Annotated in this window: 58 protein-coding genes and 2 pseudogenes; 39 read left to right on the top strand and 21 right to left on the bottom strand. The window is 39.5% G+C overall.

The genetic code is table 11. The annotated features are described in order from the left end of the window. Positions 1-25 precede the first annotated feature (25 nt). The 8 genes from L659_RS0117760 (at position 26) to L659_RS0117725 (ending at position 6,493) form a co-directional block, all read left to right on the top strand. Entirely contained in the window at positions 26-1,840 is a 1,815-nt protein-coding gene (locus L659_RS0117760; protein WP_024589686.1) for a copper resistance system multicopper oxidase, read from the top strand. Next, the gene (locus tag L659_RS0117755) at positions 1,837-2,700 is read left to right on the top strand and encodes a copper resistance protein B (RefSeq protein ID WP_024589685.1); all 864 of its coding nucleotides are present in this window, start codon (positions 1,837-1,839) and stop codon (positions 2,698-2,700) included. Before L659_RS0117760 ends, L659_RS0117755 begins: the two co-directional genes overlap by 4 nt. Positions 2,701-2,722: 22 nt before the next feature. Then, positions 2,723-3,130 carry a copper resistance CopC family protein gene (locus tag L659_RS0117750; RefSeq protein ID WP_024591415.1) on the top strand — a complete coding sequence of 136 codons (408 nt, stop codon included), beginning with the start codon at positions 2,723-2,725 and terminating at the stop codon, positions 3,128-3,130. A gap of 11 nt (positions 3,131-3,141) precedes the next feature. Further along, on the top strand, positions 3,142-4,050 hold the full coding sequence (locus L659_RS0117745; protein ID WP_024591414.1) for a copper resistance D family protein: 909 nt from the start codon (positions 3,142-3,144) through the stop codon (positions 4,048-4,050). A gap of 23 nt (positions 4,051-4,073) precedes the next feature. Continuing rightward, on the top strand, positions 4,074-4,562 hold the full coding sequence (locus L659_RS0117740) for a YybH family protein (protein ID WP_024591413.1): 489 nt from the start codon (positions 4,074-4,076) through the stop codon (positions 4,560-4,562). A gap of 10 nt (positions 4,563-4,572) precedes the next feature. Then, entirely contained in the window at positions 4,573-5,091 is a 519-nt protein-coding gene (locus L659_RS0117735) for a DUF411 domain-containing protein (RefSeq protein ID WP_024591412.1), read from the top strand. 133 nt (positions 5,092-5,224) lie between these two features. Continuing rightward, on the top strand, positions 5,225-5,737 hold the full coding sequence (locus tag L659_RS0117730; RefSeq protein WP_010388415.1) for a DUF305 domain-containing protein: 513 nt from the start codon (positions 5,225-5,227) through the stop codon (positions 5,735-5,737). A 24-nt stretch (positions 5,738-5,761) separates the two neighbouring features. Next, entirely contained in the window at positions 5,762-6,493 is a 732-nt protein-coding gene (locus L659_RS0117725) for a MauE/DoxX family redox-associated membrane protein (RefSeq protein WP_024591411.1), read from the top strand. Positions 6,494-7,017: 524 nt separating this feature from the next. On the opposite strand, the gene L659_RS0117720 is transcribed toward L659_RS0117725, so the two are convergent. Together L659_RS0117720 and L659_RS0117715 are read right to left on the bottom strand one after the other, a co-directional pair. Beyond that, positions 7,018-7,986: a hypothetical protein gene (locus tag L659_RS0117720; protein ID WP_155945828.1), complete on the bottom strand. Its 969-nt coding sequence runs from the start codon at positions 7,984-7,986 to the stop codon at positions 7,018-7,020. Positions 7,987-8,091: 105 nt separating this feature from the next. Continuing rightward, complete coding sequence (locus L659_RS0117715; RefSeq protein ID WP_196812475.1) at positions 8,092-8,913, bottom strand: DUF5677 domain-containing protein; 822 nt, start codon at positions 8,911-8,913, stop codon at positions 8,092-8,094. Positions 8,914-9,128: 215 nt separating this feature from the next. Between L659_RS0117715 and L659_RS0117710 the strand changes: the two genes are divergently transcribed. The 3 genes from L659_RS0117710 (at position 9,129) to tnpC (ending at position 11,379) form a co-directional block, all read left to right on the top strand. Next, a complete protein-coding gene (locus L659_RS0117710) occupies positions 9,129-9,470 on the top strand; it encodes a hypothetical protein (RefSeq protein WP_024591408.1) in 342 nt (113 codons plus the stop codon). Then, entirely contained in the window at positions 9,467-9,817 is a 351-nt protein-coding gene (gene tnpB, locus L659_RS0117705; RefSeq protein WP_024591407.1) for an IS66 family insertion sequence element accessory protein TnpB, read from the top strand. The genes L659_RS0117710 and tnpB overlap by 4 nt, the downstream gene beginning before the upstream one ends. Positions 9,818-9,897: 80 nt before the next feature. Then, positions 9,898-11,379: an IS66 family transposase gene (gene tnpC, locus L659_RS0117700; protein ID WP_002963282.1), complete on the top strand. Its 1,482-nt coding sequence runs from the start codon at positions 9,898-9,900 to the stop codon at positions 11,377-11,379. 466 nt (positions 11,380-11,845) lie between these two features. On the opposite strand, the gene L659_RS0117695 is transcribed toward tnpC, so the two are convergent. Beyond that, the gene (locus L659_RS0117695; RefSeq protein ID WP_024591406.1) at positions 11,846-12,670 is read right to left on the bottom strand and encodes a helix-turn-helix domain-containing protein; all 825 of its coding nucleotides are present in this window, start codon (positions 12,668-12,670) and stop codon (positions 11,846-11,848) included. A gap of 180 nt (positions 12,671-12,850) precedes the next feature. Here L659_RS0117695 and L659_RS0117690 point away from each other — a divergent pair, with 180 nt between their 5' ends. Both L659_RS0117690 and L659_RS0117685 read left to right on the top strand, forming a co-directional pair. Then, entirely contained in the window at positions 12,851-13,468 is a 618-nt protein-coding gene (locus tag L659_RS0117690) for a hypothetical protein (protein ID WP_024591405.1), read from the top strand. Between the two features lie 26 nt (positions 13,469-13,494). After that, a complete protein-coding gene (locus L659_RS0117685) occupies positions 13,495-14,115 on the top strand; it encodes a class I SAM-dependent methyltransferase (protein ID WP_024591404.1) in 621 nt (206 codons plus the stop codon). A 293-nt stretch (positions 14,116-14,408) separates the two neighbouring features. Here the strand turns inward: L659_RS0117685 and L659_RS0117680 are convergent. From L659_RS0117680 to L659_RS0117645, 7 genes and pseudogenes are all read right to left on the bottom strand, one after another. Continuing rightward, a pseudogene (locus tag L659_RS0117680) lies at positions 14,409-14,669 on the bottom strand (DEAD/DEAH box helicase family protein); the annotation flags it as partial. A gap of 160 nt (positions 14,670-14,829) precedes the next feature. Continuing rightward, the gene (locus tag L659_RS0117675; protein WP_024591402.1) at positions 14,830-15,354 is read right to left on the bottom strand and encodes a YqhA family protein; all 525 of its coding nucleotides are present in this window, start codon (positions 15,352-15,354) and stop codon (positions 14,830-14,832) included. Between the two features lie 41 nt (positions 15,355-15,395). Beyond that, the gene (locus L659_RS0117670; RefSeq protein ID WP_024591401.1) at positions 15,396-16,322 is read right to left on the bottom strand and encodes a bestrophin family protein; all 927 of its coding nucleotides are present in this window, start codon (positions 16,320-16,322) and stop codon (positions 15,396-15,398) included. Between the two features lie 140 nt (positions 16,323-16,462). Continuing rightward, positions 16,463-18,058 (bottom strand): glutamate--cysteine ligase, encoded by a 1,596-nt coding sequence (gene gshA, locus L659_RS0117660; protein WP_024591400.1) that lies wholly within the window; start codon positions 18,056-18,058, stop codon positions 16,463-16,465. A gap of 77 nt (positions 18,059-18,135) precedes the next feature. Further along, entirely contained in the window at positions 18,136-18,975 is an 840-nt protein-coding gene (gene fghA, locus L659_RS0117655; RefSeq protein ID WP_024591399.1) for an S-formylglutathione hydrolase, read from the bottom strand. Positions 18,976-19,061: 86 nt separating this feature from the next. Then, positions 19,062-20,192, bottom strand: a complete 1,131-nt coding sequence (locus L659_RS0117650; protein WP_024591398.1) for an S-(hydroxymethyl)glutathione dehydrogenase/class III alcohol dehydrogenase — start codon at positions 20,190-20,192, stop codon at positions 19,062-19,064. 209 nt (positions 20,193-20,401) lie between these two features. Further along, positions 20,402-20,728 carry a DMT family transporter gene (locus tag L659_RS0117645; RefSeq protein WP_024591397.1) on the bottom strand — a complete coding sequence of 109 codons (327 nt, stop codon included), beginning with the start codon at positions 20,726-20,728 and terminating at the stop codon, positions 20,402-20,404. Positions 20,729-20,915: 187 nt separating this feature from the next. Here L659_RS0117645 and L659_RS0117640 point away from each other — a divergent pair, with 187 nt between their 5' ends. From L659_RS0117640 to L659_RS0117620, 5 genes are all read left to right on the top strand, one after another. After that, positions 20,916-21,782, top strand: coding sequence for a LysR family transcriptional regulator (locus L659_RS0117640; protein WP_024591396.1), 867 nt, complete (start codon positions 20,916-20,918; stop codon positions 21,780-21,782). A 520-nt stretch (positions 21,783-22,302) separates the two neighbouring features. Continuing rightward, positions 22,303-22,686 (top strand): VOC family protein, encoded by a 384-nt coding sequence (locus L659_RS0117635; RefSeq protein WP_024591395.1) that lies wholly within the window; start codon positions 22,303-22,305, stop codon positions 22,684-22,686. Positions 22,687-22,815: 129 nt separating this feature from the next. Beyond that, positions 22,816-24,120 (top strand): NAD(P)/FAD-dependent oxidoreductase, encoded by a 1,305-nt coding sequence (locus L659_RS0117630; RefSeq protein ID WP_024591394.1) that lies wholly within the window; start codon positions 22,816-22,818, stop codon positions 24,118-24,120. Positions 24,121-24,514: 394 nt separating this feature from the next. After that, entirely contained in the window at positions 24,515-24,931 is a 417-nt protein-coding gene (locus L659_RS0117625; protein WP_024591393.1) for a hypothetical protein, read from the top strand. Positions 24,932-24,960: 29 nt separating this feature from the next. After that, positions 24,961-25,344, top strand: coding sequence for a VOC family protein (locus tag L659_RS0117620; protein WP_024591392.1), 384 nt, complete (start codon positions 24,961-24,963; stop codon positions 25,342-25,344). Positions 25,345-25,890: 546 nt separating this feature from the next. Here the strand turns inward: L659_RS0117620 and L659_RS0117615 are convergent. Further along, positions 25,891-26,112 (bottom strand): helix-turn-helix domain-containing protein, encoded by a 222-nt coding sequence (locus L659_RS0117615; protein ID WP_024591391.1) that lies wholly within the window; start codon positions 26,110-26,112, stop codon positions 25,891-25,893. 30 nt (positions 26,113-26,142) lie between these two features. Between L659_RS0117615 and L659_RS1000000123950 the strand changes: the two genes are divergently transcribed. Further along, on the top strand, positions 26,143-26,490 hold the full coding sequence (locus tag L659_RS1000000123950; RefSeq protein ID WP_024591390.1) for a hypothetical protein: 348 nt from the start codon (positions 26,143-26,145) through the stop codon (positions 26,488-26,490). A 495-nt stretch (positions 26,491-26,985) separates the two neighbouring features. On the opposite strand, the gene L659_RS0117605 is transcribed toward L659_RS1000000123950, so the two are convergent. From L659_RS0117605 to L659_RS0117595, 3 genes are all read right to left on the bottom strand, one after another. Beyond that, positions 26,986-27,435 carry an antitoxin Xre/MbcA/ParS toxin-binding domain-containing protein gene (locus tag L659_RS0117605; RefSeq protein ID WP_024591389.1) on the bottom strand — a complete coding sequence of 150 codons (450 nt, stop codon included), beginning with the start codon at positions 27,433-27,435 and terminating at the stop codon, positions 26,986-26,988. 88 nt (positions 27,436-27,523) lie between these two features. Further along, positions 27,524-28,957 carry a DEAD/DEAH box helicase gene (locus L659_RS0117600; RefSeq protein WP_024591388.1) on the bottom strand — a complete coding sequence of 478 codons (1,434 nt, stop codon included), beginning with the start codon at positions 28,955-28,957 and terminating at the stop codon, positions 27,524-27,526. Continuing rightward, positions 28,954-29,478: a hypothetical protein gene (locus tag L659_RS0117595; RefSeq protein WP_024591387.1), complete on the bottom strand. Its 525-nt coding sequence runs from the start codon at positions 29,476-29,478 to the stop codon at positions 28,954-28,956. The genes L659_RS0117600 and L659_RS0117595 overlap by 4 nt, the downstream gene beginning before the upstream one ends. 100 nt (positions 29,479-29,578) lie before the next feature. Here L659_RS0117595 and L659_RS0117590 point away from each other — a divergent pair, with 100 nt between their 5' ends. The 3 genes from L659_RS0117590 to L659_RS0117580 all read left to right on the top strand — a co-directional run bounded on the left by L659_RS0117590 (position 29,579) and on the right by L659_RS0117580 (position 33,516). Then, a complete protein-coding gene (locus L659_RS0117590) occupies positions 29,579-29,815 on the top strand; it encodes a helix-turn-helix domain-containing protein (RefSeq protein WP_024591386.1) in 237 nt (78 codons plus the stop codon). Between the two features lie 170 nt (positions 29,816-29,985). Beyond that, positions 29,986-30,966, top strand: a complete 981-nt coding sequence (locus L659_RS0117585) for an AAA family ATPase (RefSeq protein WP_024591385.1) — start codon at positions 29,986-29,988, stop codon at positions 30,964-30,966. 12 nt (positions 30,967-30,978) lie between these two features. Continuing rightward, complete coding sequence (locus L659_RS0117580) at positions 30,979-33,516, top strand: S8 family peptidase (RefSeq protein ID WP_024591384.1); 2,538 nt, start codon at positions 30,979-30,981, stop codon at positions 33,514-33,516. Between the two features lie 170 nt (positions 33,517-33,686). On the opposite strand, the pseudogene L659_RS0117575 reads toward L659_RS0117580, so the two are convergent. Further along, positions 33,687-33,833: pseudogene (locus L659_RS0117575) on the bottom strand (transcription elongation factor GreB); the annotation flags it as partial. A gap of 195 nt (positions 33,834-34,028) precedes the next feature. Between L659_RS0117575 and ompR the strand changes: the two are divergent. Both ompR and envZ read left to right on the top strand, forming a co-directional pair. Further along, a complete protein-coding gene (gene ompR / locus L659_RS0117570) occupies positions 34,029-34,748 on the top strand; it encodes an osmolarity response regulator transcription factor OmpR (protein WP_002959552.1) in 720 nt (239 codons plus the stop codon). Positions 34,749-34,753: 5 nt separating this feature from the next. Further along, on the top strand, positions 34,754-36,067 hold the full coding sequence (gene envZ, locus L659_RS0117565) for a two-component system sensor histidine kinase EnvZ (RefSeq protein ID WP_007584979.1): 1,314 nt from the start codon (positions 34,754-34,756) through the stop codon (positions 36,065-36,067). 22 nt (positions 36,068-36,089) lie between these two features. Here envZ and L659_RS0117560 read toward each other — a convergent pair whose 3' ends face one another. Continuing rightward, entirely contained in the window at positions 36,090-38,132 is a 2,043-nt protein-coding gene (locus tag L659_RS0117560; protein ID WP_024591382.1) for a glycoside hydrolase family 97 protein, read from the bottom strand. Positions 38,133-38,290: 158 nt separating this feature from the next. On the opposite strand from L659_RS0117560, the gene L659_RS0117555 reads away from it, so the two are divergent. Both L659_RS0117555 and L659_RS0117550 read left to right on the top strand, forming a co-directional pair. Further along, positions 38,291-38,914, top strand: a complete 624-nt coding sequence (locus tag L659_RS0117555) for a plastocyanin (protein WP_024591381.1) — start codon at positions 38,291-38,293, stop codon at positions 38,912-38,914. Next, positions 38,904-40,136, top strand: a complete 1,233-nt coding sequence (locus L659_RS0117550) for a hypothetical protein (RefSeq protein ID WP_024591380.1) — start codon at positions 38,904-38,906, stop codon at positions 40,134-40,136. The genes L659_RS0117555 and L659_RS0117550 overlap by 11 nt, the downstream gene beginning before the upstream one ends. A 221-nt stretch (positions 40,137-40,357) precedes the next feature. Here the strand turns inward: L659_RS0117550 and speE are convergent, their stop codons facing one another. Next, positions 40,358-41,221, bottom strand: a complete 864-nt coding sequence (gene speE, locus L659_RS0117545) for a polyamine aminopropyltransferase (protein ID WP_007584590.1) — start codon at positions 41,219-41,221, stop codon at positions 40,358-40,360. Between the two features lie 198 nt (positions 41,222-41,419). Between speE and speA the strand changes: the two genes are divergently transcribed. From speA to L659_RS0117525, 4 genes are read left to right on the top strand one after another with little or no spacing between them, the layout of a single operon-like run. Further along, a complete protein-coding gene (speA, locus tag L659_RS0117540; RefSeq protein ID WP_024591379.1) occupies positions 41,420-43,300 on the top strand; it encodes a biosynthetic arginine decarboxylase in 1,881 nt (626 codons plus the stop codon). A 60-nt stretch (positions 43,301-43,360) separates the two neighbouring features. Next, positions 43,361-44,239, top strand: a complete 879-nt coding sequence (locus L659_RS0117535; RefSeq protein WP_024591378.1) for an acyltransferase — start codon at positions 43,361-43,363, stop codon at positions 44,237-44,239. 25 nt (positions 44,240-44,264) lie between these two features. After that, on the top strand, positions 44,265-45,185 hold the full coding sequence (locus tag L659_RS0117530) for an acetyltransferase (protein ID WP_024591377.1): 921 nt from the start codon (positions 44,265-44,267) through the stop codon (positions 45,183-45,185). Further along, entirely contained in the window at positions 45,182-46,441 is a 1,260-nt protein-coding gene (locus L659_RS0117525; protein WP_007584595.1) for a mechanosensitive ion channel family protein, read from the top strand. The genes L659_RS0117530 and L659_RS0117525 overlap by 4 nt, the downstream gene beginning before the upstream one ends. On the opposite strand, the gene chrA is transcribed toward L659_RS0117525, so the two are convergent. Further along, positions 46,398-47,552 carry a chromate efflux transporter gene (gene chrA, locus L659_RS0117520; RefSeq protein ID WP_024591376.1) on the bottom strand — a complete coding sequence of 385 codons (1,155 nt, stop codon included), beginning with the start codon at positions 47,550-47,552 and terminating at the stop codon, positions 46,398-46,400. The two genes, L659_RS0117525 and chrA, sit on opposite strands and share 44 nt — an antisense overlap. A gap of 190 nt (positions 47,553-47,742) precedes the next feature. Here chrA and L659_RS0117515 point away from each other — a divergent pair, with 190 nt between their 5' ends. Beyond that, entirely contained in the window at positions 47,743-48,375 is a 633-nt protein-coding gene (locus tag L659_RS0117515; protein ID WP_007584604.1) for an OmpA family protein, read from the top strand. Here L659_RS0117515 and L659_RS0117510 read toward each other — a convergent pair. Next, positions 48,372-50,150: an ABC transporter transmembrane domain-containing protein gene (locus L659_RS0117510; RefSeq protein WP_024591375.1), complete on the bottom strand. Its 1,779-nt coding sequence runs from the start codon at positions 50,148-50,150 to the stop codon at positions 48,372-48,374. The genes L659_RS0117515 and L659_RS0117510 overlap by 4 nt on opposite strands. 88 nt (positions 50,151-50,238) lie before the next feature. Between L659_RS0117510 and L659_RS0117505 the strand changes: the two genes are divergently transcribed. The 5 genes from L659_RS0117505 to L659_RS0117485 all read left to right on the top strand — a co-directional run bounded on the left by L659_RS0117505 (position 50,239) and on the right by L659_RS0117485 (position 52,509). Then, a complete protein-coding gene (locus L659_RS0117505; RefSeq protein WP_024591374.1) occupies positions 50,239-50,637 on the top strand; it encodes a DUF3224 domain-containing protein in 399 nt (132 codons plus the stop codon). 15 nt (positions 50,638-50,652) lie between these two features. Beyond that, positions 50,653-50,838 carry a hypothetical protein gene (locus tag L659_RS0117500; protein WP_024591373.1) on the top strand — a complete coding sequence of 62 codons (186 nt, stop codon included), beginning with the start codon at positions 50,653-50,655 and terminating at the stop codon, positions 50,836-50,838. An 8-nt stretch (positions 50,839-50,846) separates the two neighbouring features. Continuing rightward, complete coding sequence (locus L659_RS0117495) at positions 50,847-51,464, top strand: LysE family translocator (protein WP_024591372.1); 618 nt, start codon at positions 50,847-50,849, stop codon at positions 51,462-51,464. A 66-nt stretch (positions 51,465-51,530) separates the two neighbouring features. Beyond that, positions 51,531-52,076, top strand: coding sequence for a PH domain-containing protein (locus L659_RS0117490; RefSeq protein WP_007584611.1), 546 nt, complete (start codon positions 51,531-51,533; stop codon positions 52,074-52,076). 37 nt (positions 52,077-52,113) lie between these two features. Then, the gene (locus tag L659_RS0117485; protein ID WP_024591371.1) at positions 52,114-52,509 is read left to right on the top strand and encodes a DUF1801 domain-containing protein; all 396 of its coding nucleotides are present in this window, start codon (positions 52,114-52,116) and stop codon (positions 52,507-52,509) included. Between the two features lie 21 nt (positions 52,510-52,530). Here the strand turns inward: L659_RS0117485 and L659_RS0117480 are convergent, their stop codons facing one another. Then, positions 52,531-52,875 carry a rhodanese-like domain-containing protein gene (locus tag L659_RS0117480; RefSeq protein WP_024591370.1) on the bottom strand — a complete coding sequence of 115 codons (345 nt, stop codon included), beginning with the start codon at positions 52,873-52,875 and terminating at the stop codon, positions 52,531-52,533. Between the two features lie 285 nt (positions 52,876-53,160). On the opposite strand from L659_RS0117480, the gene L659_RS0117475 reads away from it, so the two are divergent. Then, positions 53,161-53,469: an ArsR/SmtB family transcription factor gene (locus tag L659_RS0117475; RefSeq protein ID WP_010554926.1), complete on the top strand. Its 309-nt coding sequence runs from the start codon at positions 53,161-53,163 to the stop codon at positions 53,467-53,469. Here the strand turns inward: L659_RS0117475 and L659_RS0117470 are convergent. Beyond that, positions 53,462-54,139, bottom strand: a complete 678-nt coding sequence (locus tag L659_RS0117470) for a nitroreductase family protein (RefSeq protein WP_024591369.1) — start codon at positions 54,137-54,139, stop codon at positions 53,462-53,464. The two genes, L659_RS0117475 and L659_RS0117470, sit on opposite strands and share 8 nt — an antisense overlap. Positions 54,140-54,326: 187 nt before the next feature. Here L659_RS0117470 and L659_RS0117465 point away from each other — a divergent pair, with 187 nt between their 5' ends. Together L659_RS0117465 and L659_RS0117460 are read left to right on the top strand one after the other, a co-directional pair. Further along, positions 54,327-55,208, top strand: a complete 882-nt coding sequence (locus L659_RS0117465; protein WP_024591368.1) for an ABC transporter ATP-binding protein — start codon at positions 54,327-54,329, stop codon at positions 55,206-55,208. 9 nt (positions 55,209-55,217) lie between these two features. After that, on the top strand, positions 55,218-57,175 hold a 1,958-nt coding region (locus L659_RS0117460; protein ID WP_024591367.1), incomplete at its 3' end, for an ABC transporter permease.

Here is a 57,175-nt window from a genome sequence, read left to right as displayed (position 1 = left end):
TATTCTGCTATGAAGGAGTAAGGAAATGGGGTTTAAAAAGTCATCACAACAGGTTAGCACACCACGAAGACGATTTGTTCAAGGCATAATTGCAGGTGGTGTACTTGCTGCTTTTCCGAGCGTGTTACATGCTGCATCATCTTTAGTAGCAGGAACACTAACAGGCACTGTGCCCGAATTAAGCGGCGAAGTCATAGATCTGGTCATAGATGAATCGCCGGTTAACTTTACCGGCGTAGTACGTATGGCGACAACAATTAATGGTTCTATACCCGCTCCAACCTTGCGCTTAAAAGAAGGTGATGATGTTACTATAAGAGTAACAAATAACTTATCAGTACCGAGCTCTATCCATTGGCATGGCATCATTCTACCTTATCAGATGGATGGCGTGCCAGGTATCAGTTTTAAAGGCATTATGCCGGGCGAAACCTTTATTTATAAATTTAAGCTACAGCAAAGCGGTACATATTGGTATCACTCCCACAGTGGTTTTCAAGAAATGACAGGCATGTACGGTGCATTAATTATTGAACCGCGAGAAAACGATATTATTAGTGCAGATAACGAACATGTTATTCAATTATCTGATTGGACTGATGATGACCCTATGGCGCTGTTCCGTAAATTAAAAGTACAGAGTGATGTATTTAACTTCAATCAACCTACTGTTCCAGAGTTTTTCGATGACGTTTCAAGCAGCAGTATTTCAAATGCTCTACAGCGCCGAAAAATGTGGAATCAGATGCGAATGAACCCTACAGACTTAGCTGATTTATCTGCATCAGCAATGACTTTTTTAATGAACGGTAGTACTCCAATGGCAAACTGGCGTGGATTATTTAAAGTCGGTGAAAAGCTTAGGTTAAGGTTTATTAATGGCTCTAGTAATAGCTTTTTTGACGTGCGTATCCCCGAGCTAAAACTGACGGTTGTACAAGCAGATGGGCAAAACGTTGAACCAGTGACAGTTGATGAATTTAGATTCGGCCCTGGTGAAACCTATGACGTGATTGTTGAGCCAAAAAATGATGCGTATACGATTTTTGCTCAAAGCATGGACCGCTCAGGTTACGCAAAAGGAACTTTATCAACGGCACCTAATATTGATGCGCCAATACCTGCTCTGGATCCTGTTGAGTGGTTAACGATGACCGATATGATGGGCAATATGACCCACGGCGGTGAGCATTCTGCAATGGCTGGTATGTCAGGCATGAACTCTAAAAAAATGGATCATAGCGCAATGGGCCACGGTGCAATGGCGATGGATCATAGCAAACATGGTATGTCTGAAAACCCATTGGCGGTTGCCAGCTCTAAAGTGCGTCATGCAAAAACGGAGTATGGAGCTTCAGTTGATATGCGCGTTGATATGCCTAGAACAAATCTTGATGATCCTGGTATTGGTTTACGTAAAAATGGTCGCCGTGTTTTAACACTTGCAGATTTACACTCACTTGAAGGGATCACTAACCAGCAAGAGCCAGAAGCTGAAATTGAGCTGCATTTAACCGGCAACATGGAGCGTTATAGCTGGTCATTTGATGGCTTAGAATTTGGTAAAAGCACGCCAGTGCATATGAAGCATAATCAACGTTTAAGAGTTATTTTACAAAACGATACCATGATGACACACCCTATGCATTTGCATGGTATGTGGAGTGATTTAGAAAACGAGCAAGGTGATGTGCAAGTGCGACGTCATACGATTCCTGTTCAACCCGCACAAAGAATCAGCTTTTTAACCACCCCTCACGATGTAGGTCGCTGGGCTTGGCATTGCCATTTATTATTCCATATGGATGCCGGTATGTTTAGAGAGGTAGTCGTATCATGAAACAATTAAAACTATCTAAATCATTCGGTTTATTAATGTTAACTGGGGCTTCATTAATTAGTTTCCCTTTATTAGCGCAAAGTGAAATGGCACAAATGAATAGCGCTAAGATGCAACCACAAGGAGGAAGTGCACCTAAAGATGCAAGAGACCCTCATGCTTACTCTGCGGGAACAACTTTAACAGAAGGCCCATATGCGCTTGAGGGCAATGAGCGATTAACACTCGCTGATGAGCATCCATTTTACGCATTACTAGGCGATCGTCTTGAATATAACGAGCAAGCAAATGCAGGTGTATTTGACTTACAAGCATGGTACGGCACTACCTTTGATCGATTGGTAGTTAAAACTGAGGGGGATTTCAGCGAAGGAAGCCTTGAGGAAAACCAAACCGATATTTTATGGGGTCACGCCGTATCAGCATATTGGGATACTCAAGCAGGTGTTCGTCTTGATTACAATAAAGAAGGTGAAAATCGGCAATGGTTGGCTTTTGGCTTACAAGGTTTAGCCCCTTATTGGTTTGAACTTGATATGACAGCGTACGTAGGTGAGCGAGGCAATACCGCATTTACGTTAGAGGCAGAGTACGAACTACTACTCACGCAAAAGCTAATTATACAACCGCGAGCCGAAATTACACTTTATGGCAAAAACGATAAACAAAACGAACTTGGAAGTGGCCTATCAAGCAGCGCGATTGGCTTTAGGGTTCGTTATGAGTTTACACGCCAGTTTGCGCCCTATATTGGCGTTGAATGGAGCAATAAATTTGGCAGTACCGCCGACTATGCCACATCAAGTGGACAAAGTAGCAATAACACCGCATTTGTTGCGGGTATTAAATTTTGGTTTTAATCATTTTAAATAAGAGGTAATTATGAAGTTATTTAATTCTGCAGTAGTTATTTTAGGTTTAGTGCTTACATTTTCCGCATCAGCGCATATATCACTCAAGCAATCAACACCTACGCAAGAAGCCATGTTAATGCAAAGCCCAGAGCAACTTTCGTTAACTTTTGGTGGTGAAGTAAGGCTAGCAAAAGTCATCATCAAAGATGAAAAAAATAAATCAATAAACTTTGATTTCAAACCCAGCTCCACCCCAAGCACAGACTTTAGTTGGTCATTACCGAGCCTAGCCCAAGGCACTTACACGGTTAAATGGACAGCACTCGGTGGTGATGGACATAAAATGACCGACACGTTTAGATTTATGGTACACAAAAGTGAATCGCATAAGATGATGCAAGAACAATCTAATACCCACAGCAAACATAATCATTAAGTAGCAACATAATGCAATTAAGTGAATGGTCAGTACTCTTACTATTATTAAAACTAGCAAGCTATATCGCAATTGCAGGGCTTGCGGGCACTTTATTAATGCGCTTTATGTGTGGCAACAGTAATGTTGCAGGGCATCACTTAATTAGCTTTTATCAGTTCTTAAAACGTTGGCAAATTACGTGTGTAGTTACAGGTAGTATTGCTGCACTTTTACAAGTACCAATAGAAGCTGGAGCAATGGCTGAATCAGGCTTTATGGGAATGTTTGACCCCTTTATGCTTGAAATTGTTTGGCAATCAGTCATAGGTGACCAAGCAACGTTTAGAATACCAGCGCTTATTATTGCTCTAATTAGCGCATGTATGTGGAATGTGGAATCAGATGATAACGTAGCAGGTTATAAAAACGGTGCCGTTATACTAATCATGCTTGGGTTTATCGCTTATAGCTTCACTTTTACTGGGCACAGTGCAAATGAAAATGGGTTAGTGAAAAGTATTTTAACCTTTCACCTTATTGCCATTGCGAGCTGGTTAGGGTCATTGTGGCCGCTTTACAAAAGCTGCACTTTACTACCTACCAGTGAAGTAAAGCGGTTAATGCATTACTTTGGTCAACTCGCTATCGTTATCATATTTGTACTACTTATTTCGGGCTTAACTTTGCTCCTGCAGTACTTAGAGTCATTTTATGCATTGTTTACATCAAATTATGGGCAACTAATTTTATTAAAGCTGTTACTCGTCAGCGCGATGCTGTTACTAGGTGCATGGCATAAGCTTTTTTTAGTCCCGCAAATCACTCAACAACACCATATAAGTATATTAAAACGCTCGATTACTGTTGAAATAGTAATTGCCCTGTTTGTGCTTATTACAACAAGTGTATTTACCACACTTGTTGGTCCGCCTGTTTAACGATTAATAAAAAAGGAAAACGTATGTTAATTAAATCCTCTGACTTAAAAATTTTATTGCTACTAATTTTTAGCGCTGTTAGTTCTTTTGCTGTTAGTGCACATAGCGATGAAGAACATTCAAAAAAAGGCTGGGCTTTTGTCAATGTTGATAGCGAAGCTGCAAAGGCAGTTAGCTTATTTCATGCATCCCTAAAACAAGGCGATGCCAAAGGTGCCCGTAAATTACTGGCCGACGATGTCGTCATTTTTGAAGGCGGAATTGTTGAGCGTTCTGCAGATGAATACGCGAACCATCATATGATAGCGGATATGAAATTCTTAAGTGCAGTTGATAGTGAACTGCTAGAGCATCAAGTTCACACAAATGGAGACATAGCTTACTCAATTTCAAGAAGTAAAACTCAAGGAAAGTATAAAGGGAAAGATATTAAGTCTACGGGAATGGAATCAATCACATTAAAAAACACCGATAAAGGTTGGAAAATCACTCATATTCACTGGTCTAATTAAGGAGTTAACAATGCGAGTAATCTACATTACCTCAGCGTTTTTTTTATCATTAACTATGTCATTTTCGGCAATGAGTATCGAAAAACAGCATAAAACATCAATAATCTATGAAAATTCAGAAAAACCTGAAATTGAGCTTACCGTTTATAAAAGTAAAAATTGTGGATGTTGTAATAAGTGGATTGCTCATTTGAGTGAAAACAATATTCAAACAAAAGCAATTAACGTTAATGACATGGGGTCGATTAAATCTCAGTATCAAATAAAACCTAATATGCGCTCATGCCATACAGCCGTGTCAGCCGATGGATTTGTATTTGAAGGTCATGTTCCCGCTAAACATATAAAACAGTTTTTATCTGGGCAACACGCTCCGCACATTACAGGCTTAAGTGTACCAGCCATGCCTATTGGCACTCCCGGAATGGAAATGGAGGGTATATTTCACAAATATAATATTGAACTACTCACTGACAACTCAAATGAAGAAACCTACAGATACATAAGTAAATCCAGCGAGCAATTTTAGCCTAACGGCATATTTTTTGATTTAATTGTTAAATACCCATTTTACACAACAGGAAACACTGATTTGTGAGCTTGATAGTGTAAAAATTACTCACATGTAAAAACAAAATACAAAACTTTTAAGGAGCAATACAATGTCACACTATTCAAAATTTTTTTTAATGATAGCAACATCCACAATAACCATGTTTGTATTGATGTATTTGAACACCTACCAACTTAGTCATGTTTATTTTAGTGAAACTCGTACTTATATGGCGCTTTATATGGGAGCCACGATGGCAGTGATAATGCTACTTTTCATGCTCAATATGTATAAAGATAAAAAGAAAAATATAACAGTACTCATTGCTAGTGTTGCCGTATTTGCAGGAAGTTTATTTTTAGTTCGCTCACAAGTGACTGTTGATGATAGCTCATGGATGTCGGCGATGATCCCACATCATTCAATTGCCATACTCACCAGTGACAGGGCAAAAATCAAAGATAAACGCGTTCAAAAGCTAGCTACAAATATAATTGAAGCCCAAGAGCGAGAAATAAAAGAAATGCAATGGCTCCTAAAAGATATAGAGCAAAACGGCATTGCACAAACCAATGCTCAAGCACAATTAAGAGCTGTTCCAGATTTCAATTCAAATAAATAAACCGCATAACATAAGGAGTAAAGCATGAGTAAATCAGCCCAACTTTTTAGAATGGCAACAGATGAGCATATTTGTCCGTTTGGTTTAAAATCAAAAGACCTACTAGAGCGAGAGGGATATACAGTTGATGATCAGCTTTTAACTTCTCGAGAGCAAACAGATGAATTTAAAAAACAACACAGTGTAGAAACTACACCTCAAACATTTATTGATAATAAACGTATAGGTGGCTACGACGATTTACGTAATTACTTTAATAAGCCACAAGCAGCCCAAGAAGGTACAACTTACACGCCCGTGATTGCGATTTTTTCGGTTAGTTTTTTGCTTAGTGTGGCATTTAGTTTTGCATCGGCTAATAGCTTATTATCAATGCAAACCGCTGAACTGTTTGTAGCCCTAACAATGGCAGTGTTAGCAATACAAAAGCTTCAAGATTTATTTAGCTTTACTAATTCATTTATAACCTATGACTTAGTCGCTATGAAAGTAGTCAGGTACGCTTATGTTTACCCATTTTTAGAAGCATTTGTTGGCATTGGAATGATAGCCGGATTACCAGCCTATATTATTGCCCCTATTTCATTATTCATAGGTGGGGTTGGTGCTGTTTCAGTGATAAAAGCAGTCTATATAGATAAACGAGAGTTAAAATGTGCGTGTGTAGGCGGTGACAGTAACGTACCACTAGGGTTTATCTCCCTAACAGAAAACTTATTTATGATAGCTGCCGGTATTTGGATGTTTGTTAGGTAAATAACAGCTTTAATTTAAAAATATGATGACGAGCTTATTTATAGCACGAACCAGACTCAGTATTTGAGTCTGGTTCTGCCTGAACTTAAAACTCCATCAATTTGCTCTGGCTTCTCTAAGGTATCTTGAAGTTACAACGAGACTAAAGTTTTTTATTAATTGCATGATTTAAAAAAGCACTAGCCCTCTAACTTTATTAAATAGATCTAATCTAAATTTGATTCCAGGATTCTTTTGGCAATAAATTTTTAATCATCCTAGTGTTTAAGAATTTATAAATTTAATTAATAAATTTAATTAATAAATTTAATTAATAAATTTTGTGAAATTTTTTCTAGTCCGCTTAGAGCGAGAAGCAGACGGTCAGATAAACTCGTTTTTGGACAGAAACGCGTTTGAGATGCAGAAAAGCTGAGTGCAAAGCGGGCGTCATAACCCCAAGTGAAGGTTTCAAACACCAGACAATGGCACTCAACACCTAAAAAATACAAACCGTGAGTCACTCTTAAATTGTTTATTAAGCATTATTTTGAGAAGCCATAGTTGAATTGTTGATGGATCTTTGACAGATCAACCTCTTCTAGAGGCACATCTGCGCCGGGCATTACATTACCCTTATAATTTATATTTCCATACGGAAAAACATATGGATATTCTTCGGTAATTTCAGAAAGATTGATGTCAATTAACAGCTTTGATTTTGGACATCTCGTACTTCGGAAACCATTGCCATTTACATAAGGCATCTTTTTGATTGCTCGAGCCATTATATTGTTAGAACAACGTAAAAACTCACTATTAACAAATATGTATGACTGATTTTCTAAAGTTTCTCTGCCAACAAAAGCTATAAAACAGATGTTTTTGTACAGTTCATTGAACTCAAAGACAACAGGACGATTAAGCCCAAGTTGCTCAATATCATTAAACTGACATTTTCCACTGGATAATAAATCCAGCAACTCTAGTGTAGTTATCGATAACTGAAAAGCTCCAAGATTATGCTTTGTATTCTTGTGATGTTCAGGCACACGTTCCTCTTCCATACAGTAAACGATCCCATTGTTTGGTGAGATAGAACCTTTATAGTCCCTATTACAACCATACTTCTTGTTGATTTTTATTAATTTGCTTTTGACACCCTGAATCAACGGCTTCACTTGCTTAGTTAACTCTACAGAGCGAGTTTGCCCGAATGACATTTTAGACTCTATGCGAGCTATTTCTTTATCGAGTTCAATTTCTGTCTTAGTTAACAAACCACCTTTCGGACCACTAACGTCGACAAACAATATGTCTTCAAGAAGTACATTTACATCGTCTGAGATTACATAATCAGGTGTGTGATAGCTCTCAAGTTGTGACATTTCTCGAAGAGAAAGGTAACGGCTGCTTCTTCTACTTTTTACTTCCTCCTCATAACGTTCTATGTCTGAGCCTTTTAATCTAAATTTCTTGAGTAAGTATTCACCTGCAAACTCTTCACTATTCATTGAGACCTCGTTATTAGCAAACGCCATAATGCTTAACAACGCCAGTATTTGCGGTTGGTTTGGAGTGCAACGGAAAACCAATCCGATAACATGCGCTTGTTAAATTTATACTCTAGTTTTACGCGCCTCATGTGCAAGTCCAGACTGCTCTGCTGCATCTTTGAAGAGGGAGTCGGCTTTAGAGTAAGCTTCTGATAATTCTACTCTATTCTCTTTAAGACAAAACAGCAGAACACTGATGGCCGCACTACCCATAAAATACAAAAATGACAAAGTGTTGTTTCTATGTTGGTTAAGTGATTCTTGATCTTTTGGTATACTTCCTGGGCTAAAAGTCCCAAGGTGGAAGAGCGCCCCATAAAGTGTCCCATGCAATGCTTCTGACGCATCACCGTATATCATCAAAACATGTAGTAATAAATTCTTGCCAGATTTCTCATCCAAAAAAACAGCTCTTTTTTCAATTTTCAATTTCGTCCATCTTGGGATTTCTCGCCCATTTTCACTAGTAAATTTTTCTACAGCGTCCCTATAATCTTGCGGAAGCTCATATTCCCCGCCGGAAAATTCAATACTTACTTTTTTCTGTCCCCCTATTTCTATTTTCCTAGAAAGACCGCGAGCAGCCTTGTTTTTGGTGTTAGCAACGAATGACTCGTACTCGTCTTCAGGAGAATAAAGGAGGTAGCAAAAATTAATTACTCTTTCTAGTAGAGCTCTTGAAATTATATAGCATTGATTTAGTCTAGAATTTTTTGCCAAAATATCTAGAGATATAGAATCTTCAATTATTGATGCAAAAATAGGATAGAGTTTGATCGCTCTTTCATTCTGGCACTCTCTTACTGATATTTCGTATGTAGTAAGTAGTTCAATATGCTTATGAAAGCACTCCTTCCATAAAAGCATGCCTTCTTCTGTTTCCATATCTTTATACCTTGGCAATGTACGACTCCCTTAGAATTTAACAATCTCAATCAACGAGCGGTTTGGTCGTTTTTCTACCATAAATCGGCTCGTTTTCATACATAGTATACTTTTACCATTTCTCCTAACTAATGTAAGCGTCTAGCGAACCACACCTAGCATCGATGTTCTGATTATCTAAAAATACCTGCTCAATGATAAATTCGGAGCAGGTGATGAAAACTTACAGAACAAGCGCACAGTGGCAGCAGCTTTTGCTGCAACGCAGTACGTTTAGTGGTACTAATATTGAATTCTGCCAACACCATAATGTCGCTATTACGACTTATTATAAACAACGTGCTTTACTGGCAAAAGACCAGCCTAATTCCACCTTGCCAGTGCACACGCAGTGCCTTACATCATCACGTTTTGTCCAGGTAAAACAAACTACTGAAGTCTGCGCGCAAACTCGTCAAAATACGCTGCAGTTTGATACGCTAACCGGCCAACTCACGTTTCCTATCGATTTAGCGACGGCCGATATCGTTGCCATTATTAAAGGGCTAACGGTATGAGGATGTTCGTTGATGTACCCACCGTCTATTTATGTGCCGATGCCGTTGATTTTCGAAAATCAATTAATGGTCTGGCGGCGTTGGTGGAAGCAGAGTTTGAACTACCCGTGCTCAGTGGTGCGCTATTTGTGTTTTGTAATAAAGGCCGTGACAAACTCAAACTGCTTTACTGGGATAACACCGGTTTTGCACTGTGGTATAAGCGATTAGATAAGCATAAGTTCAAATGGCCCAAACTCATGTCACCCACCATGACCTTAAGCGAGCAGCAATTACACTGGTTATTATCGGGTTATGATGTGATTGGACACAGTAAAATTGATGTCGCAGGTAAGCAAATGCTTTAATATTTGCGATCGATTGATGATCATCAAAGTGAGTTCAGTTAGCACTGCAAAGCCTTTGATGATGCCTTAAAATAGGCGTCATGAAAAATGAACTTGCCCTTAAACAGCGCATTGCTGAACTTGAAAAACTGTTAGCGCAGAAGGATGCCCAGATTGCGGCATTGGAAGAGCGCTGGAGCTTGGCCCAACAAAAACAATTCGGCAAAAGTGCTGAAGGCTTTGCCGGGCAAGGCGAGTTATTCAATGAAGTGGAAGAAATTGTTGAGGAAGTTGAGGCAGAGCAACAATCCATTAGCTATACCCGTAAAAAGCCGGTGCGTAAGCCACTGCCAAAAGACTTACCTCGTGAGCAGGTTATTCACGACATCATCGACAAAACCTGTGATTGCTGTGGCGGTGAGCTACATAAAATGGGTGAAGATAAGTCAGAAAAGCTTGAGTTCATACCCGCTAAAATCAAAGTGATTGAGCATATTAGGCCTAAATACGCCTGCCGTCACTGTGATAAATCCTCAACTCAGACACAGATTAAACAAGCCTCAATGCCTGCCATGCCCATCAACAAAGGCATTGCAACCAGCAGTTTGCTCAGTCAGCTTATCACCAGTAAATACCAATACGGGTTACCGCTGTATCGCCAGGAAGCGATGTTTAAGCAATACGGTATTGAACTCAGTCGACAGACCATGAGCAGCTGGATAGACAAATCAGCCACACTCTTCGCGCCATTAGTTGAACGGCTTAAAGCCGAGCTGTTAAGGCAACCCACGCTATTTGCCGATGAAACGCCATTAAAGGTGGTGAAATCGGACAAAGTAAACAGTTACATGTGGGTGTATTGCTCGGGTCGAGATTCACCAGACCCGAATAATCCTATCCCTAATATCGTACTTTACGACTTCCACAATAGTCGCGCGGCCGCCTGCGTGGTCAATTATCTTGATGGATATCAAGGGTACTTGCACGTGGATGGCTATCAAGCCTATGCCAGAACAGAGGCAACCTTAATCGGCTGCTGGGCGCATGCTCGTCGTAAATTTATCGACGCGAAAAAGCTACAAGGTAAAAACAAAACCGGCAAAGCGGATGTGGTGTTGAGCCTTATCCAAAAACTGTACGGCGTTGAGTCACGCATCAAAGATAAAAGTGTGGATGACAAATATACGGCAAGACAAGAGGTTAGCCTGCCTATTCTTAGCAAGCTAAAAATATGGCTTGAGCAGGATCAGCCAAATTTAGTGGGGAACAGCAAACTGATAGAGGCAGCTAATTACCTGGCAAATCAATGGCACAAGCTCATACGCTATGTTGATGATGGCCGACTTAGCATCGATAATAATAGAGCAGAACGCGCGGTAAAACCGTTTGTGATAGGCCGAAAGAATTGGTTATTTAGCCAAACGGCTAACGGTGCCCATGCTAGTGCTACCCTTTACAGCATTGTGGAAACCGCCAAGATAAATGGTCTAATCCCATTTAATTACATCTGTGCTTGCCTTGATGAACTGTGCCAGCCTGAGCCCGATATCGACAGCTTGTTACCCTGGAATTTTAAAACATAGGTGTAGTTCGCTAGACGCTCACTAACTAATTGCTATGACTGTGCTTTACAATCAAATGGTGATTTTATCTTGGGACAAATACGACCCAATCGCTCGCTTTTCTGATTTTAAGAGAAACTTGTAACTGAGAAACCGATAAGGGTAGAAATCGAGAGTCTGCAATTCGCTCAAGTAAGACCCTGAAAAGTAGCTCATATAGCTATCTAGGCTAACACCGCGATCAAAAACAGAAGTATATTTCCGATAACTACCTTTGAAGCCCTGGAAACGGAAGTTTACTTCCGATATATGGCAATACAGGCTTAAAATCGGAAGCCTACTTCCGTTTTGTACTTTAAGATTATAAGCCGGTGTCTAGTGAAAGCTTGGAAATCCAAACTCGTTTCTGCCCCGACACAAGTTACGAAGAATCAAGGTCATTGAAGGCGAACCACCTTGTTATTTAAATGAAGTATACAACTCATGTTCAATGCTCACTTTTGCTTCTTAGCTTATTACGCCATTTTGAAGGTGTTGTGCCATAGAATGTTTTGAACTGCCTGATGAAATGAGTTGTGTCTTGCCACCCAATTTTCGTAGTAATCTGTTCAACCGACATATTTGAGTACTGTAGAAGCTGCGCTGCTTTGGCTAGACGCGCTGAAGTGATCCACATACCAACCGTAAAACCTGTTTCTGACTTTACAACTGATGCGACATGGGGAGATGTGCGACCCACAGCAGACGCAACGTCACTTAAGGATATAGGAGTAAGGCTATATTTTTGAATATAGTGTAATGCCTTTCCGACTAATGGCGACTTTGTGATCTTATTGTCTATTACAGTCGTCGCACGAACGACTTCTGTTAATATCAATACAATCAGGCTCCGTTGAACATCATTACTTATCGTTGTTTCAAAATTGGTTTCTTGTTTTAAGGCTTCAAACCAAGAAGTTATACGTTGTTGAGCTGGAACATTTAAATTAGCCACAGGAGCACCTCCTGAACGAACCTCTGCGAAGGGGCGCATTATCTCTTGCGTTTCGTTCAAACCATAGCTTTCAGCAGAGAAACCAAGTAGCCAATAGTCTAAATTACAACCCGCGACAGAACGATATGGCACTCCGTAAGGGACAATCGTAATGCTGCCAGTAACAGATTGAGTAGTGTAGCTTTGCTCCATTTTAAATGAGCCTTTTGTAGTAAAGAGCAAGCCATAGTCTGGATTTACTGACACGGTTGAGATTTCACTGTTTACGCCTTGCTCGTGGATTACATAGCAGGGTGGCAATGGTGTTTTTGGAAGCATGGATAACAACCTACAGTTCTTTTACAAAATCTTAATATCAGCCGATAATATCTCAATCTGTGCACTCAAACAACGCAGCGTCTTTGTATATATTAACCACACACAATCCAAGTAGCGCAAACAATAAAAAGAGAGTCAGGTCATAATATTTTTGGCTTGCACAACTAGAGGAAAGAAATAATGACTAAGACTTTAGCTTTGTGGGAGAAGCAAGATAAACACAAAGGTGATCGCTGGGAGCTGTTTAAGGCGATCGGTGCTTATATGACTCCTCGAAAAGTACTCTATCCTGGTAGTTATGTGGACATTTCACCATCATTCGTTTTTAACGAAGTCACATATGTGGATCTTGATAAACGTGCTTCAAATTTTTTTGCTGATGAATGCACTGTTAAACAGATAGTTTTTGAGCACAATGGGAACTCAGACCCAAATATACAGTTTATTCATAGTGATTATCGCTCACTGGAGTTAAACGAAGTTGAATTCGATTTACTAATATCTCTTTATGCAGGCTTTATTTCAGAACCGTGCGGAGAGCTTTTAAGAATAGGTGGAATCTTACTTGTTAACGCTAGCCACGGAGATGCAGCTTTAGCGGCTTTAGACCCAAGATTTAAGTTGATTGCTGTCGTTCTAAGAGACAATGGAAAGTATGAGGTCAACGACGAAAATCTTAAGGACTATATGAAGCCCAAGAGGCCTGAAATCATGACACGAGAAAATATATTAGCATCTGGTCGTGCGATCCCATACACAAAATCACCATTTGCATATTTGTTTAAAAGAGTAAGTTAGTAATACAGGCAATTTCAGGAAATCACATGAGTTACAACGAATTAAACAACGAATTAAACAACGGGGTCTACATGAATTATTATCACGAGGTTAACAATGCGAAGGCATATACTGAAATGTGTGACGGATTTAATGCTGCTGAGCAATTGCATATGCTCTCAAAAGTCCTTTCTCCTGAGGATTCTGTTTTAGAGTTAGGCTCGGGGCCTGGTAATGATCTTGAAATTCTCGCTCAGAAATTTCGAGTTACAGGCTCTGATTATTCACCAGCTTTCGTGAATACGCTCAATAAACGGCTACCCGATGTACTTAGCTTAATACTTGACGCTGTAAAAATTGAAACAGAAGCTAGGTATAATGCAGTATATTCCAATAAAGTAATGCATCATTTAAGTGATACTGAATTGCGCCAATCTTTCCGCCGTCAAGCTGAGCTGCTTTTACCTGGAGGTTTCGTTTTCCATCTAGTCTGGCAAAAAATTCAAGCACCTGAGACAACTCATGGTCTATTGTTTCATCCGAGAAGTTTAGCCAAGATGAAAGAAGCAATGGGGCAGGAGTTTAACGTTGTTGAATCAAAGGTTTTTAGCGAGTTCGAAGATGGAGATTCTCTTGCTATTCTCGCACGCAAAGTATTTCAGTCATAGTAGTGATTGTTCTGTAGTGGGTTAATGAGATTTGTCAGCTATTTGTAGGCGACTCGCGTGATTTGGAATAGAAAAAGTTATCTGAAATAGAAGGCTTTCTATCACGTCGTAACACGGAATTGTCCAAAAACGAGTTTATCTGACCGTCGGCTTCTGGCACTTTCAAGCTATTCGATAACATAAAATGCTGATAATAATAATTGGCAAGGTATTTTACTGTGCCGGATGGCGCTTCGCTTATCCGACCTACACGCTGGGCCAGAAATATTGATAAGTATGGAGCTAATGGCATTAATTGAACTACTTGGATCTTCTACATTCATCTCACTGTATAACTGAGCTGCCAAGGTTTTATTGTGTGCCAAGATTAAGGTTGGGCGTTTTAAGCGATGAATTACATTTGCCATAGTAAACGTTTTACCAGAGCCAGTAACACCTTTTAAGGTCTGGTGGGTCACACCGTTATTTATACCCGCAATAAGTTTTGCTATGGCTTCTGGTTGGTCACCAGAAGGTGCATAGTTTGAATGTAAAATAAATGTGTTTTTTGTCATGTGCTAGCCCTTATTATTAAGATAAAACTGAATTTTTTATAGTTAAATCTACCAACAAATCCTATTTCCTATAATCCTAACACTATAATTTTATGACAATTTCACCCTGAATTTTTTCATCTAATCACTAATTGGTTAAGAAACACCCATGTGTATATGTTTAATCACTATCAATTTCATCTTTTTTTTCTTCACGCCCTAAACTTAGAAGCTTTAAACTTAGAGCAAGCAAAAGAATAGAGATGGGGAGTATTAGTATTTCCCACTTAAGGTTATTTAAGTTAACCAAAATAATTTCAAGAAACTTCACAAACAAGATAATAACAATGACTTCACCCAATATACTCTTTAGACGACCAATGTTTGGTGTGCTTATCCATTTGAGAACAGAGCTTTTCTTTGCAAGTTTCTTATCACAAATAAATAAAGTGAATACGCCATGAGCGAAAATAAACAATACAAGCGCAATAAGAAAAGTATCTAATGCTTTAATCAAATAAGTCGTTGCGACCTCTGAAGTGTCAAGGTGAGATAAACTCTCACTGGCTATTTCACTAAACAATACAGTAGTATAGGCTGAATAAGTCTTCATAGCCCCAACGATAAATAATAAAACTGACCCTAATAGCGAACAGATAATGGCTATCCAGCTAATAAATCGAAATATATTAAATGTTTCTTTCATTTTAAATTCCTTAAATAGTTATTTATCAGTTAAACAATCAGTTAAATAAGTCGGTGCTTTATAGGTTGAATAGGTGCTGGTAACTCTGTTACACCTAAAATCTCTAACAAATTAATTTCAATACCTCGGGATATCGAACTTAACGGTAAGTCGTTAGCGGAAAGACCAAAGGGTTCTTCTAACTCTTCGCTTAACGCATCTAAACCAAAAAATGTATAGGTGATTATGGCGCAAAACAACGGGGTGATCAGCCCTATTGAGCCAACAATACCAAACGGCAATATTAAACAATAGAGGTAGGCGGTACGTTGCACCAGTAGCATATAAGCAAACGGTAGCGGCGTACTTTGAATGCGCTCACAGCCCGCTTGCACGGTAGCCATTGAAGTAATATTATCGTCGATAGTTTGGATTAAAAAGTCAGATAATAGGTTTTTATGACGACAAGTACCGAGTTTTTTTCCCATTAAGCGCAGCAGTGCGTCAGGTAAATTCTGTGATTTACGCAGCGCGGCTATATCCTCAGGATTAAGATATTTTTCAATATCACTCCACGGATCTGATTGTCGTAAGTGATGTCTTAAGGCATGGCTAAACGCGATCGTCAGATAAATCATCCGTTGCTGTAATTCAGCACCACCTTTGGCACTTTCATCTACATATGACGTCACCTGGCGGGATAAGCTGCGCGCGTCGATAACCAATTGGCCCCATTGCTTGCGTGCTTCCCACCAACGCTCATAGCTAGCATTGTTTCTAAAACCCAGAAATAACGATAAGGCCACACCTAATAGCGCTAATGGCGATAAGGTAAAAGTCGGAAATATAACCGGATAGTAGTATTGCGCAGCAGCAACCGCAGCACCTAACAGGGTAAAAAAGGCGATTTTCCCAAATATAAGTGGCACAACGGAGCCACGTAAAATAAACAACAGTTTAAACGCATTAGGTTTATCTCGAACAATCATGACTGCCTCCGGTTTAACATTAGATTTAGCTTTATTAGGGAGAGATCAAGCGTCTGTGCGCTTACTAAGCGAACACCCCATTAGTAGAACAGTATTTTTAACGAACACGGCATACCAATCTTAGTTATCAGTTTAAGCATTTATCTAGCATTTTGCTGAGCAAGAAATTGCTCGAATGAAATAACATCACTCGCTTCAAGTAATTTCTGCTGTTGTATGGACTCAATCGTCTCTCGCTGCAACTGTGCTTCCATTGCGCTAGATAAACCACGTTCACTGAAATAAGTTTGATGTAGCTTGGCTTGTGCTAGCATTAAGTCGATAAATTCATCACCATTTTCACCCGCGGCCATCATCATAGCTGACGGTGTTAATTCGCTATTTCCGACCTTAGCTATTTGCTCAATTAGGGCTTGGCTGTGCGTTTGGCTTTTATCGTTTATCGCATCAGTAGATTGCCCCTCATGGGCTTTATCGAGTAAATCCGCTATTGGCTGCAACTGTGTCAATAACCCGTTCGCGGCCTTTTTAAATGCAACAGGTTGGCCGTTTTTCGTCAGCATTAATTTAGGATTTCGCCCTTCACGAACAACACGCTGCTGGTTCGCTTTAATTTCATCCGATTCCGTAACGCTCAATGCTGCACTTTCAGACAAAAGGCAATACAACAAAAACACATCGAGAAAGCGGATCTGTTGCGCATCAATACCCACTGGCAAAAATGGATTAGTATCAAGAATACGGACTTCAATGTATTCAACGCCCCGTTCTTTAAGTGCCACTATCGGTTGTTCGCCTGACTGTGTTACGCGCTTAGGGCGAATTTCGCTGTAATATTCATTTTCAATTTGCAGCACATTGCTATTAAGTTGACGATAGCTGCCGTCAACATTAATGCCAATTTTTTCATAAGCAGGGTAACCCTGAGCAATTGCTTTGGTAACATCGTCGACATAATTATCTAAATTGTTATAGCTAACATTTAAATTTGCTTGCGCTTCGCTTTGGTAGCCTAAGTCACTCATTCGAAGCGAAGTGGCAAACGGTAAGCCAAGGGTGTTGTTGCTGAATGTGTCTAACTTATCGGTCTTTTTATCGCCCATAAAGCTATTGTCCAAAGTCGGCGAGGCGCCAAATAAATAGACTAATAACCACGAATGACGACGAAAATTACGGATCAAGTCAAAATAGCGCTGCGATTTAAACGCTTGTACATCACCTTGTTCACCCCAAACTTGCTGGCAATAAGGCCAAAAGTTATCAGGCATTGAAAAGTTATAATGTATGCCCGCTATCGCTTGCATTGTCCTGCCATAACGATACGATAAGCCTTGGCGGTAAACATGCTTCATTTGACCGATATTAGCGCTGCCATATTGGGCAAGGGGTATGCTCGCTTCTCCCTCTAGGCGACAGGGCATACTGGCAGGCCAAAGGTATTCATCCGGCATGTGGCGCAAGGTAAAATGATGCAAATCACTCAAGTAGTCGATAGTGTCATCAACTTGCTGACACACAGGCGTGATAAATTCCAGCAACGCTTCCGAGTAATCTGTCGTAATACTCTTGTGCGTTAATGTGGACCCAAGAGCCTCCGGGTGGCCGGTTTGTGCTATCAAAGCTTTTGGTGTAACTCTTAGGCCTTCTTTTTCAATTCCCCGTTGAACCTGGCTTAAAAGTGCTAAGCCATTAGGTGATTTGAGGTGTTGCAAACGAGTTTGTAATAAATCGGACAAGAAGGCTTTCCTTTAAAATAAATCAATCTAGACAGTTGAATCTAATACAGTTGGTTCTAATACAGTTGGATCTAGCGCTATTTACTTAAGTGCTGCGCATGAAACCGTAAATGTTCTTCAATAAATGATGAGATAAAGTAGTAACTGTGATCATAACCTTCGTGAACAGCCAACGCTAACGGGTAACCATTAACTTTTGCTGCGGCTTCTAATGCTTCAGGCTTTAGCTGCTCGCTAAGGAAGTCATCCGCGCCACCTTGGTCAACTTTAGCGGGAATAAACTGCGTTGCTTTGCGCATTAATTCACTCGCATCATGGTTGCGCCACGTTGCTTTGTCTTTGCCCAAATAAGCAGTAAAAGCTTTTTTGCCCCAAGGCGCTTTTACAGGATTACAAATCGGGCTAAACGCCGACATTGAGCTATAACGTTCTGGGTTTAACATGGCAATAGTTAATGCGCCGTGTCCGCCCATTGAATGGCCACTAATAGCACGTTTATTTGATACCGGAAATGCAGCTTCAATAATGGTGGGTAACTCATTAACTACGTAATCGTACATCTGGAAATGGCGATTCCAAGGTGCTTGGGTTGCATTGACATAAAAGCCGGCCCCTTGACCTAAGTCATAACCATCATCATTGGCAACACCTTCACCACGAGGGCTAGTATCTGGCGCCACAATCGCGATACCTAATTCGGCAGCCATACGCTGTGCACCGGCTTTTTGCATAAAGTTTTCATCAGTACATGTCAAGCCCGAAAGCCAATACAATACCGGTACTTTTTCGCCACTGGCAACTTGCGGAGGCAAGTAAATAGCAAAGCGCATCGCGCAATTTAATATTTTCGATTGATGGTTGTATTGCTTGTGCCAGCCACCAAAGCTTTTGTTTATACTGATATTCTCTATTATCATGGTAGAACCTCAAAATGACAGAGCAAGCTCTCTTAAGAAGGCTTGCTCTTACTTAACTAAACTCATCTTACTTAACTAAATGACGTTTATTTATCGAAATGGATCACTGTGCGGATACTTTCACCTTTGTGCATCAAATCAAACGATTCATTAATGTCATCGAGTGCCATGGTATGCGTAATAAAGTCACTTAATTTAAATTCACCAGCTAAATAACGTTCTACGTAATCAGGTAACTCAGTACGACCTTTAACACCGCCAAATGCAGAACCTTTCCATACACGCCCAGTTACAAGTTGGAACGGACGGGTGGAAATTTCTTGACCTGCACCGGCAACACCAATCACTACTGATTCGCCCCAACCTTTATGACAGCATTCTAATGCAGAGCGCATCAGGTTCACGTTACCGACACACTCAAACGAGTAATCAACGCCACCATCTGTTAATTCAACAATCACGTCTTGAATAGGCTTGTCATAATCTTTCGGGTTAATACAATCTGTAGCGCCTAACTTTCTCGCTAACTCAAATTTACTTTCGTTAATATCAATAGCAATAATACGACCTGCTTTTGCCATCGTTGCGCCAATCACCGCTGATAAACCAATGCCGCCAAGACCAAAGATAGCTACGGTTGAGCCCTCTTCAACTTTCGCGGTATTCATTACCGCGCCCATGCCGGTAGTTACACCACAACCGAGCAAACAAACTTCTTCAAGTGGAGCATCTTTGTTGACTTTCGCTAACGAAATTTCAGGTAATACTGTGTATTCAGAGAACGTTGAACAACCCATATAATGGAAAATTGGCTGGCCATCTTTATAAAAGCGTGTAGTACCATCAGGCATTAAGCCTTTACCCTGAGTTTCACGAATTTTTTGACATAGGTTGGTTTTACCCGATAAGCAAAATTTACATTCGCCACACTCTGGTGTGTATAAAGGAATAACATGATCTCCCACTTGAACACTGGTAACACCTTCACCAATTTGCTCAACAATACCACCGCCTTCGTGGCCTAAAATTACCGGGAAAATACCTTCTGGATCATCACCTGATAACGTAAAAGCATCGGTATGACATACGCCCGAGGCAATCACTTTAACTAACACTTCGCCTTTGCGCGGCAACATTACATCGACTTCTTCGATAGATAATGGTTGCTTAGGCCCCCAAGCAATGGCGGCTTTAGATTTAATAAATTTATCCGACATATTTATTCTCACTTTTCAATTGTTGATATTTTAATAGTTTCGCACAAACGCTAACTTCCACTATGAAGCCAGTGTACTCTTTTTATTTAATGGTGATAATATGCTTATCACGCAATTAACTTTTACCTATGAGTAATAATAAGGCAGCGATGCTACCTAAATGTATCTTTACACGCTTAATAACTTGCGGAAAAAGAAATTTGATACTCTTAATGACTATGACTTTGAGAAAGGTTAATCATTGCAATGCCAATAGCGACTAATGCCATCCCAAGCCATGTTGTTAAGTCTAGATGCTGACGGTAAATAATGGTAGATAATAAAGTCACGGTGATAATCGCTAAACCTGCCCATAACGCGTGAACGATACCAACAGGCATGCCCTTCATTGCTTGGCCTATAAACATGAATGCAGCCAAGTGTCCTAACAAGACTAAAACACTTGGTAGCGGCTTGGTGAAACCATCAGTTTCTTTTAATGCCACATGAGACATTGCTTCTGCTGCGACACCTAAAAAAAGAAATAACCAACTCATATTTGTTTCCTATAATTTTTATGCAAGCTGTTGTTACAGAAATAACACTTTCGCTTTACCTGGATGGAATTACTTACGGCTTTGTTAAGACTCAGCACCTTTTTGTTTATGGTGGGTATTATATTCTTTTCTAAAAAGATGATAATATGCTGATTTGTAAAATCACTTGTGCACAGGGGTAATAATCATGCAGTGGGATGGTATCAGTGAATTTGTATACGTTGCTGAAAATGAAAGCTTTACGCTTGCTTCAAAAAAGATGGCTATCTCTACAGCTCAGGTTAGTCGCCAGGTAAGTGCATTAGAAAAGCGATTGAATGTAAAATTATTTTATCGTACCACTCGTAAAGTATCACTAACCGAAGAAGGGCGTGTTTTTTATCAGCATTGTCGCAGTGTTCTCGATGGGCTAGACGCTGCTGAACGAGCCATCACCAACTTACAATCGAAGCCTCAAGGGAAAATTAGGCTGACAGCTCCTGTGACCTATGGTGAGCAACAGATTTTGCCTCTAATGAACAATTTTATGAAGCAATATGACGATGTTGAAGTTTTTGCATACTTAAGTAATCAGCAAGTTGACTTAGTTGAAGAAGGATATGATTTGGCTATTCGTCTTGGCAAGCTAAGTGACTCTTCGATGATGGCAAAAAAGCTAGGGAAGAGGACAAACTATGTATGCGCATCACCAGCTTACCTAGAAAAGCATGGCATACCTCATTCTTTGACCGAACTTAATAAACACAGTTGTCTTTTGGGAACCCTTGATTATTGGCACTTTAGAGAGTCGGGCAGAGAAAGAAATATTCGCGTAACTGGAAAGTTGCGTTACAACAGTGGCTTTGCTCTTGTAGATGCTGCATTGAAAGGCTTGGGGATAGTGCAATTACCCGATTACTATGTTCAACGCCACCTGCAAAGCGGTGAACTTACCACATTGCTATACAATTATCGTGTGCCTGACGAAGGGATATGGGCGGTCTATCCTCAGAATCGCCATTTATCACCGAAAATAAGGCTATTGGTAGATTACTTGGCCAAGCAGTTACTCTGATATTATTAGCTGTCGTGCCTACACCTTTAGCTCAGTAAGTCAGCTTCACACTTCAATATCACCTAGAATCTGTGCGATAAGGTAAGGACAGGTAAATTTTCAAAACGATTTAACGCTAGGCTATTACTATAAATAGCTAATACCATAAATATAATCATCAACCATTAAAAGCGTCAACATCACAATAAGCAACAGAAGCATATATCTCAGCTTGCTTGATTTTTTATTTGTTAAAAACCTACAGGGGGAGCGGTAACTTAGCTTAACCGAGTTACTTGTATGCCTCGGCTGATGCTCGTCGAGCAGCAGGTGACTTAACCTATCCCTACCACCCTTGTTACGGCCGCTTACAACTATTACACCATAGTAAAAGTGAGTTTACGAACGGTGGTATTATCATCCAGCAGAAAAAGACTATGATACCTTCATCGAAACGAACAGTAGTCATTTACATCCAGTGTGTGCGCTACATTCGATAAATAACAATTCATTCTTAACTTGTAATAAACGGAGCATATAAATGAGCGTATTTACTCATGTAACTGTCGGCATTAACGACTTAAACAAGGCCCGCGCCTTCTACGATAACGTTTTAAGCACCATTGGTCTTAAGCGCATTGCCGATTTAGATGAAAATGGTTCAATCTGGGGCGTAGACGCACCTTCATTCTTTGTACTAAAACCTGTCAACGGCCAGCCAGCAACTGTAGGAAATGGCACTATGGTTAGCTTTGAAGCGCCTAACCGTGAAGCTATCGATGCTTTTCACGCAGCGGCTTTAGCGGCTGGCTGTCCTGATGAAGGCGCACCAGGGACTCGCGATTGGGCACCTCATGCCTACGCAGCGTACACGCGTGATTTAGACGGTAACAAATTGGCTGTTTATTGCTTTAAAGCTGCGTAAATTATAAGACTAGATCAAGTTGATCTTACCTTAATAATGATAACGGTCTGTTAGCCATTATGGCTTTCAGATCGCTTTCTCATGCATAAGTGATAAGTTATTAAAAGTTACTATTTTTAGGACAACATTATGAGTATTACCACACCAAAAATTATTATCATTGGCGGTGGTGCTGGCGGATTAGAGCTAGCTACCCAATTAGGCGACAAGCTAGGTAAAAAAAAGCATGCCGATATTCTACTGATTGATAAAAATCGCACCCATATTTGGAAACCGTTACTGCACGAAGTAGCGACCGGATCTATTGACCCCGATTTAGATGGTGTTGTCTATTCTGCTCATTCTGCTAAGCATCATTACTGTTTCCAACTAGGTACATTTTGTAATATTAACCAAAGTAATAAAACCATTACCCTCGCGCCACTTTATGACGAGTTAGGCCACACTATTTTACCCGAGCGCAGTGTAACTTATGATCATCTGGTTATTGCTGTAGGCAGCGTAAGTAACGACTTTAATACCCCAGGTATAAAAGAGCACTGCTACTTTTTAGATTCAAATCAACAAGCTGAGCGTTTTCAGCACTCATTACTAGACAGCTTTACTCGCCTTCACCAAGACGATAATCAACAACAATCGCTCAATATTGCTATTATTGGCGGCGGTGCCACGGGTGTAGAACTTTCAGCTGAGCTCTATCATGTCTCTGAGTTGTTAAAGCTATACGGCTTAACAAATATGTCATCTAAGCGTTTACATATTCATTTAATTGAAGCCGGCCCCCGTATTTTACCCGCCTTACCTGAACGCATTGCGACCAGTGCAAAACGCGAGCTATTAAAATTAGGCGTTAATGTACGTGAATATACACAAGTAAAAGAGGCTACCGAGCAAGGTGTTATTACCCAAAAAGACGAAATGATTAATGCTGATATTATGTTATGGGCCGCGGGTATAAAAGCACCTGACTTTATCAAGGACTTAGGTATTTTTGAGCTCACTCGCAGTAATCAAATACAAGTAAATCAATTTTTACAAAGCACGGTCGATGACAATATTTTTGTTTTAGGTGATTGCTGCGCCTTTACCCAACCAGATGGCAAACAAGTACCGCCGCGCGCGCAATCGGCGCACCAAATGGCGCAATGTATTGAAAAAAACTTGCTTGCGACGTTAAAAAATCGCCCTCTTTGTGCCTTTGAATATAACGACCATGGCTCACTAGTTAACCTGTCGCGCTATGGCACCGTAGGGAATTTAATGGGCAACCTGACCAGCAATAGCTTTTTTATTGAAGGTATAATTGCTCGCTTTATGTATCTTTCATTATATCGCATGCATCAGCGCGCTATTCACGGCAGTGCTAAAACCATTGCCTTGTGGATCAGCGAAAAAATATTGCGCGTCGTGCGACCAAAAATGAAGTTACATTAAGGTTATTTTAAAATTCCCTAAACGTTAACTAAACCTAAAGCAGCTTCTAAATAATGCCGCGGTAACTTGATTACTGCGGTATTAATGCTTAGTTAATACTTAACTACGTACCTCAGCTTTCTCCTGTTTTAACCAACCTGCTAAGCCACTGCCCCCACTTTATTCCTTGCCAAAGTTTTTCTGTTAACCTGATAAAACTCTGACATTCAATGTTTTTATGATTATTACTGTCAGGTAAAAGTCATTTGGTTTTTATGGTGGTTATCATTTCTCATAAACAATGTAAAGTAGCCGCCATGAGTCAGACAGCAGCAATGCATCGGCTCTATAGTATTAAAATCAACACACGATTTATAGATACTGATTTTTCAGTACACCATATTAGGATTAAAAAATGACTCTGTCTGTAAATGAAAATAATGCAACTAAACTAGCTCAAGAGCCGAGTATTCAACTGTTTAAAGCGGGTACGTTTAAGTTAAACGATCTAGCGGGCTTACTTGAAGTTAATAACCTAAAAAGTCAGATGGCAGAAGTGACTGTCACCGATAATTCAAATGGCTTAACCGTAGGCTTTTTTGCCATGCAACCTGGCGTTGAGTTCGAATTTGTTTATGAATTTGTCGAATATAAAGTCATCACCAAAGGCAAGATTGTGATGCGCGACTTACAAGGTAACAAATATGTAGCAGAAGTAGGTGACGTTGTTCTATTCACCCCTAATGTTACCGTTATATTTGATGCCGAAAGTGATGGTGAAGCCGTTTATACCGCACACCGCACCGCAGATAGCATGTTTACACCTAAATAACTTTTATTAATTTTTCTGAGGAATACACTATGAGCATATATACACATACAACACTTGGCACTAACGACTTAAACAAAGCCCGCGCCTTCTACGACACCGTTTTAAGCACCATTGGTCTTAAGCGCATTGCCGATTTAGATGACAATGGTTCAATTTGGGGCATAGACGCACCTTCATTCTTTGTACTTAAGCCAGCGAATGGCCAGCCTGCAACTGTGGGTAACGGTACTATGGTTAGCTTTGAAGCACCTAATCGTGCAGCTATCGACGCATTTCACGCAGCAGCTTTAGCAGCGGGTTGTCCTGATGAAGGCGCACCGGGTACTCGCGATTGGGCTCCTCATGCCTATGCAGCTTACACACGTGATTTAGATGGTAACAAACTTGCTGTGTACTGCTTTAAAGCAGCGTAATGACGCGGTAACGCACCTAGCAAAACTAAAAAACACCTATTAATAGGTGTTTTTTAGTTTTATAGACCATAAAGGTAGAGAATATATGTCAGCTTTTAGCTGATCAGTTGACCTTAAGAAAAAGCCAGCTGCCGTCAGCACTGTAGTCATACCAATACAATTATGTGAACGACTGCAATGCCGGGAATAGCTGCACTTTTTATTTGACGCCTCTACGACTGCGCATATGGCTTAGTTGTCTGTCAAGATCAAATAGATTGAACACTGTAAACAGCCTCAATATCTATTGATGTTAACTATATTCGTATCAAAGTGAACATAAATGCGCCTTGTTTTGAGTACTCATTTAGGTCAGTAGTGCGCTCACAGAAGCTATGAAGTAAATACATTATTACGTCTGATTTTTTAAATGCTTAAAGTTTTTTAGGGTAATAAACTTAAATGTAATTGGGCGGCACCGCACTGATGCTAAATACTTTAAATAGCTGTGATTAACATTATATCTACTACAATTCAGACTTTATTTGACCAACTTTCAATAACAAATTAACCTATTAAATTTAAAAACAACTCATTAATCAGCACATTCAGTGCAACAGACAATTTCTGTACTTCAATATCTGTTACTCTTCCCGCATTAGTTTCTATTTTAGCCAAAGTACTTCTACTAATTTGCCAATCAATAAGGTTGCACTTAGCTACAAGTTGCTCTTGAGTCCAACCTTTAGTCTCACGAATTGTCCTTACGTTTTTACCAACAATATTCATAACTTTTCTTGCTCTGATATCGGAGCTTGATTGTCACAAATAAAAAAGCCTAAAACTGCTCCGCCATCGGAGCGATGTGTTTTATTGAAAATTGATGTTTTAGTGGTTCAAATAATTGTTGCGCCCAACTTTGATAACTTCACCACGAGCGAAGTCAGATCATCATATATTACGTTAAAAAATGATGATTCTTTAGATCCTGTTAAACTCAGAAAAAAGCTTTATGCAGAACTTTTAAAACTGGTGAAAAAAGGTTGGCTGAAAAAGAAGTCTTCAAATATTAAAGCGGATCTCAATGCTCTTTTTTACTTTGCTAGGCATTTAGATTTTTCTGAAGGGTATCAAGAAGCATATGACTTAGAGTATAAGGAGTGCTAGATTCCATGCTGATAACAAAAAAGAGATAACTTCTAACTTTTTACATATTTTCAGTAAATGTAATTTTATTGATAACTTGTTGAGTAGTTTGTATTTTCTTAATTTCATCGATTTTGCTGAAGAAATTGTCAAATTATATGATTTAGAAGGTGTAATTGTGTCTCTAGATAAATTTCGAACAAGAGCTGCATTTGCTAAATCAGATATTTGTGGGTATTGAAAATATAACAAGAATTTAAAATGGGACTTGCTGTTTGCTCGGTTTCGCTTCGCTACACATTTTAGCAAACAATTATCAGCCGCTTTAATGGGCGCTACCAATGTCCACTGTTGGCACAAATGCGACTATCAGAGAAAATTGAGTCATTAATAAGCTCAAATCAACGTTTTAATCTCTAAAGTGATAGCTTCTTGTTAAGTTAAGAAAAGGATAGAACTTGGTTTCATGTTGGCAGTCTGTTGATCGTGCGCTTTACGTCCTAAGACACTTTACTCTTAGGCGTTATAGCCATATTTGAGCCTGTTTACGGTATTTTTAATTAATTCACGGCCAGCTATTGTATCTATAAATGTTAAAGGTTTTTTAGAGTCGAATTGGAGTGACGAGGTATTTAACCAAATATTAAAACGTTCTATATTTTCAAAGTAATCAAGACAAAAAGAGCAGACTTTTGCAATTTCAAATGCATTTTCACTTAAAGTGGTATTTAAGGGCTTTAATTCTTTTTTATAGCGTACATATGAGCTCTTGCTAGTTCTAATAGCTGAAGAAAATGCTCGTATATCCCAGCCTAACTCTATCCTTAAACGTTCAGCATTTTTGATATCTACACCTTGATGTATAAAGTTAATTTGTTCTAGATGACTAGATTTTTCACTGATATTTCTATTGCTTAAAATCTCTGTAAGGTCTATTTGTTTATGAATTTCAGAGAAGTTATACATAGCAACACCTCAAATTAAGTTATGTTTCCTCGTGTAACTGAAATCGATGTTACCTGTAGAGGTCTACTTGAGATAAATTCTAGCGTATTTACCTCAGCTCACTTAACCCTAAAGCAATAGCCTCTTGCTGAAAGCGGCCTGATATATTAATTATTCGCTCATAGGCACCGGTTAAAAAATGTTCCTCTGTCGCTTCAGGTCTATTGCCCATAGCTGGCTGCTCAAAAAAGTCAGCAAAGTTATTAAAATCAAACTGAGCTTTGGAAGGTTTTTTACTTTGTTTATTAAAAGTAATATTGCTTGAGTCTGTATCTGCGGTGTTTTTTCCAGCAGGAGTTTCAATTTTTTCAAACTTAACTACATCAGCTTCCAATGGAACATCTTGATTAACTCTATACGCGTATTCTAAAAGCTTAGGTTCGGCGGGCATGTACATAATAGCTTCTTGGTTCTTAGAGTTTGTTACCCTCAGTATGCGGCCCAATATTTGCCTAAAATGCATTTCTGTTTTTATGTTTGTAAGGTGGCAGCAAACCTGTAAACGAGGGATGTTTGTACCTTCGCTAATCATACCAACAGAAATAATCCACTTAGTTTGTGCATACCTAAACTGCTGAATAATACTTGTAGGTTCATTTTCTCGGTAGGTTACAACAATGCTATCCTCGTCAAAGTAAGTTCGCATTAACTTAGAGATTTGATGGGCATGCTCAACAGACGATGCAACAATTAACCCCGCTGCATCGGGGTTTTTCAATCTAATTGAGATAAGCTTTTTTTGAGCGGAAGAAATTATGTATTTTACTACCGCTTCATTTTCAATAATTTCTTGATAAGAAACGCCAGAGTCGTTTAATAACGCTTTAAAGCAGTCAAATGTTTTGGTTTCAACGTCATCTACAACTGTAATGTGGTTATTATCAACAGCTACTATTTTTGGAACCCGACACACATTATCTACAATAGCCTCTGAAAGCCCGTAAACGTAGTCACACGCTATCTTGTTGTTAGGCTGCTGATAAGATGAAAGAACAATAGGAGCAGCATCAGAGCGCCAAGGTGTACCTGTTAAGGCTAATGTGCATTGTGCTTTATTATGAATGTTAAGAATTATCTGCTCACCCCATGCATTAGCATTGTCAATATTAGAGCCAGCACAATGATGAATTTCATCAAATATTACAAAAACACGATATCGTTCAAATAGCTGCCAAAAGTGCACATCTAAATACTGTAAGCTTTGATATGTTAAAGTTCTACCTTTAGCGCCAATAAGCCCATCAAATCGTTCATTCGTTTTTAGTTGCAAGCTTTCCTTAAAGTCTTGAGATACAATTGAAGACGGTGAAAAGCAAATAATCACATCGACCATATTATTTTTTAATAATTGATCGGCTAATTCCGAGGCCATCAAGGTCTTACCCGCCCCAGGAGTTGCCAAGGCTAAAAAGTGGCTATTGCCGTTCTGATATTGTGTAAGCGCTAAATTAATACACTCGGCTTGCCATAGTCTTAGTTTCATATTTTCTCTAATGCTTCGCTCTGCTTCAGTAAGCCTTCAATCGCTCTAATCTTGCCAAGTATTCTTGTATTGTTGTCTCTCGCTTTGTTGTACTGTGGCTGTAGTTCATCTACCAGTTCGGGCGACTCCAAATAAAGCTCTTTATATGCCTCAGATTCCCCCATATTCAATAATAGATCGGCTTTGTAATGATTTAACTTACTAAGTAACAGCGAGTGTTTATCACCTGCCTTTTCTGTGGCTTTAATGGGTACTGAGCTGGCTAAATGAGTAATTATCTCAACGTTAAAACTCTCTGTTTTATTGAATCGCGTAAATCCTTTTTTATTTGATACCACTTTTTTCAGCCAGCCTTTTTTAACAAGCTTGAGCAATTCAGCATATATACTTCGCCTAACTGCTGTAGGTACTAAAGAAGAGTCATTTTTTAGTGCTAAGTACGCCGAGCGTACATCACTTGTTGTAAAGTTATCAAAATTTGGTGCAACAATAATTTGAGCTACGAGAGGATCAAATTTCAAAGTAAATCCTAATAAACTTCTTATAATAATGGGTATTATAGGGCGTGGTAGTTAAGCGCTCAACATGAAAATCTAATCATTTTGCCTTGAGGGAAATCAGGTGAGTGATTTAGTTAAACATTTTGGTGAAAAGCTACGAGAAAAACGCAAAGAAGCAGGTTATTCGCAAGAAGGTTTTGCGGCCTATGTAGGTATAGAGCGCGGTAATTATGGAAAAATGGAAAGAGGTAATGTGAATATTAAGTTAGAGACATTATACAAGCTAGCTAATGCGTTAAATTGTGAATTTGAAGACATAATGCCACCAAGGTTGATGTATAAACTCAATTTAGATTAATTAAAATACATTCAAATTCTACGAGTTTTTATTAATTAAAAGCACGTATCAAAATTAATTCCGGATTTTTTGTACAATATGCATGCATATTATTATCGAACAATAGAAGAAAAGTCACCTTTCATGTATAATAATATTGGTCAATATATTATTTAATTCGAGCATTTTTCATGGCTAGTTCAACGCAAATAAAAGCACTTATGCAATCGCATATCGATAAAGATGACGATAGATTTTTATCTATTGCGCTTCAAGTTGCTGCGCATGAAGCAAGAAGTGGTCATGGCAAACTAGCACAGGAATTAAAACAGCTTATTGATAAGGCAAAAAAAAAGAGCCTTAATAATCTACCTGTTTCAATTGCAAGTGGTGTCAAAGATTCTACGGGACTGCTGACAACAAGCTATCCTAAGCTACGTTTTAATGATCTTATAGTTTCTGAAAGTGTTAAAGGCCGGTTAAATCGCTTAGTCAAAGAGCAAAAACATTTATCAACACTAAAAAATCATGGTTTATCACCAAGAAGAAAATTACTATTAGCAGGAAAACCAGGTACAGGTAAAACTTATACGGCATCTGTACTTGCAGGAGAATTAAATTTCCCTTTATTTGAAGTCCGCCTTGATGCGGTGATTACTAAATATTTAGGTGAATCTTCAGCTAAATTACGTCAAATATTTGATGCTATTAGAGATGTAAGAGGCGTATATTTCTTTGATGAATTTGACGCATTAGGCTCTCACCGAGGATCAAATAATGACGTAGGTGAAGCACGAAGAATCCTAAATAGCTTCTTACAGATGATTGAACAAGATGATTCTAGTAGTGTCATTGTTTGTGCTACTAATCATATTGAAGCCCTTGACCATGCACTATTTAGGCGCTTTGATGATGTCATTCGCTACGAATTGCCGTCAGAGAGTGAAATAGTTTCACTTTTCAAGTCTAGACTTCATCCTTATGTTGCTAAGAATTTCTCATGGAAAAAGTTAGCATTGAAGTCAGATGGTCTAAGTAATGCAGAAGTTACTCAAGCTGCTAATGACGCAATCAAGGAGATGTTGATTCATGATTATTCGTCGATCACTATCACTATGCTTCAAGAAGCAATTGAAGATAGAAAGAGTATTAGTCAGCATTTCGCAATGTAATAGGGAAATTTAATGGCGAATAAGATTTATAATAAACCTCATTTTTTTTTAGAATCATATGGTTCGGCGCAAAAATTTACTTCACCAAGTGGTGGTGGAGGCCCTTCTAAAATAATCCCAGCCCGAAACCGAATAGCCCATAGTGGTAAATTACGAGGTGATTTATCGACTGTTTCAATTCAATTAGATCAACTTAAAAATGAGTCATCAGAAACTCCATTAAAAATGGGTATAGGTATTCAAGTTGAATTTGAAAGCTTTCCTGATATTGAAATTGCAGTGGAAAGCCTTGCTAATGCGACTCAAGGAATTGAACTTTATAACGTAAAGACAATCACCCATGATAATCAAATAAAAACTATTGCTACAGTTTTTATTCCAGATGGAAAGCTCCATCATTTTGAACAAAAAATTACCGATTATTTAAATAAGAAAAAGAACAAACATAAAAAACCTTTAGACAATCAGAAATTAATTGATTCAATACAGTCAATCCGAACTGCGGCATTTGCCGCTATTTGGTCTGATGATGACTCCTTATTACCAGATGATAAAGATGAATCTATTTGGTGGGAAGTATGGGTATCTACTCCGAAAAAAAGAAAAGAATCAATAAACTACTATAAAGAAATTATTGCTGATTTCACGTTAATAGCTAACGAGCTTAAAATTGAGGTTTCTCAACATAAGCTAAGATTTCCCGAACATACTGTTATTCAAGTTAAAGCGACTCAAAATCAACTAGCAAATAATACCTTACTACTAAGCCGAGTTGCTGAAATTCGCGCACCAAAAACCACAGCTGATTTTTTTGACTCTGCCCCCCATGAAGAACAAGAGCAATGGACAGAAGATTTATTGCAACGTCTAAGCGTGAATAACAGTGGTACTGAGCCTTACATTTGCGTGTTAGATACAGGCGTAAATGTAGAGCATCCTTTGTTGTCTCCTTTTGCAGGTCTTAATGATCAATTAACGGTTACTGATAACGGAGACGCTACGGATATTAATGGTCATGGCACAGAAATGGCTGGGCTTGCTATGTGGGGGGATTTAACCGATATACTTGGTTCTAATGATGTAGCAACTATTAATCATAAATTTGAATCAATTAAAGTTTTAGATCGTAGTGGTGATAATGAAGACAAGTCTCTAGGTTTAATAACTGCTAATGCGATTGCAACAGCAGAATTTGCAAATATTGAACGAAGCCGTATATTTTCAATGTCACTTTCAGCTAATACTGGGACAGACGGAGGCAGGCCTTCATCTTGGTCAAGTACGCTAGATTCATTAGCTGTAGATTATTTAGGGGAAGGAAAAAACCCTCGTTTATTTACTATATGCGCAGGTAATGTTCCGTTTGATTCTGATATGGAATACCCCGATACTAATCAACTACAAGATATTCATGACCCTGCTCAATCTTGGAATTCTATTACAGTTGGTGCTTATACCAATAAAGTGACTATTACAGAGTCCTGTGATTATCAACCATTAGCAAAAGTGGGGGGATTATCACCTTATAGTACGACTTCTCTTGTATGGGATAGAAAAAACGCCCCCATAAAACCCGAGATTGTTTTTGAAGGGGGAAATATTGGTAAAGATCAATATGGGTGTGCAGGAATGCAAGACTTACACTTACTTACTACTTTCCATGATTTCTCTCAACGGAACTTCCAAACCAGTAATGCTACAAGTGCAGCTACAGCGCTTGCCGCCCGCTTTACTGCGCAAGTAAAAGCCGAACACCCTGACTTGTGGCCTGAGACTATTCGGGCTTTAACTGTCCACTCCGCGGATTGGACAGATGAAATGTATCAATTAATAAATACAGGGCGCTCCAATAAAGCAATTAGAAAAAGTGATATGAGTAACTTAACTCGCATGGTTGGCTTTGGTGTGCCCAATTTAGAAAGGGCAGTTAAAAGTGCCAGCAACTCTCTTTCGTTAGTTATACAAGATGAATTACAACCGTTTTATAAGGATGGTAACGTTAAAACAAAGGATATGCATTTACATGATTTACCATGGCCGAAAGATACGTTACAAACAATAGGTGAGGCAGATGTTGAACTAACTGTAACGCTTTCTTACTTTGTTGAACCAAATCCATCAAGCCGTAATACTTTAAATAAATATAGCTACGCCAGTCATCAATTGCGCTTTGATGTAAAACGGCATGAAGAATCTTCTGCTGCATTTCAAAGTCGTATTAATGCAGCTGCGGAGGGGGGCAGACCAGATGACTCTCCGAGTGACTCTAATTGGACTTTAGGGGCTGATAACCGACATAGAGGCTCTATTCATAAAGACATTTGGAAAGGCAGTGCAGCAGAGCTTGCAGAGCGAGGACAAATTGCTATTTATCCTGCCAGTGGTTGGTGGAAAACTCGTACTTCACATGAGCGTTGGGATTCAAAAGCAAGATACTCTTTAATTGTTACTCTTTCAGTGCCTGAAGTAGATATAGATATTTATTCTGAAGTAGAAACTAAAGTAGAAGCTACTCTTCTAGCAAGTTCCGCGGTTGACGTTCAGGTTTAACAGTGTCTATCAATTAAGTTTACATGGCTTAATTGACATAACCCAAGAAAAACTTAGTTAAACTTTTTGAACCTTTCACTAAATAGTATGCTTAATTAGTATGTGTACTATTAAAATTTATTTGTTTATCAATGCAATTCTATTTCATAGTATGTTTTTAGAGGTACTAATTGCGTGTCTGCGTTCTCAGAGCGATCTCCGAGGCTGGCTGCCCAACTAACTATTTTTGTTACTTCTGGGCGTTTAACGTTCCATAGTTGGTCGTGTTCTTGTTGTAATTGTAAGTAACCTTCGCGGGTAACTAAATTTGTTTTCATGGTGAATTCTTTATTAGCTCTAATGGTGTGCACGTTATTAAATTTGCCAAAACTTGTCGAGCGTAAAATGTAATAAAGTACGAGTAAGTAAGCTTTGAAATGTTCAGTAACAATCTAAGCAAGTAATTAGTTTTTGATTATTAAGTTTTTCATTTATATTAACTAGTAATTGGATATAAAAATAAGAAAGAGATTATGGGACACGAAACCACAAAAGTATTAGTTGTTGATGACGATATGCGCTTACGCAGTTTGCTTGAACGTTATTTAGTAGAGCAAGGCTTTATTGTTAGAACCGCAGGAAACTCGGAGCAAATGGATAGACTCCTAGAGCGAGAAAACTTTCACTTAATGGTTCTCGATTTAATGCTCCCAGGCGAAGATGGCTTATCTATTTGCCGCCGTTTACGCCAAAAAGAAAATGAAATTCCTATTGTTATGCTTACTGCAAAGGGCGACGAAGTAGATCGCATTATTGGTCTTGAACTTGGCGCTGACGATTACATTCCAAAACCATTTAACCCACGTGAGCTACTTGCTCGCATAAAAGCAATTTTACGTCGCCGAGCAAAAGAAGTGCCAGGCGCACCTGCTGCTGAAGAAAACTTAATCGCTTTTGGTAAATTTACGCTTAATTTAGCAACGCGCGAAATGAGTGAAGGGGATAAAACAATATCGCTTACCAGTGGTGAGTTTGCAGTGCTTAAAGCGCTTGTTTCGCATCCACGTGAGCCACTTAGCCGCGATAAGCTAATGAACTTAGCGCGTGGCCGCGATTACAGTGCGCTTGAGCGAAGCATTGATGTGCAAGTGTCGAGACTTCGCCGCATGATTGAAGTAGATGCTGCCAATCCGCGATATATTCAAACCGTTTGGGGTTTGGGGTATGTGTTTGTTCCCGACGGTGAAAAGTAATATTTATGGGCATGTTTCCGCGCAGTGCTTTTGGACAAACTGTTTTTTTAGTGGCGGCTCTGCTGCTCATAAATCAAATAGTGTCTTATGTTACGGTTAGTTTTTATGTTGTAAAACCAACCATTGAGCAAGTTAACTTGATGCTTGCTAAGCAAATTAAAACAGTATTTATTGACTGGGAAGATGGCGTTGAAATAAACGACGAAGTATCTGCAAAGTTTTTTGAAATTACCGGCATTGAAGTCATGACGCAGCGCGAAGCAATGCGCCAAGGGCTTGGGCAAAGCCGCGAATATTCTATGCTATCGCGTAGCATGACTGAGCAACTTGGTGGTTATTCTCGTGTACGTATTAGCCAAACTGATCCGTTGATTTATTGGGTTGAAGCACCGCAAGCGCCAGGTTATTGGGTAAAAGTACCGCTTAAAGGCTTTAAAGAGAACAACTTAGAGTTTTTAACTTTTTACTTATCAAGTATTGGCTTTTTAAGTGTGCTGGGTGGGTGGTTGTTTGCAAGGCACCTTAATAGACCATTAAAAGCACTGCAACAAGCTGCAGTGAAAGTGGGTAAAGGCGACTTTTCTACCAAGTTAGAAGAACAAGGCTCAACAGAAGTAATAGAAGTAACGCGCGCGTTTAACCAAATGTCGCGCGGAATTGCCGCACTTGAAAACGACCGCCGTTTACTAATGGCCGGTGTATCTCATGATTTACGTACGCCGCTTACGCGTATTCGTTTAGCTACCGAAATGATGGTTGATGAAGACGACTATCTCCGTGAAGGTATTATTTACGATATAGAAGACATGAACGGGATTATTGATCAGTTTATTGAGTATCTACGCCACCATAAACGTGAAGAACTAAGTTGCGAAGATATCAATGCTTTAGTTGCCGAGGTTGTCAATTCTGAGCTTCAGCATCAACGTACTATTACGTTTAAAAGTAATCCAAATATAGGCAATATACCGTTAAGCTCTGTGGCTATTAAACGTGTAATTACCAACATGATTGGTAATGCGCTGCGTTATTCTGAGGGCGATATTGAAGTACTTAGCTACTTTAATTCAAACAAAAAGTATGTAGTTATCGCTGTAAACGATAATGGCCCCGGCATTCCTGAAAACGAACTAGAGTCTGTTTTTGAGCCTTTTAAACAAGGCGATGCTGCACGAGGAAGTGAAGGCAGTGGCCTAGGCCTTGCTATTATTAAACGCATTGTTGATATGCACGACGGTAAAGTAAAGCTAGAAAACCGCCCAGAAGGCGGTTTAAGTGCACAAGTATATTTGCCAATAAAGGTATCAACCCCTGCATAGTAAATGCAGGGGGCCCATTATATTAAAGTGCTTTAAAACGAATAGCTGTACCGCCACTAGTGGCTAATTTAAGCGTTAGTTTATCGCTTGCAGTTACAACACGTTTTTCGATAGCTAGATCGTACGGATTGTTTTTCCACTCTGCGCTTTTACCATCTTTATAAATTTGTGCTTCAAACTTTTTGCCTTGCTCTAAAAAGTCGAGTTTTACCTCAATTGTTCTGGCTTTTTCGTCAGTAACAGCACCTAAGTACCAATCATTTCCTGAGTATTTAGTGCTTTTACGTTCTTTACGAGCGAATACAATAAAGTCGCCTACTTCACCATCAATAGCAATACTTTGCTGCCAATCTGTTGGTACGTCTTGAATGAATTGAAACGCATCGGGCTTAGCCAAATAGTTTTTAGGTAAGTCGGCAGCCATTTGAATTGGGCTATACAAAACAACATAAAGTGCAAGTTGTTTGGCAAGTGTAGTTTGTGGACGGTTTGTATCGCCTCCTAAACCATTAAAGCTCATATCAAAAATACCTGGCGTAAAGTCCATTGGTCCTGCAAGCATGCGGGTAAAAGCAAGCATTGGTACATGCTCTGGTGGGTTAGGTGGTGAACCCCATGCATTATACTCTTGTCCGCGTGCACCTTCGCGCGCAATCCAGTTTGGATAAGTACGGCGCAGGCCTGTATCTTTAATTGGCTCGTGAGTATTAATGCTAATTTTATGCTTAGCCGCAAGTTTTACGTTATAAAGGTATTCGTTAACCATAAACTGGCCGTCATGCCATTCGTGGCGAGCAATACCGTTTTTGTCTATACGTTTTATATTTCCGCCATCGGCTACATAACCTGTTTTTACTTGGCTTACGTTTGATTTTTCGTAAAGGGCAAAAGCATCTTCCATTTGGTCACGGTAGTTGCTTACATTGCCTGATGTTTCATGGTGGCCAATGAGCTGTACGCCTTTTTCTTTGCCGTATTGAGTCAGTGCTGCTATATCAAAGTCGTCGTACGGTTTGGTAAAGTTAAATACATCGCCATTAAAATACCAATCGCCATCCCAACCAATATTCCAGCCTTCAACGAGTACGCCATCAAAACCATACTGCGCTGCAAAATCCATATAGTATTTTGTGGTTTGCGTAGTGGCGCCGTGTTTTTTACCGCTACCCCAAGTTTGCGTGTTTATATGCATACCCCACCAAATACCCACGTATTTGCCAGGCTTAACCCACGACACGTCACCGAGTTTATTAGGCTCGTTTAGGTTTAGTATTATATCTGAATTAACTAAGCCAACAGCGCTGTCGGCTATTTGAATGGTGCGCCATGGTGTTTTAAAAGCACCTTGTTTTTTAACTGCAACACCATCTGACCACGGTGTTAAATCGGCAGTGAACGTACCAGAGCGGCGTTGATTAAGCACCATGCCTGCGTAATCAACAAGTGCGGCTTCATGAATACTAATATGAGTACCGTCACTTGTTTTAAACGTAAATGGTGTGTGAGCTAGTGGAGCTTCGTTAAGTGGGGTAGTGTTGTAAACATATTCGTAGCGGTTCCAGCCACGAGCAGGTATCCACCATGCTGTTGCATCATGGCTATTGTTTATTGCAAATTCAGTTAACTCTTTGGTTATTTCTGTATGTTCGAACCCGGCTTGTTGTGGTACTTCGTATCGAAAACCTACACCACTATCAAATGCTTTAAATCGAATAGTGTAGGTACCTTTATTTGGCTCGTTTTTTGTAAAGGTAACGGCTACTTCGTTATATTCGTCAACAACGTTTTGGCGTTCGCCCCAGGGTTGTTGCCACTGCGAGTTAACGCTTTGTTGTTCAATGCTTTTAATTTTAAAGCCGTCGCTAAAAGCTGCTTGTGTTTTAAATTCAAACCCCAGTAAAGATTTGTTTATAACCGCTTTGTTTTTAAATTTTATTGCGTAGCTTGGCGTGTTGTTTTCGTCAGAGATGCTTACTGTTATTTGTGTGTCTGGCGATTTTAGCTCTACGGTTTGTCCGTAGCTATTACTAGCAAAGGCTAAAAGCACAAGTGCTGGTATTCTCATGGTGTGTCCTTAGATGAGTCGGTGGTGACATCTAAGGATAATGACTGTTGATGATTAATACGACTGCTTACATACGTATTCAATGTTTTAAAAAATAGAAAGAATTTGGTGGCTTAATCGGTCTATAATGTAAACAAATTGATAATAGCGACAAGAAAATGATAAAAAGCTTACTTTGTGTATTTTTACTAAGTGTTAGTACTGGAGTTTTTGCAGCAAATATTACAATTAAAAATGCTAATAATGACCCATTACCTAATGCTGTTGTATGGCTAACTGCAGGAGACCCCTCTAGCGTTATTCCTCCAGAAGCACCTTATGCGATGACCCAGCAAAATCGAGAATTTAAGCCGCGTATTTTAGTTGTCCCGCAAAATGCAAAGGTAGAGTTTCCGAATGCGGACTCAATCATGCATCATGTTTATTCATTTTCTAAAGCCAAAACGTTCGAATTAAAGCTATATAAGGAGCACCCAAAAGCGCCCATTACTTTTGATCAAACGGGTGTTGTTGAGCTTGGCTGTAATATTCATGATTGGATGTTAGGTTATATTGTGGTGGTAGATAGTACTATTTTTGCAATCACTGATGAAAACGGGAATGTTGATTTAAATGCCAATGCAGGCGAATACACGTTAAGTGTTTGGCATTCTGGATTTAGTGATATTAGTAAGGTTGAATCTCAAACTATTACTGTGGCTACTAACCCGATCACTTATAAAGTAAAGCAGGAAATTGCGGAGCAAATTGATTTTGCTACGGATGAATTTGATGACTATTAATCGCTTAATAAGGCTGGCATTTTTAGCCGGTGCTTTATGTTTTAGTAATGCATTGTATGCACAAGTAAAAGGCTTGATACAAATTAGAGCCGTGCAGGGGGACGATATACGTAGCTTCCAAGAGGGCGGTCTTGGGCTATATCGGCACGATACTAAAAGCGACGAACTTATTTTATCCCAAGGTATTTTAGATTTTAATGTTGATTTAGCATCTAGTTGGTCGGCTCATGGGGTGTTAAATGCGAATCAAGATCCTGACGTTGGCCTTGGTTTTACGCAGGCTTATATAAAGTATCAGCCGCTATCTAACAGCAACTATAAATGGCACATGCGCGTGGGGGGCTTTTACCCACTTATGTCGCTTGAAAATCCTGATATAGGGTGGACTTCTCCTTATAACTATACAAACTCAGCTATTAATAGCTGGATAGGCGAGGAAGTACGCACTGTTGGCGCAGAGGTAACTATTAAGCGCCCAGCAAAACGTTTTAACAGCGCTCATAGCTTTAGTTTTGTAGGTGCTACATTTAAAGGCAATGATCCTGCCGGTACTTTACTTGCGTGGCGTGGTTTTGCATTACACGATAGACAAACTACATTTAACGAAAGTATTAAATTTGCGCCTATAGCGGCATTAAATGCATACGAATTACGTTGGCAGGCTAATCAGGTTTTACCGTTTGAAGAGGTAGACGGGCGTTTTGGCTATTACGCTGGCGTACATTGGGATTACTTAAAAAAATCACAATTTCGAATTTATTATTACAACAATAACGGTGACCCAACCACACTCAATATTAGTACAGGGCAGTATGCTTGGGATACTCGCTTTACAAGCGCTGCTTGGCTTTATAAGTTTAATAGTAAAACACGTTTAATAGCACAGGTACTTAATGGTAAAACTGAAATGGGCAGTAACGCATTAATTGATAATGCTTTTTATAGCCATTATTTAATGCTGAGCCATAAAGAAGGCAAACATCGAGTTTCAGTACGTTATGATTATTTTAAAGTTACTGACAACGACACAACCGCGTTTGACCCTAATGCCAGCAATGGGGAAGGCTTAACAGCAACATGGCGCTACCAGCTCACTAATAAACTACAAATAGGGGTTGAAGGTTCTGCACTTAAAAGTGTTGCAAAAAATAGAGAGCCAATTGGATTTAATGAACGAATCTCGCAGCAGCAAATAATGCTAAATGCGCAATGGCGTTTTTAAAAGTATAAAAAAGGGAGCATTTAAATGCTCCCTTTTTAGTTTAATAAAATTGGTATAGATTATACCAACCTGCATAAATCTTTGATCAATTTAACGAATTAAATTGCACTATAACGTCGTTAAAAATTTTTTATTTAGAACAACTAGATACAAAAATTTCTGCCTAGTTCTAGCGTAATTTTCTTAACGTTAAATAGACCCCATATATAAGCAGATTGGTATTATTTTTTATCGAATGCGCGTTTCATGTAGTTAGGTGTAGCGAGTGCACCATGGTGAATACCGTTGTTATAGTACTCGCTGTGCTGTGCAATATTTGCAGCTGCATCTTCTCTAAAACCGTCAAATGCTTGTGATTTACGTGCAAGTGTTACTGACCATAAACCGCTTGGGTAAATTGGTTGTGGAAATGGTAATGTTTGTAAATCGTTAAAGCCTACGCTTAACATTGCTTCGCGCATTTCAACTAATAATGGCATGTGCATAAGTGGTGATTCGCTTTGTTGTACTAAAATACCACCTGGGCGCAGTGCATCTAAACAGCTTGTGTAAAACGCATGATTAAATAAACCCTCACCTGGACCTACCGGATCTGTGCCATCAACAATCACTACGTCGATAGATTCGCCAGCGGCTTCGCGCATGTATTTAATACCGTCGTCAAACATAACAGTTGCACGGGCGTCGTTATTAGATTCACAAAGCTCTGGGAAGTATTTTAACGACATTTGCGTTACTACTTCGTCGATATCTATTTGCGTTACAGTTTCTACGCCTGGGTGTTTTAATACTTCGCGTAAAGTACCGCAGTCGCCGCCGCCAATAATAACGACGTTTTTAGGGTTTGGATGCGCTAAAAGTGCAGGGTGGCTGATCATCTCATGATAAAAGAAGTTTTCGCGGGTTGTTACCATAGTACACCCGTCGATGATCATTAAATTACCAAAGTCTGTGGTTTCAAACATTTCTACCTTTTGAAAAGGAGACTGTTTTTCATCTAACTTTTTATTAATACGTAATGAAAATGCGCTGCCATCGCGGTCGCTAATTTCAGTAAACCACTTACTTTGATCTAAATTTGCCATAGTTACTATTACACTTTTTAGGTTGAGTATGAAAAAGGGGCAATTCTGCCAGTGCTTGGCGTTTTGCTCAATGACATTTTAACTGATTTGACGAATAAAGTTAGTTAGGAGTGAGTGAAAGTTCAATTTTTGTTAGCCTAGTGGATAGTGACGTATTAAAATGCGCCTTTATACCTAATTGACTAAAGAAGAGTTGCCATGACCTGGGGTTTAGAAACAGCACGCGCCACTTATAACGTTGCTCATTGGAGTGATGGTTATTTTGATATTAACGCACAAGGCGAACTGGTGGCTTACCCAGATGGCGACCAAACAAAACCGGCCATTTCTTTAACGCAATTAACTGAGCAGTTTAAGCAACAAGGTTTAACGCTGCCGGTTTTAGTACGCTTTACCGATATTTTAAAAAATCGTGTAGACACCCTTACTAACGCGTTTACGCAAGCGCGAGCAAATCGTGAATATAACGGAAAATACACCTGTGTTTACCCAATTAAAGTAAATCAGCAACGTTCTGTAGTAAGTAAACTATTAGCGCATCCAAGCGGGCTTGTTGGCCTAGAAGCAGGCTCAAAGCCAGAACTTATGGCTATTTTGGGTGTAGCAAAAGAGCCAATCACAATAGTGTGTAACGGCTATAAAGACAGTGAGTTTTTACGCCTAGCGTGTATTGGTCAAGCAATGGGCCACAGCGTAAAAATTGTGGTAGAAAAGCTTTCAGAACTGACCACACTACTTGAAGAAATAGACAACCTAGGCATTGAACCGGCTATTGGTATTCGCATTCGCCTAAACTCAGTAGGCAAAGGCAAGTGGCAAAACACGGGCGGCGAAAAAGGCAAGTTTGGTTTAACAGCAGGCCAAGTACTAAGTGCTGTTGAAGTGCTTAAAAAGCATAATAAGCTGCACTTAATGCAAATGGTGCATTTTCATATTGGTTCTCAAATTGCCAATATTCGTGATATTCACCGTGCTTTACGTGAATGTGCACGCCACTTTGCTGAGCTTACACAATTAAACGTACCGTTAAATACCGTTGATGTGGGCGGCGGCTTAGGTGTTGATTACGAGGGCTCTGGCTCGCGTAGTGCATGTTCAATGAATTACACCGTAGAAGAGTATGCGCGTAACGTAGTGAATGCATTTGCAGAAGTGTGCGATCAGCATAACCTTACGCATCCGGCCATTATCACCGAGTCGGGGCGTGCTTTAACTGCTCACCATGCGGTATTAATTACCGATGTAATTGACGTAGAAAAAGCGCCTAATCATTTAAATCCAGAGCCACCGCTTGAAAATAGCGCATTAGTGCTTGATGAAATGTGGCAGTGTTTACAGCGTTTAAACCCGCGTATGGCATTAGAGATCTATCACGACGCTATGCACTTATTTAGCGAAGCGCACGATCAGTACGTGCATGGCTTAGTAAGCATGCTAGAGTGGGCGAAAATAGAGCAGCTTTACTTTACTATTTTACATCGTGTGCGGGCATCGCTTAGTAATAACGCGCGCGCGCACCGTGAAGTACTCGACGATTTAAACGAAAAGCTTGCTGATAAACTCTTTGTTAACTTTTCATTATTTCAGTCGTTGCCTGATGTATGGGGTATTCAGCAGTTGTTTCCTGTTATGCCAATCGAAAACTTAACTCAGCCACTGACTCAGCGCGCGATTATTCAAGATATTACCTGCGATTCTGACGGGCAGATTCGTGAATACGTTGAAGGCGCTGGTATCGAAACCAGCCTACCAATACCAGAATATAAGCATGGCGAGCAATACCACATTGCTATGTTTATGGTAGGCGCGTATCAAGAGATTTTAGGTGATTTACATAACCTATTTGGTGACACTGATTCGGTGCACGTAGAGCTTAACGACGAAGGTTATGTGTTAACCAATGCTATAAAAGGTGATAGCGTTAAGGATGTATTAAAGTTTGTTGACTATGATAGCGCCATTTTAGCTGACAACTTTGCGTACCAAGTTAATAAACTTGATGTATCGACGCAGTGTAAAGAAGGTTATTTAGCTGAGCTTAATGCAGGCCTTGAAGGCTATACCTATTTTGAAGATTAATTTGTAAGCAACTGAAAGCGCAGTATTAGTGGCTGCGCAATGTTTAAAGGAATGGAAGTAATGTCAGTTATTCGCAGTGTATTTAGTATTATTTTTTACACAATAAACACACTTTTTTGGTTTGTGCCTATTTTTGTTTGTGGGCTTATAAAGCTTATCCCTATTAAGCCTCTACAAAAGCTTATGAGCTGGGCAGCTAAGCAATTTGCAACTATTTGGGTTACCTTTAATAGCTTAAATCAAGCGTTATTCACGCCAACTAAACTTAATGTAACTGGCCTTGAAGACCTTAAACTAAAAGATTGGTATCTAGTAATTGCAAATCACCAAAGCTGGGTCGATATTTTAGTATTACAGCGTGTGTTTAATCGTAAAATTCCATTTTTAAACTTCTTTTTGAAAAAAGAGCTTATTTACGTGCCTATTTTAGGTTTGTGTTGGTGGGCGCTTGATTTTCCGTTTATGACTCGCACGAGTAAAAGCCAATTAAAAAAGAATCCAAAGCTGCGTGGCAAAGATTTAGAAACCACACGTAAAGCCTGCGAAAAATTTAAAGAGATGCCAGTAAGTGTGGTTAACTTTGTAGAAGGCACTCGTTTTACTACGCAAAAGCATGAGCGCCAGAATAGCCCGTTCCCACATTTATTAAAACCAAAAGCGGGCGGTATTGCTTTTGTAATGCAAGCAATGGGCGAGCAAATTACTAAAGTGGTTAACGTCACCATTCAGTACCCAGATGGTATTCCTACTTTTATGGATTTTGCTGGTGGTAAGGTAAAAAATATCAACGTACACGTGGAAGTAAGGCCAGTAAGCGCAGAGCTTATTGGTGACTACACAGGTGATTCTGAATTTAGAGTTCGCTTTCAAAGCGAGTTAAACCGCTTATGGGAAAACAAAGAGCAAACACTGCAATCGCTCGAAAAAACCCATAAGTAAAAGGTAAAAATATGAGCTTACAGTTATGCTAAAAAAGTGGTTACCAAATTGGCTTAACGGCTTAATTGTAGGCTGCGTATTGTTTTCTAACATGATACTTTTTGGCTCGCTAGTATTTGTACTGGGCCTTATTAAGTTATTACTGCCTTTGCCTGTGGTTAACTCTATATTACACAGCGCTTACCGAGGTTGGTGTAACGGCAACCGTTTAGGGCTTTGGTTAGGTTGCCCTAATATTGTGGTTGATATAAGTGGCGACTTAAACTCAAAAAGTTGGTATTTACTTATTTGTAACCACGCGAGTTGGTTAGATATAACTGTACTTAGCTCATTACATGCATTGCCTGCCCCTAAGTTCTTTTTAAAAGACGGGTTAAAATACATGCCTTTTATTGGCACTGGTGCGTGGGCCATGGGTATGCCGTTTATGAAACGGGTAAGCAAAGCGCAGCTTGCTAAAAATCCAAAGTTGAAAGGGTTGGATGTAGAGCGCACGAAGCGTAGCTGTCGTAATTTTCGTCATCATCCTACTACCATCATTAATTTTGTTGAAGGTACACGCTATACGCCAGCCAAACATAATCTGCAACAAAGTCCTTTTAAACATTTATTAAAGCCCAAAGCGGGCGGCATTGCTTTTGCGCTTGAAGTATTAGCCGATCAATTTGATGCCATGCTTAATACAAGTTTAGTATATAGCGGTAAGACAGATCACGTTTGTCGTAACTTGCTAAAAGGTGAGCTAGATTCTATTTATGTTTCAATAGACGTAACGCCCATTAATGACAATATGCAGGGCAGCTATCAAAGCGATGACGTATTTAAAGTTAATTTTCAACATTATGTGAATGAGCTATGGGTTGCTAAAGATCAGCAGCTTGCCGACATTTATGCTCAACAAGATTTACCTGAACCACAAATCAGTAAGGAAATTGAAACACTATGACCAACACCCATCTTCAGGAATTAATTGCTCCTTGGTTTGAAAAAGTACCCGACGCGGATTTTCTTAGCTCAATTACCGCAGTCTCAATAGGGATATTTTCTTTATTAATTGTTTACTTATTTACTCGTAGATTAATGTTACCTGGCATTCAAAAAATAGTGACGAGGCTTTCTCCTGAGCGAATTGGTGCGCTTTCTCCTATGCTTAATAAGCTAAATAAACGTATTGCCGGAATGCTGTGCTGCGTATTGTTTTTAGCTACGTTTGATAGCGTATACCCAGTTAATGAAATTGCAGGAGAAATACTAAAAACGATAGGACAAGCTTTGCTTATTATTTATGCTGGTTTTATTTTTAGCAGTATTGTGAGCATTGCGGGTACTATTTATAACCAGTTAGAGTTTGCCCGCGAGGTCCCTATTCAGGGCTTAATTCAGGTTGTTAAGCTAATAACCTTTATTGTGTGTGCAATTTTAATTGTGAGCATTTTTCTTGAGAAGTCACCTACTTATATTCTCTCTGGCTTTGGTGCTATTGCTGCTGTTACGTTATTAGTATTTAAAGACACTATTTTAGGCTTTGTAGCCAGTATTCAAATAGCAGCAAATCGCCTAGTAACCTATGGTGATTGGATTCAAGTAGAAAACTACGGCGCCGATGGCGAAGTAATTGATTTGGGTTTAAACACTGTAAAGGTACGTAACTGGGATAACACCATAACAACTATTCCAACTTATATGCTGGTAGCGGGTTCATTTAAAAACTGGCGCGGGATGCAAGAGTCGGGCGGTAGACGTATTAAACGCTCACTCAATATTGATATGCACAGCATTTGTTTAGTGGGTGATGAGTTTAGAAAACAAATTGATGCGGCTATTCCGCTGCACGACTATATTCGAGTGACGACATTACCTGCTCAGGTTTCTAATTTAGGGTTATTTCGTCGCTATGCTGAAGGCTATTTAAAGCAGCACAGTAAAATTAATACGTCGCTTACGTTAATGGTACGAGAGCTACAACCACTAAACCATGGTTTACCTATTGAGTTTTATTGCTTTAGTGAAGACAAACGCTGGATTTCGTACGAGCATTTACAAGCCGAAATAATGGACCATTTACTTGCGGTATTACCCGTGTTTGGGCTTAGGGCATATCAAAGTGTTAGTGGGCAATTAAGCCCACCGAGTGAGCAACAAACAGATAAGCCAACATTTAGAGTGATGGCAAATAGTGTTGTAAAAGACCCACAGCAATAAATAAAGCTAAGAGCCACCAAATAGGTGGCTTTTTAAATCGCAGCCATGCAAATGTAATTATTACTAACGCAACTTGCCAAAGGTTATGCACCGCTGATGTCCAAATTGGCGAATACAGTGCAGCCGCTAAAAAACCTACTACCGCGGCATTAAGCGCTGCTATTGAGCTTGCAAAGCGTGGCTTACTTGCCAAGTTAATCCAGCTCTTCTGAAATGCCAAAATAAGTAAAAAACCAGGCATAAATATAAGCAGTGTAGCTATAAGAGCACCCACTAAAGGTTGTTCTGTAGTAAGTTGTGCGCCTAAGTAAGTAGCAATAGTAAACATAGGCCCAGGCACTGCTTGTGCACTCGCGTAAGCACTTAAAAACTGATCATCACTTAATGCTGGTACGCCAGCTTGAAGTACCGGCAGTACTACGTGTCCGCCGCCGAACACCATTGCACCTGCCTGGTAAAAAGGGGCAAACAAAGCGAACTCATGCCCTAGTGGAATAAAGCTCACACCAAGTAAGAGCGCAAATAATCCCAGTGCAATCCAATTAATATTACTTTTTGTACTGCTAACATTTTCTGTGGCTGTACCAAGTTTTAATAAAGGCCATATAGCACCCATTGTTGCAGCGGTTATTAAAATAGCGATTTGAGTACCCATCATTGGAAATAACACCAAAGCAAGTGTACTCATTACAGCAAGTAACTTAAGCGCAGCACTTGTACAAAAGCTTTTAGCCATACTAAGTGTGGCATCAGCAACTATAACAACGGCAAATAACTTTAAGCCCGCAATAATAGCAAAGTAAACAGCGTCAAACTGATGAGCACTAACCGCAAGTAGCACCATTATTAAAAACGAAGGCAGAGTAAAACCTACAAAAGCAGATATACCGCCCAGTACTCCAGCACGCTCAACACCAATAGCAAAACTAACTTGGCTAGAGCCCGGCCCAGGCAGTGCTTGGCTTAAACTAATAAGTTGTGCGTAACGCGTGTTAGTTAACCAATTTAACGAGTCTACAAAGTGGCGTTTAAAATAACCTAAATGCGCAGCAGGGCCGCCAAAGCTCATACACCCTAGTAAAAAAAACTGTCTAAAAATAGCAATTAACATTGCGCCAATATCCTTTGTAAAATTCATTAAATTGTCACAGCGTAGTATGACATTTTTATTAAAATGGCACATTAGTTTGAGGTCTGTTTAACAATCAAGCAAGATGCGTTGCTTTTAACACTCTCTTCATAGTTTGTTCATACATGTATTTGCATACTCTTGCTAAATTCTTAATGAATAGGGTATCACCATGACTTTAACTAAATCACTTTTAAGCGTAACCGTAGTAGCTGTATTACTTTCTGGTTGTGAAATGAATAACACAGGTAAAGGAGCCGCTATAGGCGCCGCAGCCGGAGGTGTATTAGGTAAGGCTACGGGTAATCATAAAGATAAACGTATTTTTATTGGTGCAGCTATTGGTGCACTGGCGGGCGCTGCTGTTGGCGACTACATGGATAAGCAAGAAGAAGCATTTCGTGATGAGTTAGCGGGTTCAGGTGTTGAAGTAGTGCGTGAAGGCGATAACTTACGTTTAGTAATGCCATCAAACATTACGTTTGCGACTGCTCAGTCTTATATTTCATCAGGCTTTAACGATACGTTAGATGCGATTGCTAAAGTGATGAACAAATACGAAAAAACCTACCTTAGTGTGCAAGGGCATACTGACAGTACGGGTAAAGATAGCTTCAACATGAACCTATCGCGTGAACGCGCACAAAGTGTGAAAGACTACTTAGTGAACCAACAAATTATGGCTACACGTGTTAGCACTATGGGCTATGGCGAAACACGCCCAATTGCAACTAATGATAGTGCAAATGGCCGTGCTCAAAACCGTCGCGTAGAAATTCAGATAGTGCCAAATACCGAAGGTTAATCCTTATTAAACTGTAATTCACACAGTTTTTGATACAACGGGTTACTTGCTAACAACTCTTGGTGAGTACCCGTTGCTATGATTTCCCCATTTTCCATCACTACAATTACATCGGCATGTTTTACCGTTGCCAGCCTATGGGCAATTATTAACGTTGTTCTGTTTTGCATTAAATGCTCAAGTGCAGCTTGTACATGGTGTTCGCTTTGCGCATCCAGCGCGCTGGTGGCTTCATCAAGAAGAAGTATTTCAGGGTCTTTTAATATGGCACGTGCAAGCACAATACGCTGCTTTTGCCCACCCGATAACCTCACACCCTGCTCACCTAAAAAGCTGTTATAACCTTGCGGTAACTGTTTGATAAATTCATCGGCATGCGCATACTTTGCTGCGGCATATACTTGCTCATCGGTTGCACTTGGGTTGCCGTAGCGGATGTTATGCATTACGTCGGAGCTAAATAAAATAGGGTTTTGCGCTACCATGCCCATTTTATTACGCAGAGTATTAAGCGATAAATCTTTAATGTTTACATCTTTAAACTTAATAGCTCCGCTAGCCGGATCGTAAAAACGTTGTAGCAATTCAAATAACGTTGTTTTACCTGCGCCAGAAGGGCCAACAATTGCCACGGTTTGGCCTTGATTTATATTTAGGCTTATTTTATTAAGCGCGCTTACGTCTGGGCGAGAAGGATAGTTAAAGCTTATATTTTCAAGCGTAATAGCAGGGCTACTACTATCTTTCAGTAAGCTGTCGTCTTGTGGATCTAGTGGGTTTTCTATCTCACTTTTAACAGCAAGTAACTCAAGTAACCTTGCCGCCGCGCCTGCTGCACGTTGTAGTTCGCCATATACTTCAGCAACGGTTGCCACCGACATTGCCACCATAATAGCGTAAAACACAAACGCACCTAGCTCACCACCTGTCATGGTACCTGCAAGTACATCGTTGCCACCTACCCATAGCATAGCGCTAATGGCACTAAAGGTTAAAAAAATCACTACAGCTATTAAAAATGAACGTTGCTTAATACGTTTTTTAGCCACGTTAAAGGCTTTTTCGGTCTCAAGCGCAAAGGCATGCTGCTCTTGTGCTTCGTGGCTATAGCTTTGCACTACTTTAATATTTTGTATGATTTCTCCGGCATAGGTACTTATGTCGGCAATGGCATCTTGGCTAGAGCTTGCTAGTTTACGTACCTTGCGACCAAATATCATCATAGGAACAAGTACCAGCGGTACACAGGCTACAACCACTAAAGTAAGTTTTAAATTAGTAAACAACAGCATAGCTAAGCCACCAATCAACATAAGTACACTGCGCAGTGCCATAGAAAATGATGAGCCGATAATTGATTGCAGTAATGTGGTGTCGGTGGTTAAACGCGACATAAGTTCGCCACTGCGGTTTTCTTCAAAGTAGCTAGGGTGTAGCGTTACAATGCGATTAAACACTGCTTTTCTAATATCGTTACTGACTCGTTCGCCAATCCACGACATTAAATAAAAACGGCTAAAGGTACCGATCGCTAATAAGCTGATTAAGCCAATGAGTACCAGTACAGCTTGCTGTAATTGATCTTTGGAGCCTGCAATAAACCCATGATCAATAACAAACTTAACCCCCTGACCTAGTGATAAGTTAACACCCGCAGTGACCAATAGCGCGGCTAGCGCAGCTACTACCATCCATTTGTAAGGTTTTATAAAAGCAAAAACAGGTAATAAGCTGCTAAAAGCGGCTTTTTCGGATGCAGAGGTGTTTTTTGACATAGTGGATTCTTTTTAAAGGTTAAGGTATAGATATGGCATCATCGGATTAAAAATCAATAGTATTAAATATCATCAATAAGGAATTGTTATGACAACAAAAATAATAAGCGGTGAATTTACAGTGGCTTTAGCGCCTATTGAAGGTTATGCCAAAGGGCAGCAAGGTATTAACTTAGGACGTATGTCGATCGATAAAACATTTAAAGGTGACTTAAATGCTACAAGCCAAGGCGAGATGCTTAGCGCAATGACGTCTACCCAAGGCAGTGCAGGTTACGTGGCAATAGAGCAAGTGATAGGTGAGCTTGAAGGTAAGCAGGGCAGTTTTGTACTGCAACACTTTGGCACTATGAATAAAGGACAAGACAGTCTTATTTTAAATGTTATTCCTGATTCAGGCACAAATGAGCTAAAAGGATTAACTGGCAGTATGAAAATACGCATTGAGCAGGGCATTCACTATTACGACTTTGACTACCGCTTATAAAATGGATAACAAACAATGCAAAAAATAGTAGAATTTAAAAAGCGTGGTTTTTTTAGTAACGGCATTGATGTAGATGCTTTGAATGAGCGCATATACCACTTAAATCAAGAAGGTTGGAAAGTAATAAGTATAAATACTGCGACTGCTTTTCAAGGCCAAATAACGGCCTATATATTATTAATAGAAAACGATGAACTATAAGGATAAGAATGACATTAGCAGCGTGGTTTAGTTTAGTAGTTGTATGCATGATGGGTGCAATGTCGCCAGGCCCAAGCCTTGCAATTGTACTAAAGCATACAATGAGTGGCGGAATGAAAAACGGTATGCTTGCTGCACTTAGCCATGGCGTGGGTGTTGGGCTTTATGCGGCAGCTTCGTTACTTGGTTTGGGGACATTGATGGCTCAGTTTCCAACGGTATACCAAGTACTTGTATATTTAGGCGCTGGGTATTTAGCCTATTTAGGTTTAAAAATACTATTAGCAAAACCCAATAATGACGAACTGCAAGTACAAAAAAGTGAGATAAGCGCAGTTAAAGCATTACAAGATGGCTTTGCCATTGCTTTTTTGAACCCCAAGCTCGCTATTTTCTTTTTAGCCTTGTTCTCACAGTTTATTGACCCGCAAAATCTCACTTTAAGCATTGGCATTATTATGTGCTTAACCGTGTTTGTAATTGATACAGGTTGGTATTTACTAGTTGCAGTACTTACTGAGGTTTCAAAAAATCGCTTTGGTTTTACTAAGCAGAACCCATGGCTTGATAAAATACTGGGGGTTGTGTTTATTGCTCTTGCTATAAAAGTCGTTATTAGTTTGTAAGATTGAGTAGAGATTATTGAAGTTTGCAGAGTGTATTTGTAGTTATATAGATAAAGGATTAAAACAATGACAAAACATATTTTAAAAAGTGCATCTTTCGACCCGAAGGTTCAGCAATACTGGATGCTAATGGCCGCTTTTTTTAGTGTACTAGCGCTGGTGACTATTCCGTTGTTACCCATTGTTTTAGCGATTGTATGGCTGGTGGGCGGGCGAATACTCGCAGCTATGTCGGCTGACTTATTACCACAAAAATTGGTAGTTAAACGTGGCATATTATTTAAAGAAGAAAAATCTATTCCGCTTGAAAAAATAACAGATGTAGGGTTAAGCCAAGGGCCGCTCATGCGAATTTTTGGATTATATCGTTTAAGCTTTGAAACGGCAGGGCAGTCAGGAAATGGTGCTTTAGTGTCTTTGCTTGGTGTGGTTAATGCGAGTGAGTTTAGAGAGGCGATACTTGAGCAAAAAGATGTATTGGCTAATCAAGGTAAAACGTCGCAGCAGGCAACAGAGCAAAGTGAGAAAGAGCTACTGAGAGCACTTACTTATAGTGTTAAAAATATTGAGCAGATGCTACTTGTTTTAGTTGATGAAAGGCAGCAAAAGTAACCTGTTTTAAACTTGTAATACTTATAAGGATGTTTTTATGAATACGGATATAAAAAATATATTTAATAATCATCCTGAGGCAGCTAAAAGTACGCTTATACAATTACGAGAGCTAATTTATACCGTAGCACAAGAGCAAAACTTAGGAGCTGTTGAAGAGTCTTTAAAGTGGGGAGAGCCAAGTTATAACACAATAAATGGTAGCCCCATTCGCGTAGGCTTTAAGGGCTCATCGTGTTATTTGTTTTTTCATTGCCAATCTAAGCTAGTAAGCACATTTAGAGAGTTGTACTCTCATAATCTTATCTTTGAAGGAAATAGAGCAATAGTGTTAAATAGTGAAAAGCCATTACCAGAACACCCAGTTAAAGAGTGTATTAAATTAGCACTGACTTATCACAGCGTTAAACACCTACCTTTGTTAGGCGCATAATTATAAGTACTTAGTAGATACTTAAAATACGCTACATATTTGGTTTGCGTCACAGGTAATAACAGTCACGTTTTCATAACCCACACGCGTTAATGCTTCTGCTCCCAACGTTGCGCGTGCACCACTTGCGCAGTGCACGTAAATAGGGCGAGCTGCGTCTTTTTCTATTTCCATTAGTTTCATCTCGAGTAATCCACGCGGAATATTTATAGCGCCGGCAGCCGATTTTGTCGCGTGCTCTGCAGGTTCTCGCACATCAATAAGTAAACCTTTATTTTGTTCAAGCTCGAGTTTTGCTTGCGCTGCGTCAATACGGCGTTGGTTAGGTGTGATAATTTTTAGTAAGTCAGGGATTGATGTAAGCATTAGTTTGTAAATCCTCTTTTTCTTAAAAAAGACATTAATAGGTGCTACTTGGTATAAGTAGGTTGAATTGAGTTAATACTTATAAATAACGTTAAAAACTGAAAGTTACTTTATATAAAGTAACTTAATAGTGCGGATACTGCTACAGCACTTCCGCCGATTAATAAAATGGCATCGCTAGTTTCATGGCCATCTTAATATTAGTAAAACCTAATGTTAATTATATTAGAACTTACTAATGTAAAAGTCTATACTTAAAAAGGTATCAAAAAGAGAAATAATAAAATGAATATTGAACAACTAGCTGTCAACGCAGAGCAAGCCGAACAGTTTTTAAAATTAATGGCTAACAAAAATCGCTTAATGATTTTATGTAGTTTATTACAAGGTGAGCAAAGTGTAGGTGAGCTAAATAAAAATGTACCTTTAGCACAGTCAGCGTTATCTCAGCATTTAGCAAGTTTACGCAAGGCAGATATGGTTGCTACTCGCAGAGAAGGGCACACTATTTATTACTCATTGACCGATCCAAAAGTTGAGTCGATCATTGCTTTGCTATATGAGTGGTTTTGCCGACAAGAAAATACTAAATAAACGTAGCTATTTCATCGATAGATTTTTTATCCAGTGCATGAGCCGGTATTGTTGCATCATCACTTGGGTAACCTGCAATAAGTAGCATGTATGGGCGTTCGTTATCTTTATCGCGATTACATATGTCGGTTAAAAAGCTCATTGGTTTTGGAGTATGAGTAAGGGTTGCCAAACCAGCACGATGCAAAGCTTGAATTAAAAAGCCGGTAGCTAAACCAACAGACTCATGCACATAATAATTCGTATTTTTATCATCGGTGCTTACGCCCCCCTTTTTTTGACTAAATACAGCTATAAGCCAAGGTGCATGCTCTAAATAAGGCTTATTAGCATCGGTACCTAACGGTTTTAGCGCATCTAACCATTCTTCACCTGCTCTGCCTTCGTAAAAAGAACGCTCTAATTTTTCGGCGGCTTCTCTTATTTGTTTTTTTACATCACTGCTGTTTATAGCCACAAAATGCCAAGGCTGATGATTCGCTCCACTTGGTGCTGTGCCAGCTGCTTTTATACATGCTTCAATAATATTTTTTGGTACTGGGCGATCGCTAAAGCTGCGAATGCTATGGCGGCGTTGGCTGGTTTGTAAAAACTCGTTAGCACGATTTAGCATTTCGTCGTGTGGGTATTCTATAAAGTCGTTTAATGGTTGGCTTTGGTGATCTTGCATGGCTTTTCGCTTCTTATAAAAAGTATATGTGGTTTTTATACCGAGTGAATACAGTGCAGGCAAGTGTTATGAGTTTAAATTATGTTTATTTGTTGTTACAAATTTAACTAACAAGTAACTTATGTTCCTGTTTTGCTTGTGATATAAAACATTATAAAAATAATTACTCATATTCAAGGAAGTAAAAATGCTATCAATAACAGGGTTATCTAAAACCTACGATAATGGCGTACATGCACTACAAGGTGTTGATTTATCTATCGGCAAAGGGATGTTTGGATTACTTGGGCCAAATGGCGCAGGTAAATCATCGCTAATGCGTACCATTGCAACACTGCAGTCGGCTGATTCAGGTTCAATTACTTTTGATGGCATTGATGTATTTAAAGACCCACAGGGTCTGCGCCAACGTTTAGGCTACCTCCCGCAAGATTTTGGTGTTTACCCACGCGTTAGTGCTTACGACTTGCTAGATCATATGGCTGTTTTAAAGGGTATTCATAATAAAGCAGAGCGTAAAGAGTCGGTTGAAGGATTACTTGCGCACACTAATTTATATCAACATCGCTCTAAAGCCGTAAGTGGCTTTTCGGGCGGTATGCGCCAGCGTTTTGGTATTGCTCAAGCGTTATTAGGCGACCCTGATTTACTAATCGTTGATGAACCAACAGCAGGGTTAGACCCAGAGGAACGTAATCGATTTCATAACTTGTTAGTAAGCTTAGGTGAGCAAAAAGTCGTTATATTATCGACTCACATTGTTGAAGATGTAGCAGAGCTTTGCCCAAACATGGCCGTACTGGCCGGCGGCAAAATACTATTAGAGGGCAACCCACTTGCCCTTACCGATAAACTCCAAGGGCAAATCTGGCGCAAAGCCATGAGCCAAGAGGAAGCGCTAGAGCTTGAACCGCAACTGCCTGTTATTTCTAAGCGCTTATTTGCAGGGAAAACCATATTACATGTATTAGCCGATCAAGCCCCTGAAGGTTTTGAGCTCAGCAGTGCAAACCTAGAAGATGTGTATTTTTCTACGTTGCTTAATCATCGTAACAGCCAAGTAGCATAAGGGGGCGCTATGTTTTTTAATATGCTCGCGTTTGAGCTGCGCTATTTTGTGCGTCAGCCTTCGTTTTATGTGACCTCATTAATATTCTTTTTTATGGCGTTTTTTATAAGCTCCAGTAGTAAGTTTCCGTTAGGTGGGGCGAATGTTCATATGAACTCGCCTTTCTCTATTATGCTTTTAACCGTTACATTTTGTACACTCGCTATGTTTTTAGTGGTTAACTTTGTTGCCAGCTCTGCTATTCGCAACAGTGAAAGCAAAATGGATGGGCTGGTTTTTAGTAAGCCCGTTAATCCTCTTGCTTATCAATCAGGACGTTTTTTTGGTGCTTACTTGGTTGTGCTAGTTGTTTTTTTAACTGTGCCATTAGGCGTGTTTTTGGGATCTCAATTTGGCTTGTTGGTTGGCTGGCTTGATAGTGAGCTAGTAGGCCCTAATAAGTTTATATATTACGCAGCGCCTTTTTTATATTTAGCAATACCCAGCTTACTGGTACTCAGTGCTATTTTTAATAGTGTGGCGGTCTATTTTAAAACCATGATGGCGGTATATGTAACGGCCGTAGTGATTTATATAACCTACCAATTGGCGAGTATCTATTTTGATGATTTAGCGTTTAGGAATATTGTTGTTTACGCAGATCCATTCGGCCTCGGTTCGTTAATTGACTTAACCCGTTACTGGACTGTAAGTGATAAAAATACCGAAGTGTTAACGCTCTCGGGCGATTTTTTAATTAACCGTATTTTATGGGTAGCAATAAGTTTAGCGATGTTTTTTGGCCTCGGAAAGTTAGGTAATCGCGTAGTAAGTAAAAAACAGAAAAAGCAATTTGCTGTCTCAACGTTTGTAAAAAATAAACAAGCAGCACTTATTAGCAGCGCTAAAAATTACAAGTCAAAAGGGGGGAATACGCAATCGCAATTAGTAATGCGCAGCTTATTTGAACTTAAGCAGGTTATATTAAGTGCCCCTTTTATGATTTTAGCGGGTGTCAGTATTACTATGTTACTCGCACCACTCTTTGCGCCTATTGGCGCGTATGGCACAACAGATTGGCCGCTTACACAAAACATGGTGGGCATTATTCAAAACTCCTCCGCTTTGTTTATGTTTATCATTATTGCTTATTACAGCGCAGAGCTGGTTTGGCGAGAACGCCACAGTGGTATGGGTGATATTGTTGACAGTTTCCCGGTGCATAACAGTGTGTTTTGGGTATCTAAAATTATTGCGTTAATCACTGCAGTTTGTGGTCTTTATTTAGTAGGCATGATGTTTACCATTGCAGTGCAACTGTTTAAGGGGCAATTTAACCTAGAGCTTGGCCAGTACTTATTTAGGTTGGGTTACCTTACATTACTGCCTTTTATTATGATGGCTATATTGGCGTTCTTTTTACAAATAATTAGCCCTAATAAATACATAGGTATGGGTTTATTTATTCTGTATTACATTGCTCAAATGGTAATGGGTGCTTACGGGTTTGAGCATCATATGTATCATTTTTCTCAAAGCAGTAGCGTACCTTATTCAGATATAAACGGTTATGGACATTTTTTACAAGGCGCGCATTGGTATACCCTATATTGGGGGGCATTGAGTGTGTTTTTAGCTATTGTAGGGTTTGCTTTATGGCATCGCGGCCCGTCGCAAACATTGCGTACTCGTTTATCTTTAGTACGTTACAACATGTCTTTAAAAGGCCAGATTGCAGCCGTTATAAGTTTATTGGTATTTGTGGGCGCGGGTTATAACATTTATTACAACACCCGTGTAATCAACGAGTTTGTAACAAGTGATGATAACGAAGCGCTACAAGTAAGGTATGAGCAAGAGTTTTCACAATACAAAGACTTGCCACTGCCTATAATAACTGATGTTGATTTAAACATTGATATTTATCCTAAAAAGCGTGCTTTAAATGCCGTGGCTAAAATTAAGTTTACCAATACCGCAAACGAGCC

Source organism: Pseudoalteromonas sp. S8-8 (assembly GCF_000497875.1).
Taxonomy (GTDB): Bacteria; Pseudomonadota; Gammaproteobacteria; order Enterobacterales; family Alteromonadaceae; genus Pseudoalteromonas; species Pseudoalteromonas arctica.
Note: the sequence above shows the minus strand (reverse complement) of the source record. Positions and strands in the feature narration are given on the sequence as shown.

Bases quoted from the DNA above. Each gene is read 5' to 3' on its own strand.
- L659_RS0117760 (WP_024589686.1), top strand. From the start codon at position 26: ATGGGGTTTAAAAAGTCATCACAACAGGTTAGCACACCACGAAGACGA.
- L659_RS0117755 (WP_024589685.1), top strand. From the start codon at position 1,837: ATGAAACAATTAAAACTATCTAAATCATTCGGTTTATTAATGTTAACT.
- L659_RS0117750 (WP_024591415.1), top strand. From the start codon at position 2,723: ATGAAGTTATTTAATTCTGCAGTAGTTATTTTAGGTTTAGTGCTTACA.
- L659_RS0117745 (WP_024591414.1), top strand. From the start codon at position 3,142: ATGCAATTAAGTGAATGGTCAGTACTCTTACTATTATTAAAACTAGCA.
- L659_RS0117740 (WP_024591413.1), top strand. From the start codon at position 4,074: ATGTTAATTAAATCCTCTGACTTAAAAATTTTATTGCTACTAATTTTT.
- L659_RS0117735 (WP_024591412.1), top strand. From the start codon at position 4,573: ATGCGAGTAATCTACATTACCTCAGCGTTTTTTTTATCATTAACTATG.
- L659_RS0117730 (WP_010388415.1), top strand. From the start codon at position 5,225: ATGTCACACTATTCAAAATTTTTTTTAATGATAGCAACATCCACAATA.
- L659_RS0117725 (WP_024591411.1), top strand. From the start codon at position 5,762: ATGAGTAAATCAGCCCAACTTTTTAGAATGGCAACAGATGAGCATATT.
- L659_RS0117720 (WP_155945828.1), bottom strand. From the start codon at position 7,986: ATGAATAGTGAAGAGTTTGCAGGTGAATACTTACTCAAGAAATTTAGA.
- L659_RS0117715 (WP_196812475.1), bottom strand. From the start codon at position 8,913: ATGGAAACAGAAGAAGGCATGCTTTTATGGAAGGAGTGCTTTCATAAG.
- L659_RS0117710 (WP_024591408.1), top strand. From the start codon at position 9,129: ATGAAAACTTACAGAACAAGCGCACAGTGGCAGCAGCTTTTGCTGCAA.
- tnpB (WP_024591407.1), top strand. From the start codon at position 9,467: ATGAGGATGTTCGTTGATGTACCCACCGTCTATTTATGTGCCGATGCC.
- tnpC (WP_002963282.1), top strand. From the start codon at position 9,898: ATGAAAAATGAACTTGCCCTTAAACAGCGCATTGCTGAACTTGAAAAA.
- L659_RS0117695 (WP_024591406.1), bottom strand. From the start codon at position 12,670: ATGCTTCCAAAAACACCATTGCCACCCTGCTATGTAATCCACGAGCAA.
- L659_RS0117690 (WP_024591405.1), top strand. From the start codon at position 12,851: ATGACTAAGACTTTAGCTTTGTGGGAGAAGCAAGATAAACACAAAGGT.
- L659_RS0117685 (WP_024591404.1), top strand. From the start codon at position 13,495: ATGAGTTACAACGAATTAAACAACGAATTAAACAACGGGGTCTACATG.
- L659_RS0117675 (WP_024591402.1), bottom strand. From the start codon at position 15,354: ATGAAAGAAACATTTAATATATTTCGATTTATTAGCTGGATAGCCATT.
- L659_RS0117670 (WP_024591401.1), bottom strand. From the start codon at position 16,322: ATGATTGTTCGAGATAAACCTAATGCGTTTAAACTGTTGTTTATTTTA.
- fghA (WP_024591399.1), bottom strand. From the start codon at position 18,975: ATGATAATAGAGAATATCAGTATAAACAAAAGCTTTGGTGGCTGGCAC.
- L659_RS0117650 (WP_024591398.1), bottom strand. From the start codon at position 20,192: ATGTCGGATAAATTTATTAAATCTAAAGCCGCCATTGCTTGGGGGCCT.
- L659_RS0117645 (WP_024591397.1), bottom strand. From the start codon at position 20,728: ATGAGTTGGTTATTTCTTTTTTTAGGTGTCGCAGCAGAAGCAATGTCT.
- L659_RS0117640 (WP_024591396.1), top strand. From the start codon at position 20,916: ATGCAGTGGGATGGTATCAGTGAATTTGTATACGTTGCTGAAAATGAA.
- L659_RS0117635 (WP_024591395.1), top strand. From the start codon at position 22,303: ATGAGCGTATTTACTCATGTAACTGTCGGCATTAACGACTTAAACAAG.
- L659_RS0117630 (WP_024591394.1), top strand. From the start codon at position 22,816: ATGAGTATTACCACACCAAAAATTATTATCATTGGCGGTGGTGCTGGC.
- L659_RS0117625 (WP_024591393.1), top strand. From the start codon at position 24,515: ATGACTCTGTCTGTAAATGAAAATAATGCAACTAAACTAGCTCAAGAG.
- L659_RS0117620 (WP_024591392.1), top strand. From the start codon at position 24,961: ATGAGCATATATACACATACAACACTTGGCACTAACGACTTAAACAAA.
- L659_RS0117615 (WP_024591391.1), bottom strand. From the start codon at position 26,112: ATGAATATTGTTGGTAAAAACGTAAGGACAATTCGTGAGACTAAAGGT.
- L659_RS0117605 (WP_024591389.1), bottom strand. From the start codon at position 27,435: ATGTATAACTTCTCTGAAATTCATAAACAAATAGACCTTACAGAGATT.
- L659_RS0117600 (WP_024591388.1), bottom strand. From the start codon at position 28,957: ATGAAACTAAGACTATGGCAAGCCGAGTGTATTAATTTAGCGCTTACA.
- L659_RS0117585 (WP_024591385.1), top strand. From the start codon at position 29,986: ATGGCTAGTTCAACGCAAATAAAAGCACTTATGCAATCGCATATCGAT.
- L659_RS0117580 (WP_024591384.1), top strand. From the start codon at position 30,979: ATGGCGAATAAGATTTATAATAAACCTCATTTTTTTTTAGAATCATAT.
- ompR (WP_002959552.1), top strand. From the start codon at position 34,029: ATGGGACACGAAACCACAAAAGTATTAGTTGTTGATGACGATATGCGC.
- envZ (WP_007584979.1), top strand. From the start codon at position 34,754: ATGGGCATGTTTCCGCGCAGTGCTTTTGGACAAACTGTTTTTTTAGTG.
- L659_RS0117560 (WP_024591382.1), bottom strand. From the start codon at position 38,132: ATGAGAATACCAGCACTTGTGCTTTTAGCCTTTGCTAGTAATAGCTAC.
- L659_RS0117555 (WP_024591381.1), top strand. From the start codon at position 38,291: ATGATAAAAAGCTTACTTTGTGTATTTTTACTAAGTGTTAGTACTGGA.
- L659_RS0117550 (WP_024591380.1), top strand. From the start codon at position 38,904: ATGACTATTAATCGCTTAATAAGGCTGGCATTTTTAGCCGGTGCTTTA.
- speE (WP_007584590.1), bottom strand. From the start codon at position 41,221: ATGGCAAATTTAGATCAAAGTAAGTGGTTTACTGAAATTAGCGACCGC.
- speA (WP_024591379.1), top strand. From the start codon at position 41,420: ATGACCTGGGGTTTAGAAACAGCACGCGCCACTTATAACGTTGCTCAT.
- L659_RS0117535 (WP_024591378.1), top strand. From the start codon at position 43,361: ATGTCAGTTATTCGCAGTGTATTTAGTATTATTTTTTACACAATAAAC.
- L659_RS0117530 (WP_024591377.1), top strand. From the start codon at position 44,265: ATGCTAAAAAAGTGGTTACCAAATTGGCTTAACGGCTTAATTGTAGGC.
- L659_RS0117525 (WP_007584595.1), top strand. From the start codon at position 45,182: ATGACCAACACCCATCTTCAGGAATTAATTGCTCCTTGGTTTGAAAAA.
- chrA (WP_024591376.1), bottom strand. From the start codon at position 47,552: ATGTTAATTGCTATTTTTAGACAGTTTTTTTTACTAGGGTGTATGAGC.
- L659_RS0117515 (WP_007584604.1), top strand. From the start codon at position 47,743: ATGACTTTAACTAAATCACTTTTAAGCGTAACCGTAGTAGCTGTATTA.
- L659_RS0117510 (WP_024591375.1), bottom strand. From the start codon at position 50,150: ATGTCAAAAAACACCTCTGCATCCGAAAAAGCCGCTTTTAGCAGCTTA.
- L659_RS0117505 (WP_024591374.1), top strand. From the start codon at position 50,239: ATGACAACAAAAATAATAAGCGGTGAATTTACAGTGGCTTTAGCGCCT.
- L659_RS0117500 (WP_024591373.1), top strand. From the start codon at position 50,653: ATGCAAAAAATAGTAGAATTTAAAAAGCGTGGTTTTTTTAGTAACGGC.
- L659_RS0117495 (WP_024591372.1), top strand. From the start codon at position 50,847: ATGACATTAGCAGCGTGGTTTAGTTTAGTAGTTGTATGCATGATGGGT.
- L659_RS0117490 (WP_007584611.1), top strand. From the start codon at position 51,531: ATGACAAAACATATTTTAAAAAGTGCATCTTTCGACCCGAAGGTTCAG.
- L659_RS0117485 (WP_024591371.1), top strand. From the start codon at position 52,114: ATGAATACGGATATAAAAAATATATTTAATAATCATCCTGAGGCAGCT.
- L659_RS0117480 (WP_024591370.1), bottom strand. From the start codon at position 52,875: ATGCTTACATCAATCCCTGACTTACTAAAAATTATCACACCTAACCAA.
- L659_RS0117475 (WP_010554926.1), top strand. From the start codon at position 53,161: ATGAATATTGAACAACTAGCTGTCAACGCAGAGCAAGCCGAACAGTTT.
- L659_RS0117470 (WP_024591369.1), bottom strand. From the start codon at position 54,139: ATGCAAGATCACCAAAGCCAACCATTAAACGACTTTATAGAATACCCA.
- L659_RS0117465 (WP_024591368.1), top strand. From the start codon at position 54,327: ATGCTATCAATAACAGGGTTATCTAAAACCTACGATAATGGCGTACAT.